48 protein-coding genes, 2 tRNA genes and 1 pseudogene (1 of these 51 running past the window's edge) are annotated in these 57,671 nt (G+C 28.0%); 32 read left to right on the forward strand and 19 right to left on the reverse strand.

The window, feature by feature from the left end:
• The first annotated feature begins 105 nt into the window (after positions 1–105).
• The 7 genes from AC1RP9_RS00005 (at position 106) to ftsH (ending at position 8,808) form a co-directional block, all read left to right on the forward strand.
• Positions 106–1,521, forward strand: a complete 1,416-nt coding sequence (locus AC1RP9_RS00005) for a DnaA ATPase domain-containing protein (protein WP_481822340.1) — start codon at positions 106–108, stop codon at positions 1,519–1,521.
• Between the two features lie 131 nt (positions 1,522–1,652).
• Positions 1,653–2,768: a DNA polymerase III subunit beta family protein gene (locus AC1RP9_RS00010; protein WP_481822342.1), complete on the forward strand. Its 1,116-nt coding sequence runs from the start codon at positions 1,653–1,655 to the stop codon at positions 2,766–2,768.
• Between the two features lie 8 nt (positions 2,769–2,776).
• Complete coding sequence (locus AC1RP9_RS00015) at positions 2,777–2,992, forward strand: RNA-binding S4 domain-containing protein (RefSeq protein ID WP_481822344.1); 216 nt, start codon at positions 2,777–2,779, stop codon at positions 2,990–2,992.
• Between the two features lie 55 nt (positions 2,993–3,047).
• Entirely contained in the window at positions 3,048–5,276 is a 2,229-nt protein-coding gene (locus AC1RP9_RS00020; RefSeq protein WP_481822346.1) for an ATP-dependent DNA helicase, read from the forward strand.
• Entirely contained in the window at positions 5,276–5,839 is a 564-nt protein-coding gene (pth, locus tag AC1RP9_RS00025; protein ID WP_481822348.1) for an aminoacyl-tRNA hydrolase, read from the forward strand. Before AC1RP9_RS00020 ends, pth begins: the two co-directional genes overlap by 1 nt.
• Positions 5,826–6,698 carry a tRNA lysidine(34) synthetase TilS gene (gene tilS, locus AC1RP9_RS00030; protein ID WP_481822350.1) on the forward strand — a complete coding sequence of 291 codons (873 nt, stop codon included), beginning with the start codon at positions 5,826–5,828 and terminating at the stop codon, positions 6,696–6,698. Before pth ends, tilS begins: the two co-directional genes overlap by 14 nt.
• A gap of 82 nt (positions 6,699–6,780) precedes the next feature.
• Entirely contained in the window at positions 6,781–8,808 is a 2,028-nt protein-coding gene (gene ftsH / locus AC1RP9_RS00035) for an ATP-dependent zinc metalloprotease FtsH (protein WP_481822352.1), read from the forward strand.
• Between the two features lie 112 nt (positions 8,809–8,920).
• Here the strand turns inward: ftsH and AC1RP9_RS00040 are convergent, their stop codons facing one another.
• Positions 8,921–9,868, reverse strand: a complete 948-nt coding sequence (locus AC1RP9_RS00040) for an L-lactate dehydrogenase (protein WP_481822354.1) — start codon at positions 9,866–9,868, stop codon at positions 8,921–8,923.
• Positions 9,869–10,058: 190 nt separating this feature from the next.
• On the opposite strand from AC1RP9_RS00040, the gene AC1RP9_RS00045 reads away from it, so the two are divergent.
• Genes AC1RP9_RS00045 through AC1RP9_RS00055 form a run of 3 tightly spaced genes read left to right on the forward strand, consistent with a single transcriptional unit; the run spans position 10,059 to position 19,542 of the window.
• The gene (locus tag AC1RP9_RS00045) at positions 10,059–17,936 is read left to right on the forward strand and encodes an FtsX-like permease family protein (protein WP_481822356.1); all 7,878 of its coding nucleotides are present in this window, start codon (positions 10,059–10,061) and stop codon (positions 17,934–17,936) included.
• Positions 17,936–18,892 (forward strand): ABC transporter ATP-binding protein, encoded by a 957-nt coding sequence (locus AC1RP9_RS00050; RefSeq protein WP_481822358.1) that lies wholly within the window; start codon positions 17,936–17,938, stop codon positions 18,890–18,892. The genes AC1RP9_RS00045 and AC1RP9_RS00050 overlap by 1 nt, the downstream gene beginning before the upstream one ends.
• The gene (locus tag AC1RP9_RS00055) at positions 18,892–19,542 is read left to right on the forward strand and encodes a hypothetical protein (protein ID WP_481822360.1); all 651 of its coding nucleotides are present in this window, start codon (positions 18,892–18,894) and stop codon (positions 19,540–19,542) included. Before AC1RP9_RS00050 ends, AC1RP9_RS00055 begins: the two co-directional genes overlap by 1 nt.
• 24 nt (positions 19,543–19,566) lie before the next feature.
• Here the strand turns inward: AC1RP9_RS00055 and AC1RP9_RS00060 are convergent, their stop codons facing one another.
• A complete protein-coding gene (locus AC1RP9_RS00060; RefSeq protein ID WP_481822362.1) occupies positions 19,567–20,538 on the reverse strand; it encodes a DNA methyltransferase family protein in 972 nt (323 codons plus the stop codon).
• 103 nt (positions 20,539–20,641) lie between these two features.
• Here AC1RP9_RS00060 and AC1RP9_RS00065 point away from each other — a divergent pair, with 103 nt between their 5' ends.
• The 5 genes from AC1RP9_RS00065 to AC1RP9_RS00085 all read left to right on the forward strand — a co-directional run bounded on the left by AC1RP9_RS00065 (position 20,642) and on the right by AC1RP9_RS00085 (position 23,909).
• Entirely contained in the window at positions 20,642–21,184 is a 543-nt protein-coding gene (locus AC1RP9_RS00065; RefSeq protein ID WP_481822364.1) for a tRNA (cytidine(34)-2'-O)-methyltransferase, read from the forward strand.
• Entirely contained in the window at positions 21,159–21,884 is a 726-nt protein-coding gene (locus tag AC1RP9_RS00070; RefSeq protein WP_481822366.1) for a TrmH family RNA methyltransferase, read from the forward strand. Before AC1RP9_RS00065 ends, AC1RP9_RS00070 begins: the two co-directional genes overlap by 26 nt.
• A 2-nt stretch (positions 21,885–21,886) precedes the next feature.
• A complete protein-coding gene (locus AC1RP9_RS00075) occupies positions 21,887–22,144 on the forward strand; it encodes a DivIVA domain-containing protein (RefSeq protein ID WP_481822368.1) in 258 nt (85 codons plus the stop codon).
• The gene (gene ylqF, locus AC1RP9_RS00080) at positions 22,137–22,994 is read left to right on the forward strand and encodes a ribosome biogenesis GTPase YlqF (RefSeq protein WP_481822370.1); all 858 of its coding nucleotides are present in this window, start codon (positions 22,137–22,139) and stop codon (positions 22,992–22,994) included. Before AC1RP9_RS00075 ends, ylqF begins: the two co-directional genes overlap by 8 nt.
• Positions 22,995–23,102: 108 nt before the next feature.
• Positions 23,103–23,909 carry an HAD-IIB family hydrolase gene (locus AC1RP9_RS00085; protein ID WP_481822372.1) on the forward strand — a complete coding sequence of 269 codons (807 nt, stop codon included), beginning with the start codon at positions 23,103–23,105 and terminating at the stop codon, positions 23,907–23,909.
• A 16-nt stretch (positions 23,910–23,925) separates the two neighbouring features.
• Here AC1RP9_RS00085 and parE read toward each other — a convergent pair whose 3' ends face one another.
• From parE to rplK, 3 genes are all read right to left on the reverse strand, one after another.
• Entirely contained in the window at positions 23,926–25,854 is a 1,929-nt protein-coding gene (parE, locus tag AC1RP9_RS00090; protein WP_481822374.1) for a DNA topoisomerase IV subunit B, read from the reverse strand.
• A 472-nt stretch (positions 25,855–26,326) separates the two neighbouring features.
• Positions 26,327–27,022, reverse strand: a complete 696-nt coding sequence (gene rplA / locus AC1RP9_RS00095; protein WP_481822376.1) for a 50S ribosomal protein L1 — start codon at positions 27,020–27,022, stop codon at positions 26,327–26,329.
• Positions 27,022–27,615 (reverse strand): 50S ribosomal protein L11, encoded by a 594-nt coding sequence (gene rplK / locus AC1RP9_RS00100; RefSeq protein ID WP_481822378.1) that lies wholly within the window; start codon positions 27,613–27,615, stop codon positions 27,022–27,024. The genes rplA and rplK overlap by 1 nt, the downstream gene beginning before the upstream one ends.
• Before the next feature lie 260 nt (positions 27,616–27,875).
• Between rplK and AC1RP9_RS00105 the strand changes: the two genes are divergently transcribed.
• The 11 genes and pseudogenes from AC1RP9_RS00105 (at position 27,876) to AC1RP9_RS00155 (ending at position 38,991) form a co-directional block, all read left to right on the forward strand.
• Entirely contained in the window at positions 27,876–29,996 is a 2,121-nt protein-coding gene (locus tag AC1RP9_RS00105; RefSeq protein WP_481822380.1) for a HinT-interacting membrane complex protein P80, read from the forward strand.
• Complete coding sequence (locus AC1RP9_RS00110; RefSeq protein ID WP_481822382.1) at positions 29,996–31,225, forward strand: HinT-interacting membrane complex lipoprotein P60; 1,230 nt, start codon at positions 29,996–29,998, stop codon at positions 31,223–31,225. The genes AC1RP9_RS00105 and AC1RP9_RS00110 overlap by 1 nt, the downstream gene beginning before the upstream one ends.
• Positions 31,215–31,580 carry a histidine triad protein HinT gene (hinT, locus tag AC1RP9_RS00115; RefSeq protein WP_481822384.1) on the forward strand — a complete coding sequence of 122 codons (366 nt, stop codon included), beginning with the start codon at positions 31,215–31,217 and terminating at the stop codon, positions 31,578–31,580. Before AC1RP9_RS00110 ends, hinT begins: the two co-directional genes overlap by 11 nt.
• A 61-nt stretch (positions 31,581–31,641) precedes the next feature.
• Entirely contained in the window at positions 31,642–32,073 is a 432-nt protein-coding gene (locus tag AC1RP9_RS00120; protein ID WP_481822386.1) for an LSm family protein, read from the forward strand.
• Positions 32,074–32,081: 8 nt separating this feature from the next.
• On the forward strand, positions 32,082–33,722 hold the full coding sequence (locus tag AC1RP9_RS00125; protein ID WP_481822388.1) for a NusA N-terminal domain-containing protein: 1,641 nt from the start codon (positions 32,082–32,084) through the stop codon (positions 33,720–33,722).
• Positions 33,700–34,005 carry a YlxR family protein gene (locus tag AC1RP9_RS00130; protein WP_481822390.1) on the forward strand — a complete coding sequence of 102 codons (306 nt, stop codon included), beginning with the start codon at positions 33,700–33,702 and terminating at the stop codon, positions 34,003–34,005. Before AC1RP9_RS00125 ends, AC1RP9_RS00130 begins: the two co-directional genes overlap by 23 nt.
• Positions 33,980–35,782 (forward strand): translation initiation factor IF-2, encoded by a 1,803-nt coding sequence (gene infB, locus AC1RP9_RS00135; protein WP_481822392.1) that lies wholly within the window; start codon positions 33,980–33,982, stop codon positions 35,780–35,782. The genes AC1RP9_RS00130 and infB overlap by 26 nt, the downstream gene beginning before the upstream one ends.
• 32 nt (positions 35,783–35,814) lie before the next feature.
• Entirely contained in the window at positions 35,815–36,324 is a 510-nt protein-coding gene (locus tag AC1RP9_RS00140) for an adenine phosphoribosyltransferase (protein ID WP_481822393.1), read from the forward strand.
• On the forward strand, positions 36,324–36,947 hold the full coding sequence (locus AC1RP9_RS00145) for a chromate transporter (protein WP_481822394.1): 624 nt from the start codon (positions 36,324–36,326) through the stop codon (positions 36,945–36,947). The genes AC1RP9_RS00140 and AC1RP9_RS00145 overlap by 1 nt, the downstream gene beginning before the upstream one ends.
• Entirely contained in the window at positions 36,947–37,600 is a 654-nt protein-coding gene (locus AC1RP9_RS00150; RefSeq protein ID WP_481822395.1) for a chromate transporter, read from the forward strand. The genes AC1RP9_RS00145 and AC1RP9_RS00150 overlap by 1 nt, the downstream gene beginning before the upstream one ends.
• A gap of 75 nt (positions 37,601–37,675) precedes the next feature.
• Positions 37,676–38,991 (forward strand): annotated as a pseudogene (locus AC1RP9_RS00155) (IS3 family transposase).
• A gap of 35 nt (positions 38,992–39,026) precedes the next feature.
• Here AC1RP9_RS00155 and frr read toward each other — a convergent pair.
• Together frr and pyrH are read right to left on the reverse strand one after the other, a co-directional pair.
• The gene (frr, locus tag AC1RP9_RS00160; protein ID WP_481822396.1) at positions 39,027–39,578 is read right to left on the reverse strand and encodes a ribosome recycling factor; all 552 of its coding nucleotides are present in this window, start codon (positions 39,576–39,578) and stop codon (positions 39,027–39,029) included.
• On the reverse strand, positions 39,578–40,294 hold the full coding sequence (gene pyrH, locus AC1RP9_RS00165; protein WP_481822397.1) for a UMP kinase: 717 nt from the start codon (positions 40,292–40,294) through the stop codon (positions 39,578–39,580). Before pyrH ends, frr begins: the two co-directional genes overlap by 1 nt.
• Before the next feature lie 143 nt (positions 40,295–40,437).
• On the opposite strand from pyrH, the gene AC1RP9_RS00170 reads away from it, so the two are divergent.
• From AC1RP9_RS00170 to AC1RP9_RS00180, 3 genes are all read left to right on the forward strand, one after another.
• Positions 40,438–41,337, forward strand: a complete 900-nt coding sequence (locus AC1RP9_RS00170; RefSeq protein WP_481822398.1) for a Cof-type HAD-IIB family hydrolase — start codon at positions 40,438–40,440, stop codon at positions 41,335–41,337.
• Positions 41,337–42,047: a ribonuclease HIII gene (locus tag AC1RP9_RS00175; RefSeq protein WP_481822399.1), complete on the forward strand. Its 711-nt coding sequence runs from the start codon at positions 41,337–41,339 to the stop codon at positions 42,045–42,047. The genes AC1RP9_RS00170 and AC1RP9_RS00175 overlap by 1 nt, the downstream gene beginning before the upstream one ends.
• Before the next feature lie 51 nt (positions 42,048–42,098).
• Positions 42,099–42,174 (forward strand) — tRNA-Thr (locus AC1RP9_RS00180).
• 37 nt (positions 42,175–42,211) lie between these two features.
• Here AC1RP9_RS00180 and AC1RP9_RS00185 read toward each other — a convergent pair.
• The 6 genes from AC1RP9_RS00185 to AC1RP9_RS00210 form a co-directional block, all read right to left on the reverse strand.
• Positions 42,212–42,763: a hypothetical protein gene (locus AC1RP9_RS00185; protein WP_481822400.1), complete on the reverse strand. Its 552-nt coding sequence runs from the start codon at positions 42,761–42,763 to the stop codon at positions 42,212–42,214.
• 21 nt (positions 42,764–42,784) lie between these two features.
• Entirely contained in the window at positions 42,785–43,699 is a 915-nt protein-coding gene (pip, locus tag AC1RP9_RS00190) for a prolyl aminopeptidase (protein ID WP_481822401.1), read from the reverse strand.
• A 61-nt stretch (positions 43,700–43,760) separates the two neighbouring features.
• Positions 43,761–44,804, reverse strand: a complete 1,044-nt coding sequence (locus AC1RP9_RS00195; protein ID WP_481822402.1) for a M24 family metallopeptidase — start codon at positions 44,802–44,804, stop codon at positions 43,761–43,763.
• Positions 44,805–44,866: 62 nt separating this feature from the next.
• Positions 44,867–46,246, reverse strand: a complete 1,380-nt coding sequence (locus AC1RP9_RS00200; RefSeq protein ID WP_481822403.1) for a M17 family metallopeptidase — start codon at positions 46,244–46,246, stop codon at positions 44,867–44,869.
• Positions 46,247–46,306: 60 nt separating this feature from the next.
• Positions 46,307–47,659: a M17 family metallopeptidase gene (locus tag AC1RP9_RS00205; RefSeq protein ID WP_481822404.1), complete on the reverse strand. Its 1,353-nt coding sequence runs from the start codon at positions 47,657–47,659 to the stop codon at positions 46,307–46,309.
• A complete protein-coding gene (locus AC1RP9_RS00210; RefSeq protein WP_481822405.1) occupies positions 47,660–48,043 on the reverse strand; it encodes an IMPACT family protein in 384 nt (127 codons plus the stop codon).
• Between the two features lie 101 nt (positions 48,044–48,144).
• Between AC1RP9_RS00210 and AC1RP9_RS00215 the strand changes: the two genes are divergently transcribed.
• Positions 48,145–49,623, forward strand: coding sequence for a DUF2130 domain-containing protein (locus tag AC1RP9_RS00215; RefSeq protein ID WP_481822406.1), 1,479 nt, complete (start codon positions 48,145–48,147; stop codon positions 49,621–49,623).
• A gap of 5 nt (positions 49,624–49,628) precedes the next feature.
• Here the strand turns inward: AC1RP9_RS00215 and rsmA are convergent, their stop codons facing one another.
• The 3 genes from rsmA to mnmE are packed head-to-tail and all read right to left on the reverse strand — an operon-like array spanning position 49,629 to position 52,549.
• A complete protein-coding gene (rsmA, locus tag AC1RP9_RS00220; protein WP_481822407.1) occupies positions 49,629–50,402 on the reverse strand; it encodes a 16S rRNA (adenine(1518)-N(6)/adenine(1519)-N(6))-dimethyltransferase RsmA in 774 nt (257 codons plus the stop codon).
• Between the two features lies 1 nt (position 50,403).
• On the reverse strand, positions 50,404–51,195 hold the full coding sequence (locus tag AC1RP9_RS00225; protein ID WP_481822408.1) for a TatD family hydrolase: 792 nt from the start codon (positions 51,193–51,195) through the stop codon (positions 50,404–50,406).
• A 1-nt stretch (position 51,196) separates the two neighbouring features.
• A complete protein-coding gene (gene mnmE / locus AC1RP9_RS00230) occupies positions 51,197–52,549 on the reverse strand; it encodes a tRNA uridine-5-carboxymethylaminomethyl(34) synthesis GTPase MnmE (RefSeq protein WP_481822409.1) in 1,353 nt (450 codons plus the stop codon).
• Between the two features lie 210 nt (positions 52,550–52,759).
• On the opposite strand from mnmE, the gene AC1RP9_RS00235 reads away from it, so the two are divergent.
• The gene (locus tag AC1RP9_RS00235; protein WP_481822410.1) at positions 52,760–53,305 is read left to right on the forward strand and encodes a PQ-loop domain-containing transporter; all 546 of its coding nucleotides are present in this window, start codon (positions 52,760–52,762) and stop codon (positions 53,303–53,305) included.
• Between the two features lie 118 nt (positions 53,306–53,423).
• Here AC1RP9_RS00235 and AC1RP9_RS00240 read toward each other — a convergent pair whose 3' ends face one another.
• Positions 53,424–54,404 carry a Dam family site-specific DNA-(adenine-N6)-methyltransferase gene (locus AC1RP9_RS00240; protein WP_481822411.1) on the reverse strand — a complete coding sequence of 327 codons (981 nt, stop codon included), beginning with the start codon at positions 54,402–54,404 and terminating at the stop codon, positions 53,424–53,426.
• A gap of 162 nt (positions 54,405–54,566) precedes the next feature.
• On the opposite strand from AC1RP9_RS00240, the gene AC1RP9_RS00245 reads away from it, so the two are divergent.
• Positions 54,567–54,642 (forward strand) — tRNA-His (locus tag AC1RP9_RS00245).
• 29 nt (positions 54,643–54,671) lie between these two features.
• On the opposite strand, the gene AC1RP9_RS00250 is transcribed toward AC1RP9_RS00245, so the two are convergent.
• On the reverse strand, positions 54,672–57,266 hold the full coding sequence (locus AC1RP9_RS00250; protein ID WP_481822412.1) for a DNA topoisomerase IV subunit A: 2,595 nt from the start codon (positions 57,264–57,266) through the stop codon (positions 54,672–54,674).
• Positions 57,267–57,323: 57 nt separating this feature from the next.
• On the reverse strand, positions 57,324–57,671 hold the end of the coding sequence (locus AC1RP9_RS00255; RefSeq protein ID WP_481822413.1) for a hypothetical protein. It continues 1,641 nt past the right edge of the window; only the last 348 of its 1,989 coding nucleotides appear in the window; its start codon lies beyond the right edge, outside the window — the gene reads right to left on this strand; its stop codon occupies positions 57,324–57,326.

The following is a 57,671-nucleotide window of genomic DNA, read 5'->3' on the forward strand; positions in this document are numbered from 1 at the left end:
TTTTTAATTATTTAGGTTGTGAATAAAATTGTGAATAAAAATGGTTTAATTTATTTATTCACAATACTTTTGTCATATTAATTTTTAAATAATAAAATTTAAAACATGAAAGAGATACTCAAAGGAAGTTCAGGTTTTAGCGAAATTGATCTAAAAATTTTAACCGACCAGTTTAAGGAAAATTTGGTTAATAAAGTCGATAATCTTTGATACTCTGTCTTTTTCGAGAAAATGAAAATTGTTAAATGTGAAAAAAAACACATTATTTTTAGCAATTTAGAGTTAGGAAATTATTATCTAGATAAATACAAAAATGAATGCACTCAAGCACTAGAATCAGCGGTAAAAGAAATTTTAGGTGAAGAATATGTTTGAGATTTTATTAACACAAATTTAGAGGAACATAAAAAACATGTTCAAGAAATCAAAGTTAATCAAAAACGAATTAAAGAAGCAATTAAAATCCAAATTCAAAACGAAGAAATTAACTCTCATTTAACTTTTGAAAATTATATTGAAAGTGATTTTAATCAAGAAGCACTCAATATCTTTAAAAAAATCACTTATGAAGATACTGGAGTAAATATTTTATATTTATCCGGAAAGTCAGGTCTTGGAAAAACACACTTACTTTCAGCTTTAATTAACGAATTTAAAGCACATAAAATATCTTCTACCTGTATTTATATTAGTCCATTTAATTTTTCGACTTATATATCTAATTTAATTAAAGAAAACGACCAAGATAAGATTTCTAAAATCCTTAAATATTACTCAAATGTGGATTTAATTGTTTTTGATGATTTTCAAATTTTTGGTGAAGGTAAAAAAATAGCTACTAAAAACTTTTTATTTAACGTTATCGATAAACGAATGATGTTAAATAAACTCACTGTTTTTGCTTCAGAATATGAAATTAAAGATATTGTACACTTATTTGATGAACGTTTAATTACTCGTTTACGCTCAGGGATTCAAACTAAAATTCAAAAACCAAACAAAGATGATTATCGTAAGGTTTTTACCGAAATATTAAACAAAGAAAAAGATTTAAATATTGATTTGTTCGATGAAGAAAGTGTTAATTTTATTATTAATGGACACTCAAGTTCAATTAGAGGACTTATTGGAGCTATTAGTAAATTAAAGTTTTATAAAAAAGAAATTTTAAATAGCGATTATGTTTTTAATGTGGTGCGGAATGCTTTTAAAGATTTTGTTTCCCCAAATAAAAAAATTACACCAGAAGAAATTGTTGAAAGAGTGTGCAATTATTATAAAATTACTCCTTCAGAAATTTATTCTAAGACAAGAAAAAATGAAATAGTAATTGCTCGACATATGACAATTAATTTGATGAAGATTATTTTAGATTATTCATCAACTAAAATTGGTCAAATCCTTAATAAAGACCACAGCACTATATTAAATGCAATTAAAAAATTTGAAATTGAGATTAAAGATGTCTCTTCAGTTAAACGAACTTTTGATACTTTAAAAGCTGAGATTGAAAATAACTAGAAAATTATTCACAAGCTTAGTTTATTTAAAAAGTATGATTTTTGTTTAAAAATAACATCAAAAATGAATTTTTACTATTTATTCACAAATTAACAAAACATTATATTTATATATTTACAAGAGAGGTTTTTATGAAATTCACAATTCTGAAAAACAAAATCGAACCGATAGTTGAACTTTTAAGTCTTTATATTGACTCAACGGACTCATTTATGCCGTTTCGTTGTTTATTTTTTAATATAAATTCTGATTATTTAACTATTACTGCTCAATCAGCCACTATTTCGGCTCGTAAGAAAATTGATATTGAAGAAAATAATATTAATTTAGAAGAAGTTGGAAAAGTTTTAATTAATGCTTCCATTTTAAAAAACATTATTAAAAAATTTAATAAATATGTAACTTTTAAGTTAAATGAAAATTCAATTGATATTTACGAAGGAACCACCAAATTCACTTTAACTAAGATAGATATTCATCAATATCCTCAAGTCGATTTTAATGATCAAGATAATCGAACCGAAGTTAATTCAGTTCAATTAGAGAAAACTATTAACAATGCTTCTATCGCAACAAGTGTTTCAAGTGATAAATTGAACGCTTTAATTTATAAATGTATTAATGTAAGTAGTGATGGAGAAAACAATATTCGTTTTGTTTCGACTGATTCATATCGTTTAAGCACTGAAAGTATTAAAGTTTCTAAACCAGTAAATTTAAATTTAACTATTGATGCTAAAAATTTAAAAAGAATTGTAACTAAGGATGCCGATAAAAAAGTATTTATGTTTTTTAATCAAGGAAAATTTGGAATCTCGTATACTGATACAGTGGTACAAACTTTAACTACTAATTTAAACTATATGGATATATGACATTTATTTAATTTTGATATTTCGCGGACAATTAAAATCGATAAACAAGAGTTTTCAAAATTAATAAGTAAAGCTTTATTTTATTCTTCAGAAAAATCAAGAAGATTACAATTTACATTTAGTCAAAATGAAATTAAAGTTATTTATGAAGTTCCCGAAATTGGAATCGGTGAAGCTCATACCAACGATTACACTTTACAAGGTGCTGATATTGAAATAGATTTAGATTTCCAATACATTAAAGATGCTATTTCAGTGCTTGAAAATGGAATTATCAATATCTTCATTAGTCAAAAAGAAGATCGATTATTGATCGTTTCTGAAAATAATAATTATAATAAACAATTAATAACTCCATTAAGACGTATTTAGGTGGCAAGATGATAGTAAAAATTAAAAATGATTCAATTAAACTAAGTCAATTTTTAAAAAAAATTCAAGAAATTCAAACTGGAGGACAGTCTAAGTTTTTCTTAAAAAATAATTCAATTAAAATCAATGGACAAATTCCACAAGGAAGATCATCAAAAATTAAACCAGGCGACATTGTTTGAGTTAATGATACTTTAATTAAAGTAGTTGCTGAAGAAGAATAGACAGCAATTAATAAGGTTATATTAAATTTTTAATTTAATATAATATTAAAATATTATGGATTCAGAAAAATTAAGAGGAACTTTTACTAAGTATATTCGAGGTGATAAAAATTCAAATTGAGCACTTTTGACTTTTAAACCCGAAAATAACGGTAAATCTTTTGTTTTATACGCTCGGAACAACGTTCCGATTTTGTATGTTCTATATGAAATTACTTTTAAAGACAATCCAAAAAACATTGGAGGAAATAAAATATTAGAATTATTTATTCCTGTACCCAAAAGCAATGAAATAAAATGAGAAGAATATTTTTGTAAAATCCCTTTAATCGGAAAAACAACAGCAAAAAAAATCAATGATAAATGATCCAAAGAAGTTTTTAATTTAATTAAAAATATCGATCAAAATTATAACCAATTAAGGGAACTTTTATCAGATAAACAAATAGAAGCCTTTGTTAAATATTACAATTCTAATTTAGTTCAAATTGAATCGTCTCTAAATTCTAATTCTCCTGAAGAAATTGATGATCAAAAGTTTTTTTATTTATATAATTTGCAATTTCTTCACGCCAAAATTCTTGAACTAATTAAACCTTCGATATCACTTTTAGAATATTTTAAATTCAATTCTCCGTATGATTTGTATTTAGAATATGAATTAGATCTTAAAGATATTGATCGATTAGCATTGTCTTTAGATAATCATTATCAAAATAATCAAAATCAATACAGCATAAAACGTTTCGAAGCTTATGTTGATTTTTTACTTAAAGATCAAGAAAGTAATAATTCGACATTAATTAATATAGTTGATATAGCCAAAAATATTAGCGAAACATTAAATTTAAAAAAAGAAGAGGTGGTGGAAAATTTTAAATTTCTAATTTCTCACAAAAAAGTGTATTTTAAACAAATTAATAATATTTCGTATTTAACAAGAAATACAACTTATGAAAAAGAAAAATTTATTATCAAGAGATTAAAAGAAATTAAACAAAAAACACCAATAGAGTTAAAAAGTGCAATCAATGAAGAGTTTAATGTTTTAAGTAATGAACAAAAAAATGCTTTTTTAAACTTTTTAAATTTTAATATTTCTGTTGTTTCAGGTGGTCCAGGAACTGGGAAGAGTTATTTAATTAAATTCATTGATAAAGTTTTAAAACAAAATGGAATGGAAAATTTAACTGATTATTTCATTATTGCACCTACTGGAAGAGCAAGTAGTAGCATTTCGCTCAAAATTAACGAACAATGTCGAACCATTCATAGTATGCTTAAAATTGATAAAAATGAACGTGGGATTGATGATGAAACATTAAAAAACTTATCTCAAGTAAAAGTAGTTATTATTGATGAATTTTCAATGGTTAATATTAATATTTTTTCTAAATTATTATATGCATGTTCAAATTTAGAAAAAATTATTTTAATTGGTGATGTCGAGCAATTACCAGCTATAGGTCCAGGGAATTTACTTGAGGAAATTATTGATTTTCAATTAGGTAATATTACTTTTTTAGAAAAGAATTTTCGAACTGAGTTTAAAGAAATAGTCCAACACTTTAACGCTGTTAAATTAAATCATTTACCAGTCTTTAAACAAGGTGTAGTTGATTTGTTTGAATATAATACTAATAATTATTTAGATGATATTACAAACTTGTATATTCAAGAAGTTAAAAACTATGGTTTAGATAATGTTATTTTACTTACACCTTCATATAAAGGTGCTTTAGGAATTATTAAATTAAATAACAATATTCAAAAAGAACTTAATCCTGACTCTGAAATTATTTACACAGTTAAAAAAAATGATAGTGAAATTAATTTCAAAATTAATGATAGAGTAATTCAATTAGAGAATCGAATTACTGATGATATTTATAATGGAGATATAGGTTATATTAAGAAATTAATTATCGCTAAAACTGAAGAGAATAAAAAAGTCAAAACAATTATTATTGAGTTTAAAAAGAACAAAAATATAATTAATGTTAAATATTCAGAAGAAGAATTTAGAAATCAAATTAATTTATCTTATGCAATTACCATTCATAAATTTCAAGGCTCAGAAATAGATAGTGTTATTTTTGCTATCAATCCACAATATAAATTTATGATTACCAAAAAATTAGTTTATACTGCTACATCGCGTGCAATTAAACATTTAAGCATTGTTACCACCACAAATTGTGAATATTTGGATTTATTAGTTGAAAATAGTGCTAATAAAAAAAATATATTAACCAATTTTAAATATATTTTACAAGGAGAATAATGAAGTTGATTGTTGGATTAGGAAATCCTGGAATAGAGTATAAATATACTCGACATAATGCTGGTTTTTTAGTTATTGATCGGATTTGCGAAAAATTAAAAATAAACCTCAACAAAAGTAAATTTAATGGTGAGTTTGTTAAATTAGATAATGTAATTATTGCCAAACCAATGACTTATATGAACAATTCAGGTGAATTTGTATCTCAATTAGCTAATTATTTTAATATTAGTGTTGATGATATTTTGATTATCCATGATGAAAAAGATTTTCCTCTAGGTAAATCAAGCATTAAAGTTGGTGGTTCAGGTGGAAGTCACAATGGTGTACTAAGTGTGATTGAAAAGGTTAAAAGTACAGATTTTAAGCGTATGAAAATTGGAATTAGTACTCCGTTTAAAGGTGAATTGAAAAACTTTGTATTAAGTAAATTTACTGAAGAACAATTTTATGTTTTGGATAATGTAATTGAAGTAGCATCTGAAGCATGTATTTCGTATATGCAAAATGATATTTATACAATTATGAATAAGTTTAATCAAAAGAAAAATGAAGTTAAATAATCAAATTATTATTGCTGTTTCAGGTGGGCCTGACAGCATGTTTTTATTAAATAAATATAAACATAAAAATCCAATTGTAGCTTTTATTAACTACAATCAAAGGGAAGATTCGTCAAATGATGAGCAAATTGTAATTCAATATTGTAAAGAAAATAATTTAATTTTAGAAAGATTAACTTTAAACAAGCAAGATTATTCAAAAGGTAATTTTCAAGAATGAGCACGTAATATTAGATACGATTTTTTTATCAAAATTGCTCAAAAATATAATTTAAACACTTTATTAACCGCACATCATAAAGATGATTTTTTAGAAACGTGCTTATTACAAGAGCAAAAACAAAAAATAGTAAATTATTGAGGAATTAAAAAACATTCAAAATATAAGGGTTTGAATGTTTATCGTCCTTTAATTTTTAAATATTATAAAAAAGCGATTATTAAATTTAATTTAAAATATAAAATTCCTTATGCTATTGATTACACTAATCAATTACCTAAATACAAACGAAACAAAATTCGCTTGTATTTAAAAAATAAAAGTTGAATTTATAAAGAACTTTTAATCACAAAATACAGGATAAAAAACATTTTTTTATTGTTTAACAATTACCAAATCAAAAAACAAACTAATATTTGAAAAAAAGAAAATTATTCACAAGAGTGTTTTCAAAAACTTAAAAAACAAAAACAAGTTCTTTATTTTTTAATTCATGAAAATTTTGTAAATATCAAACTCTCAAGTGCTAAATTAGACTCGATTATTAGTTTTATAAATTCGAACAATCGAACTAGTTCTTATAAATTATCTAAAAATATATTTTTAAAAAAACAAAAAGGTCTAATTATCTTTAATTAAGCAAAAAATGTGAACATTCAATTCTTGTAAATTAAATAAAAAAGTTTATAATTTTATCTATCTATTATAGAAGGGAGAACTTTTGTCAAATAACAAAAAAAGAAGACTAATTAGCATAGGAATTATAGTGGCGGTTTTAGCTATTGCTATTGGTGTAATAGTCTATTATATTACTAGCTTAAATTCATCTGCAAGTGAGTGAAGTCTTAATGAGTTAAGCAATAATATTGATCTTGCTAAACAAAGTACAACAGATTCAACTTATTTTAAGCAAATTACAACTAATCCTTTCACAAATAGAATTAGTGGTGTTTTTATAGACCATGGAAAAGTAACACCGTTTTTTACTTATGGTAATAAAAGTGATTTAATAGCTATTGTAGGTAAAGAGCAAATTTTTCCACAAGAGATTTTCCCTGGTACTATCCAAAACGGACAAAATATTACGAACGAAATTGGAGCTGGGAAATCTGTCGAAACTCCAAGACAAAATATTTTTGTTCAATTCTTAATTTCGATGATTCCTTGAATCTTGATTATTATTGTTACAGTCTTTATATTTAGATCTTTAAACAGAAGTATGTCAGGTCAAGGTGGTGCATTCGGACAAGACAAAAGTCCTGCACAATTAATTAAATCTAACAAAAGATTTAGTGATATTGCTGGAAATAAAGAACCAATTGAAGAAATTAAAGAAATTGTTGATTATTTAAAAAATCCTAAAAAATATGAACAAGCTGGTGCTAGAATGCCTCGCGGAATTCTTTTAGGAGGTCCTCCAGGGACTGGAAAAACTCTTTTAGCAAAAGCAACTGCTGGAGAAGCTTCGGTTCCATTCTACTTTGTTTCAGCTTCTAACTTTGTTGAATTATTTGTTGGTATGGGAGCAAAAAGAGTTCGTCAAGTAATTAACGAAGCTAGAAAACATTCGCCTGCAATTATCTTTATCGATGAGCTTGATGCCATTGGTCGTACCCGTGGAAGTGGGATTGGTGGTGGACACGATGAACGTGAACAAACCTTAAACCAACTTTTAGTCGAAATGGATGGAATAAAAGAAAATTCAGGGCTATTATTTGTTGCTGCAACCAACAGAACTGATATTTTAGACCCTGCTCTTACACGTCCTGGTCGTTTTGATAGAATTATTACTGTTGGACTCCCTGATGTTAAAGAAAGAGAAGAAATCTTAAAATTACACGCTAAAGGAAAAAGATTTGATTCATCAATTAGTTTTGAAAAATTAGCACGTAGAACTCCTGGATTTAGTGGAGCACAAATTGAAAACGTTATTAACGAAGCTGTTTTACTTTCGGTTCGTGAAAATACTAGTGTTATTACTACTGAAATTATCGATGAAGCTATTGATAGAGTTATGTCAGGTCCAGCTAAAAAATCAAGAACTATTACTAAAGAAGAATTAACTTTAGTTGCTTACCACGAGGCTGGACATGCTGTAGTTGGAATTAAAATTCCAGGAGGAAATAAAGTACAAAAAATCACCATTATTCCTCGTGGAAATGCTGGTGGATATAACTTAATGATGCCTGAAAACGAAAAGTACAATTACACTAAACAAGAGCTTTTAGCAACCATTGCAAGCTTTATGGGTGGTCGTTCTGCTGAAGAGATTAAATACGGAAGTAAACATATTACTACTGGTGCTAGCGATGATATTAAAAAAGCTACATCTATCGCACGTAGAATGGTTGTTGAGTTCGGAATGTCTGACCTTGGTCCAATTAAATACCATGATGAAGAAGCAAATCCGTTCCTTGGTAAAACCTTAGCAAATGGTGGAGGAATTTCAAACCAAGTCAGTCACGAAATTGACCTTGAAGTACGGAAAATTATTTTCTATGCTAAAGATTTAGCAACCAAAATCATTAATGAAAACCTTGAGTTATTAGAATTGATTAAAACTTTATTACTTGAGCAAGAAACTATTATTGCTGAAGAAATTGAATATATTGCTAAACACATGACTCTTCCACCTAAGAAAGTTAAAAATCAAAAAGTTCAAGAAAACAACCTTGAATTAGATAATTTAATTAAATTAACCGAAAACGAACAAAAAGACGAAATAGCAAACACAAATGATAACAAATAAGAAAAACTCTGTTCAAGAGTTTTTCTTTTGTTTTGCACATTACACAACAAAACGAAGAAAAACACAGTTTTTAAAGACTGTGTTTTTACGTATAACTAAAAAAATGCTTAAATTATTTAAATCCTAGTTCTTTAAGAACTGTTTCTGTATTTGTAGATAAAATTTTAGCTGAACTCATTAATTTTTCGTGTTCTTTTTCACTTAATGTTGCTTCAAGAACTTTTTCAATTCCGTTTTTACCTAAAACACATGGTGTTCCAAAAACAATATCTTTAACTCCGTATTGTCCATTTAATAATGCTCCAACAGGAAGAATGGCTTTTGTATCGTAAACAAGTTGTTTTAGAATGTTAGCAATACCATTTCCAATTCCATAGTATGTAGCACCTTTAGTTTCGATAATTCTGTAAGCTCTATCTCTAACATCTTGTTCAACTTGTTTTAATTCTTCTTCTACATTACCTGTTGAGAATTTTTTCAATTCATATCCTGCGATACGAGCTGAAGAAATCACAGATACTGAAGAATCTCCGTGTTCACCAATAACGTATGCTTGAACATCGTGTGATGAAACTCCGTATTGTTGAGCGATAGCGAATTTAAGTCTTGATGTATCAAGAATAGTTCCTGATCCAATGATTTTGTTTTTGTCAAATCCGGTTGTGTGGTGATATACAGCAGTCATAATGTCAACAGGGTTTGAAGCAATAAGTGTAATTCCTTTAAATCCTGATTCTTTAACTGATGTACCAATACTTTTCATAATTGCAGCATTTGAACCGATTAGTTGTAATCTTGTTTCACCAACTTTTTGTGGTCTTCCGGCTGAAATAAAGATATAGTCATAGTCTTTTAAGTCTTCATAACTTGCTTTAACCACTTTTACGTTAATTGGAGCGTTTCCAATTGAGTCTTGTAAGTCATATACATTTCCTTTTTGTAGTTTTTCGTTTACGTCAATAATACCGAATTCACTACCTAGTCCTTGGTTAAAACAAGCGTACATAAAGCTCATTCCTACTTGTCCTGAACCGATAATTGCAATTTTTAAATTTTTCATATATATACCCTTTCATAGCTAATTGCTTACTTTAATTATATTATTTTAATAACTTAATAAGAAGCATTACCACATTATTTCCACAAAATATTAAAAATTATGGTAATTTTACTGTAAATCTAATATAATAAATATTTACTTTTTAATAGTTTTACTATAAAATTAGTAAATACATATTAACGAGGTTAAAATGTGAAATTTATTTAAAGAAGTTTTTCGCTCTCTTAAAAGGAATAAAGTAACCTTAATAGGTCTCACTATTTTAATTTTTCTTTCGTCAGGGATTTTTACTTTATTCCATGATATGAGCAAGGTTATGAAAGTGCAATATAATAAATATAAAACGCTTTCAAACGGACATGATTTAACTGTGGATTTAAATATTCCATCCTCAGGTACTTTTTTTAATGATGGTTATTATATTAACGGTCTCACCCAATTTAATGGAGGAATCTATTATGATAAACCGTTAAATTACATTTCTGGACAATATACTTTAAATCGAAATATTATTTCAACAGAATTAATTAACGATAATTATATTAATTTAGCTAGTTTTGTTGGGAATGCTAGTGAGTTTTCTAATAAATATATTTGTAAGAATGAATTTATTAAGTTTTATAATTCGTTTTCAGATCCTAGTTTTTCACAACAAGGAATTATTTTAAATTATTCAAAACCAATTAAAAGCTTTAAAATTAATCAAAATTATTCGTTTACTACTTATTCAAAAGATAATGATCAATTTGATATTTATAAAACAAAATTAAATGCTAATAAAAATCAGGATTTTGTTTTCGATCAAAATTACAAGATTTCAAATTTATTGAATATTGAAAAAAATAACGACACTATTTATTTTTCGCAATTACCTGTTTTGTTTGTGAATTTAAAAACCAATCAACTTACTTTTGATTTTGTTAAAGGTAAACAATGAGAAGAACAAGAACAAGTTTATAAAATTTTTGGTAATAATTTAGCAAAATTATTTGGTCTTACTCATATAAAAGATAATGAATTTGTTTTTGTTAGAGATTTATCAAAAAATCCTGTTTTAGTTAATTTTCCAACTGATACTACTAATTTAGAAGAACATTATAACACTTTTTTAAATCACAACTTTTCATATAAACAACTTTTTGGTGATGAAGATATTTCTATTGATGTAACACGTTCTTTTACATTTCAAGCTAATCAAAATTATTTAGTGCCAACTGAATGAGCTGCTATAGAAAAAGAAGACACTTTTTACCAAAGAAGGTTATACACAACTACATATGATGAACAAAACAAAGATAAATGAACAGGTTCGTACAAAACTTATATTTCAAACATTTTTAATAGTGATGATAATAATTTAAAAGCTCAATATAGTCGATTTGCATATTGAGATAAAATGATTAATCGTTATGTAACTCACTTTGATAAAAATGGGAATGAACAAAAAACACAATCATTACTCAATAGCTCCAATTTAACTTTATCAATAGATGATATTAATAAAATTAAGTTAAAATTAGCTCCAGCAAATGAACAACCACAAGGAGTAAATTTAAATAATTTTGTAACACCCAAAGAACAAACTATTGCACAAATTGAAGGTTTTAGTCAAGTTAACGAACAAGAATATAAAGTTTTAACCTCAAAATTGTATAAAGAAAATATTATTAAAAGTATTCGCGATGGAGCTTTATCAATTACCAAAAAAAATATTACTAATCAAGTAATTAATTTAGTTGGCGGTAAAGATGGTAAAGATATTGAACATAATGTTGGTATAAGACAAACTACTACTGTTGATTCAGTAGATGAAAAAGGAAAAAAAAGTGTTTTTCACTTTGTTAATGTTGGGGATAATTTAAATCAAATTAATGGTATTGAATTAAATGTTGATAAATTAATTAACGAAAGTAAAAATAAAACCGCTTTAACCCAAACCTCAAAACCTATTGATGATTTTTTTAAAACTAAGCAAATTAATACTTTTGTTGCTAAAGAAATTTTAGTCAACGGAAAAGGGAATATAAGTCCAGTTCAAGAATATTTAATCCCTGATTATAATTATGATGACATTATTTTTACTGATTTTAATAATAATAGTTCGGTTACATATAATGCTAAAAAAACCTATCGTTTCAGTAATTTTATAGAGGATGAAAAAAATCCTGAAAACACAAAATTAATCAATAATTTTAATGGTTATGGAGTTACTGTTACTAAAGATTATCAAAATTTCATTTTACTTAAAGCAGTTAATAATGAGTATGGAAGTTTTTCTCATTGAGTAAATGTTAGTTTAAAAGAAAATATAAATGGAATTTTAAACGATGAGCAACTTTATCAATACATGCTTAATAAAAAATGAACTTTAAGATTAAGCTATGTAAATCCAAACGGATGAGGAAGGGTTGACCCACAATTTCCAAATATTGTCTCAGTTCCTTTTTACTACCGAGGACCTAGATTTGATATTTTACAAGAAGCGTTAAACAAAAACTCACTTTCATTAGCATTAGAAAACATTCAAAAAACCCTTTATGAATCAGGTTTAATTTTAAATGGTTTCATCACTAAAGAAGAGGTTTATGCTTTTATAGAAGCAGCCAATTACACTATAAATAAAAATGATTTTGCTAAAATATTTTCATCTGGGAATATTAATTTAATTATTGTTCCAAAAATGATTTTAGATTTTATATATCATTTATCACACAATCCTAAAGGTGATTATTTATCAAAAATCCTTGATTCAATACTACAACGTTTAATCACAATTTTACAAGAACAAGGCACCTTAAAACAACAAAATGCTTATCTTAAAACACAATTAGAGCACTTATACAAATTTATTAATAATCTATTTGGATTTGATTTTAATAAAATTATTGATCCAGTAAGTTTAATCGACTTTGTTAAAGATCCAAAAGTTGTTTTACAAGCTTTAAGAGAAATTATTTCTGGATTTGATTTTAGAAGCTTTTCGGATAAAGTTGAAGATTTCTTAGAAAAAGAGTACAACAAAAAAGAAATAAGAGATGGTATTGAAAGAGAAAGAAAAATCAGTATCACAGAAATTTTAGTTTGATTATTTGAAACTTCAAATCAAAGCGTGATTAAAAATGGTATTTATAAAATTTTAGATAATATTAATACTATTGCCTTATTCGAATCTCCAAGTGGAATTAAAGCACTTTTAAAATCGTTTTTACCTTTTAATGACACAACAGTTAATTCGATTGTTTCAAAAATTAACGATCCAAACAACCCGCCGGGTAAAAAATATAGTAATTTTATTGATGGAATTAAATTTTTTATTAATTCATTTGATTTAAATATCTTTTTAAAAACTTTATCAAAAAACATTAAACTAAACAATTTTGATAACACAAACTTAGTGGTTAATAACATTACCGGTCAAAACGAATTGGTAACTAAATATTATTTTGCTGGTTCAGTAAATAATTTTGACATTTATTATTCATTCTTTAAAGCTTTTTTCAATATCCCGAGTGCTGATAAAACCTTTAAAGATCAAATTGTTAAAATGTTTAATTTATCAAATAAAGGAACTTCAATTAGAATTACTGACCAAAAATATTTCAACATTCCAATAAATGATGATCAAAAACTAGGTTTCTTTGATTTGTTAAATTTTTCTGAACCTGCTAATTCAGGTAATTCTGGGACTTCTAGCAATTCATCATTAGGTGTTGTAAAATCAATAAACACAGTTCTAAATTCGATTAAAAATTTAAACGAACTAAAATATAATTCACTAAAAAAAGAGCAAAAACACATTTTAACCACATTTATGGGGTTAAAACCTGATCAAGATTTAAATAACAAAGAATTAAAAGATCTTATTAATAAATGAGAAGGAATTCTTACATTATTTAACATTAACCCTTCTGACTTAAAATACAGAAATAATTTAAGTCTGGGGACATTAGGATATTTCTTTAAAAATTACAATACTAATTTCGCTTCTGTTCCTTTATATGGGTTGATTAAAGAAGTAATTGATAAATTAATTGCAAATAGTTCGTTAGATCAATATGCATATATGCAATATATTTATCCAATTTTTAGCGAATGATGAAATTTATATAAGGATTTACCAAACGTATCACATAAACGCAAAATTGATTTTTTAAAAAAATGATTAGAGTTTGCAAATTCAAAAGAAGTAATTGATTCTTTTAATAGTTTTGAATTATTTCCGCCGAGTTCACAAAATATTGCTTTAGCTGAGCAAACTAAGTTTGGAGTATCGCGTTCATTAGCTAACCCAAACAAAATGAAAGAATTATTTTTTGCTAAAAGTAACGGTGAATATACAAACTCAAAATTAAATGAGCTAATTAAACAATATCCTGAATTTGCTCAAACAATTGAAAAACACGAGTTTGGTTGAACAGTAGCATTCTCACAAATAGCTGCCTCACAAATATTCTTTAATGTTAAAGAAGTTTCAATTGACGGAACAAAGATTGAATATAATGGTCTAGAATCAATTGTTATAGATAATTTTATTAATGGATTTTTAGATAATCCTTTAACCAAAGAAAATTATCAAGATATTGACAAAATTTTAAGTTCATTTCCAAGTTTTTCGCTTTCATCAATCGGAATTCCTGATGTAGTGCTAAATCCATTATTAATTAGTTTTTATCCACAACTTTTAATTTGATTTTTAACCAATACTGATGATATTGAATCTTCAGTATCAAAAAACATTAACTTAGCTTACTTTATTAAAAATAAATTAACTAATTTTGAACAAGTTGCTAAAAAATCAATTAATGAGTTTGAAGATTGAATCAAAAGCTTTGTAACTCAAAGAACATTTAATTCAACTATTGAAAGTGATTATACTTTTGCAATTGCTATTGATGATGACTTTTTTACTTGACAAAAGAAAAATCCAGATTATTTAAATGGACAATATCAAGTTTTTGGAATTAACTTATTAGATTTTATTATTGCTTCAATGGATGCGATTACTGCACCAATTGTGTCAAATAATTTCCTCACCTTTAGTCAAAGCTCTTCTTATGTAGTTAAAGCAAACTATGCTTGATTATCAAAAAACAACAAGAAAGTTTATACTGGAACAATTCCTGAAGATCCTGCTTTAGTTCAAGCTTTATTGAATAAAATAGATAAAGATTTTCTAATTGAAATTAATGGTTCTAAATTCATTATTGTTGGCGATGATAGTTCATATGATTATTTATATCCAGTAATTGACGAAGCGAATTTACAAGTTGATACTCAAAATCAAGCGATTTTATATGTTAACGATAAAGGTTTTTCAAGAATTAGATATTCATATATTGGAAATGCTCTTAAAGAATATTTAGTAGTTAAAGCTCCAAAAAATGTAGATTTAAATAAACTTAGAGATGATATTGAAGAAAATATTATTCAAAAAACAATTGACGATCCGAACAAAACACAACGAACTTATTTAATTAATGATTCAGTGGATGGATTAAATCCTGAACGTTCATTAAGGGTTTCGGTTATAGAAAAGATTATTAAATCAGTTTCAACAATTTCGTATCAACTATCGTTTTTAATGATTTTTATTGTTTCAATTTCAATTATTTTTATTATTAAAAGATATGTTTCAAACAAAAATAAAGTACTTGGGATTTTAATTGCTCAAGGATATAGTAAAACACAAATTGCACTTTCAATGACTGCATTTGCACTCATTACCTCATTTATAGGAGGAATTTCAGGATACTTAGCCGGATTTATTAATCAAGCATTAGGAATCCAGGTTATTTCAGCTTACTGAACGATTCCGATTGAAACTCTTTCATTCTCGTTTACATCATTTGCGCTAACGGTAATTCTTCCGCTTTTTGGAATGTCATTGCTTATTTTCTTTATTACTATTTATTCATTGAAATGAAAAGCAATTGAATTAATGGGCGGAATTGCTGATTTGTCAATTGGAAACTTACAACAGAGATATCAAAAATTATTTAGAAAAAATAATATTAAAACCAAGTTTTCAGCTTCATTAATTTTTAATAGTTTTTGAAAATTATCAGCGTTTGGATTTAGCATTATTCTTACAAGTATTGCAACAATTTTTCAATTTTCAACCTTTGGTGTCTTTGAAAAATCAATCAATAAAACATATCAAAATCGTGATTATTCATATAAATTAGACTTAGTCACTCCAACAATTGAAGGTGGAGCGATAATGCCGTTTAATAATAATGTCGAAAATAATCTATATGTTCCAATAGGGAATATTTCTGAATTTAACCAAACTCAAAGTTCGTATTTCCAAGTTGGTAAGTCGAACGCAATAAATGTTGATGGTAAAAACGGAGATCCGGGTGAATTTGATGCACACGTTATTACCCAATTTTCGGTAAACCTTAAAATTGATGCGGCTATTTCAACCGATCCATGAACTTTAATTTACAATAATTTACCCGATTCACAAAAAGCAAGAATTAGTAAATTAAGAAATCAAGTCGGTTTATTACTTGAAAAAACACAACCATTTGTTGTCTTTAATAAAGATAATACACTCAATTTAAAAGAAACCGGTAAGAGCAAAAAAGACTTTTTCCATTATGTACAAAATATTCAAAATCCATTAGAAGGTAAATTCTACTACCTTAAATGAAACGAATTAGAAAATCAATATGAAGATTTTGTTATTAGTACTACAAGATTTAGGGATGAATATCGTCAATTTCTTGTTAATGCATACTCAAAAATTCCTACAGGAAGTTTATTAAATGATTATTTTGTTTCATTTAATGGAATTTACTTTAATAAAGATAAAGATGAAACATATACATATGTAGAATCAAAATATAATGATAAAGACCCAATTCGTCTTTATGCATATAGACCAGACAGTAAATATATTAAATTAATTGATGAAAATGGAGTTGATTTACTAAAATTATTAAATGATTCATACAAAAATAATCAACCAATAGAACAACCAATTCCATTGGTAATTAACAATGTGGTTAAAGATAAGTATAAATTGTCTATTGGAAAGGAAATAGAATTACCTGTTGAAAATAATGTAACTCGTTTCCAAGAAAAATTTGAACCAGTAAAAGAAGATCCTAAACACAAATACAAATTCAAAGTTATTGGAATTAATCCAACTTTTATTAATAATGAATTTATTATTCCTAAAAGTGCAGCCGATAAAATTACCGGATTAGATAAATTAAATAATTCTGATTATGGTCCATTTAATGGAATTTTATCTAAAGACACAATCCCCCAACAATTGCTTAATTCAGCTTCTGTTTATTCATATTCTGGATATCTTGGTGCATTGCAAAGTTTTGATGTTAAATCATCGACTTTAGTGGAAAAACAAAATATTTATGATGCTTTATTCTCAACTAAAACAACTAATCCAAACCTTCCTTCAGAAGGATTATTAGCAAAATGAGGATGAGACGATAATAAAATAGCAAGATTTATTAATCCAGGATTTAACCCAGATGAAAAAACTCCTAAAGAGGTTTTTGAAGAAGCGAGAAAAAATCCAGAAGGTGTAATTCAAAAATTTGCTCAGCCATTTAACAATATTGTATATGTATCTACCGCTCAATCGCTTGATTCAAAAGATATTGAAGTTGGATTTACAACAACTATTGCTAAAACAGTGCAAATTATAGTAACTTTTATTACTTTATTAACATTTATAGTTTCAATGATTATTCTTATTATTGTGTCAACTATTTTAATTAATGAAAATGAAAAAAACATTGCAATTTGAACTATTTTAGGATATTCACAAAGAGAAAAAATTCGAATGTTCTTTGGAATTTATGTTCCATTTATTCTCATTTCAATTTTATTATCAATTCCAATTACGTATGGATTGATTGTCTTCTTTAGTGGATTTTTAACTAATGCAGCCTCAATTGCAATTCCGCTTACTCTTTCGCTATTTAGCGTTGGATTAACATTTATTTTGATTTTTGCGGTCTTTATGATTACTTCAATTATTTCGTGAAGAAATATTAATAAAATTAAAGCAATTGACTTATTGAAAGGTAAATAATGTTTTTTAAAAAGAAACCAAAACCCACAATTAATGAACAAAACAACGAAAATAAAGATATTGTTCAAATCACAAATAAAAATACAAACATCAAAATAAATAAGAAAAATGTTTTTGATATTTTAGATGGTGATAGCGAAAACAATAACTTTATTGTTGATCATTCAATTGCTCGAAAATTAACTCGTGCAACTAACTCTAAACGACAAAAAGATGAATTTAAAGACCTAAAAAATAGTCCTAATGCTATCATTGAAGTGAAAGATGTCAGTAAATATTATTTATCTGGAACTAAAATTACACGAGTGTTAAAAAATATTTCTTTAACCATAAATCGTGGAGAATTCATTATGATTTATGGTAAATCTGGTGGAGGAAAAAGTACACTATTAAACTTAATTAGTGGACTTGATCGTCCTTCAAAAGGGCACGTAATTGTTTGTGATGTGAATTTACCTTATTTAAGCGACAATCAATTAACACTATTTAGAAGAGAGCACATTAGCTTTATTTTCCAAAACTATAATTTATTACAAAATTTATCAGCTTATGACAATGTTGAAACAGGAGCTTATTTACAAAAAGATAAGAATAAGAAAATTGATATAGATCAATTATTCAGTAACTTTGATATGGATGATGTAAAATATAAATTTCCATCACAAATGTCAGGTGGTCAGCAACAAAGAGTTTCAATTTTAAGAGCTTTAGCTAAAAACACTGAAATTATTTTTGCTGATGAACCCACTGGTGCTTTAGATGATAAAACGTCAGAAATTGTTTTAAGTTATTTGTATGATATTAACAAAAAAAACAATACAACAATAGTTATGGTTACTCATAATCCTTCAATTGCTCCAATTGCTGATCGAGTTGTCCATGTTGCTCATGGGAAAATTACAAAAATACTAACTAACAAAAATACTAGACATCCTAAAGATATAAAAATTGATTAATGGATAAATATCAAAAAGAAATTAAAAAACTTTGAATTCAAGAGCGCGAAAAACTCAAGTCTAAAATCAAGGAAATTGGTTTAGATAGTAACTTACTTAAAAAGGTGGAACTTTTTTCAGAAAGATGTTTCTTGGATGAAAAGGAAAGAGAAAAGATTTGTGAGAAATTACTAAATTTAGATGATTTCACAATCAGTGTTTTAATGAAAGATCCTAAAAGACAAAATATTTATGAAAGAATATTGTTGAAACACTTAACTCAAGCAAATTTAAAAACTATAATTTTACCTAATCACGGAAATAATGCTTATTATTTAATTAATGATAAAATAATTACAAATTTAGACAAAAAACCAACAAATGTAAAATCGCTTGATTTTAAAATATTCTCAGAAAAACAAGATTTGTTCGTTGTTCACAAGTATACCGAGGTATCAGGTGGAGCACAAGATAATCAGTTTTATGATGTAATGAATCAAATAAAGGAAATTGGACATTTTACGGTTAACAAAGTTATATTTTGTTTGGATGGAGATTATTATAAACCAAATAAAATCAAAGAGCTTAAAAAAGTAAATCCAAACATTATAATCACAAATATAGATACAATAATAGAAGATATAAAAAATTTAACAAAAAATTCAATATAAAAAGTCACTTAGCTAAGTGACTTTTTATATTGAATTAATAATTCTTCTTACAGTTCTAAAATCAATTCTTCTTCGATATTTATTCATCTGAGAAACACCTTTAAACGGAGCTCATAAGTAATCGCAATTATTATTTCTTAATTCATTGATTTTATCATTAAGTTTATCAATAAATTGCTTATCAATTTGGTTTAAAACTGAAATTTTTACTTTGTGTCTATCAGTTGATTTAGATTTTATTTCTGACAAAAATGAATTATTTTTAAAACCAATATTGTTCAAATCCTTTGTATTATCGCAACAAACAACCGATAAATTATGGTTAATATCAGTATTAAAAATTACTTGTCAATTATTTTTTTGAACTAAAATGTTTTTTTCGATATCTTTTAAACTATCGAATGAATTAATTAAATTATTTCCTTCGTACAACAAAAAATCCAAAGTTGTTTTTTGGTTATCAAAATAAGCTATTGCAACTGGATGTTCTGTGTCCTCAAAATTATTTTTATCAGGTATTAACTGAAATGCAACAAGTTTAGAAATTAATTTTTGATCTTTTTTTCTATTACTGTGGATTAAGGTAGCTGGAATTATAGCGATTGTAAATCGAATATTTTGAATACATTTTCATAACGAAATTTTATATAAATCATCAAAACCTTTAAAATTATCGACGAAAAGGTTCATTCTTTTTGCAGAATTTTTAGATAAATAAGGGGGATTGGTAACTACAAAATCATAATCCTTATAAAACCAATTATTAATACTATCGTTTTTTTGAACGTTGACATTTTGAGGTTCGATATCAAAAGAATCGTATTGAATATCAGGGTTGTGTTCTTTGATAAAATCAACCAATAAATTAGAACCGGCAAATGGTTCGAGCAATTTTTTATTCCATAAATTGTAGATATTCATAAAATCTTGAAAAACTATATTATCCTTGAAAACGTTTTTTGTTGTAAAAAATTGACCGTTCTTTATTTTATTCATAAAACCCCTTATATTATCATTGTAACACATTTATCAAACCCTTTTTAACATATGTAAAATTTATGCTAATTTAACAAAATTTTAAATGTTATATAATTAAAAAATGCTAAATGTTGTTTTATATCAACCAGAAATTTGTCCAAATACAGGGAACATTATTCGTACATGTTTTGCAATAGGAGCTAAATTACACATTATCAAACCACTTGGTTTTGACTTACATCCTAAGTGATTAAGAAGATATGGAGCAGGTAGAATGCTTTCAGATATCCAACACGAAGTTCATGCTAATTATGAGCAATTTTATAATAAATATAAAGATAAAAATATCTTTTATATTACAAGATATGGACTTAAAACTTATTCTGATGTTAATTATCAACAAGAGTTTGAAAAAAACAAAGAATTATGAATAATGTTCGGTCGTGAATCAACAGGGATTGATAAAGCAATCTTACAAAATAATATTGATAATTGCTTAAGAATTCCAATGGTAAGTGCAATGCGTTCAATTAATTTAGCAAATTGTGTAAGTATTGTTGGATTTGAAATTATGAGACAGCTTAATTTTCAGGATTTATCTAAATATGAAATAGAAAAAGGAAAATATTTTTTAATTAATGGAAATCATCAAGAGCAAAAATAATCAAAAAATCAAGGAATTAGCAAAACTAAAGCAAAAAAAGTATCGTAATCAAGAGCAAAGCTTTTTAATTGAAGGGTATCATCTAGTTGAAGAAGCACTAAAACATAACTTAGTAACTGAAATAATCGAGTATTATCAAAATCCTAAATATAAAAATTCAATCCTAGTTTCAAAAGAAATTATTCAACATTTATCTTTTACCCAAAGTCCACAAAATATAATAGCAAAGTGTAAATTTATTAAACCTAAAAATCAAATGAATAAGATATTATTCTTAAATAATTTGCAAGACCCAGGAAATATTGGAACTATTTTAAGACTAGCAAAAGCTTTTGATTTTGATAGCGTTGCAATTGAAAATTTTGATATTTACAACGATAAAGTGATACGTTCTTGTCAAGGAGCATTATTTGATTTAAATGTCTTCAAAATTAATAATTCTAAAGAATTTTTAATTTCTTTAAAAGAGCAAGGTTTTACCATTTATTCAACAGTTTTAAACAAAAATGCACAAAAATTGGGACAAATAAATTTTAGAGATTCAAAAATAGCAATCGTATTAGGAAATGAAGGACAAGGAATATCTAAAGAAATACAAGATATCAGCGACATACAAATCTATATACCAATAGCGTTTGAAAGCTTGAATGTAGCATGTTGTGCTGCAATAGTGTTAAATAAAGTTTATAATAAAGAGTAGAAATGCATTCATTAAATAAAATTATTCAAAAAATAAAAAATACTTCTTTTCATTTATCTTTAAAAGGGTACAAAAGAGAAGAGGTTGATTTACTATTAAGCGAAATAGTTGTTAACTTAGAAAATCAAAAAGCACTTTTTAAATCTTTGGAGTTTAAAGTTCAACAATATAGTAAACAACTTGAAGAAGTAATCGCACAAAAAGAAGAACTTAAGTACGAACTCGAAAGAATAAAATCAGAACAGAGAAAAGATGAATAAAGACAAAATTAGTGATAATTATAACTTTACTATTCAATGATTTCCAGGTCACATGGCCAAAGGAATGAAAGAAATTAAAGAATCAGCCAATTTAGCTGATCTTTTTATTGTAGTATTAGATGCACGTTGTCCTATTAGTTCATATAATGAAGAATTCGATCAAATATCACCCCAAAAACCAAGACTTTTTATTATCACCAAAAGTGATTTAATGGACAAAAGCAAAAAAAATAAAATCAACAATCGTTTTAAGGATTCGCACGTTTTATGGTTGGATTTAAGAAAAAAATCCTCCAAAACAGTGATTTTAAACACAATTAAAAATATTATGAAAGATAAAATTGCTCGAGATAAAGCAAAAGGATTAATGCAATCTCGTTTAAAATCATTTGTTGTTGGAGTTCCAAATTGTGGCAAAAGCACACTGATTAATTTAGTATCACCCAAAGCAACTCTAAAAGTAGCTAATTATCCAGGAGTTACTAGAAATAAGCAGTGAGTGGTAAATGGTGAATTTTTATTTATGGATACACCTGGAATTTTATTACCTAAATTTGAAGACCAAGAAGCAGCAATCAAATTAATTACTATCGGATCAATCAAAGTAGAAAACTTTTCTTTAGAAAGCTTAACTTTTCAAATTTATGCATTAATTTCTAAATACTATCCAGAAAAAATCCAATCACTTAATCTGGTACCTTGCTTTGAAAATACACAAATTTACGACCAATTAGTAGAATATGCATTTAAACAATCTTTACTAATTTCTAAAGGGAAAGCTGATTTAATTAAAGCTTATAATCAATTTATTAATTGAGCAAAAAACCTAACAGGAGTTACTTATGATTAAAAAATCTACACTTAGATTTTTTAATTTATTCTTTTTCTAATCTTAATATATTCCTATAAACCCATTTATTAAATGCTTAAAAAGTTAAGTGTGTATAATTATAATAATATGAAAAAACCCAAAATTATTTTTATTGATTTAGACGATACTTCGCTTGACGCTAAAACAAACGGGAGAAAACATTTTAGCAAAGAAAATATCCAAGCTATGAGTCAAGTCAATAAAAAAATACCTATAGTTATTTCAACTGGGCGAGCAAATAATTCAAACACTAGAAGAATTCTAAAACAAGCAGGTTTAAAAACTTTAATTGCTTGAAATGGTGCTCAAATTGTTTACGATCAAGATAATATTGAAAGCTTTCCGATGAATAGGGATGTTGTCCAAGAATTGTTTGATCAAATTTATATAGAAAAAGCTTCAGTTATTTTTAATTCTGACCCAAGACGAATGGGTTTTGTAAGAAATAGATTTTTTAGATTTGTCCTAAGACTAGGAAAAAGTTCAGCTCGTCACTATTCAGAATTTCGAAACGATTTTATTGCTTACAAAGCACTTATCTGAACTCCTTCAAAACGTAAATTAGCAAAATTAGCAAAAAAATGAAGTTATATGTTTGCCGGAAAACTCACCATTTCTTTAAGTGGAAACAAAAATAATTTTATAGAAATCACTGCGTATAATGTGTCTAAAGGACAAGCAGAAAAACACTTATGTCAACGTTGGGGTATTGATCCGTTAGATACTATTCATATTGGCGATTCTATGAATGATGCATCGACTAAAAACATTGTTGGTAAAGTTGTTGCAATGAGTAATTCTGTCCAAGGGTATAAACAAATAGCAGATGAAGTTTTACCTTATTCGTACAAAAACGGAGGAATTGCTAAATATTTATCACAATTTTTAGAATAAAAAGTGCAAAGCACTTTTATATTTTTTGAATTGTCTCTAAAAAATCATCATCATTTGAAAAATCGATATTTTTATCAATTCAGTTTTTCCGAGATTGAGGATTTTCTCCCATTAGAGCACTAACTCTCCGTTCAGCAAGCGAAGCATCTTCAATTGTGGCACGAATTAAAGTGCGAGTTTCAGGGTTCATAGTTGTTTCTCATAATTGGTCAGCGTTCATTTCTCCAAGCCCTTTATAACGCTGAATTTCGATATTAGATTTAGATGTTTGCATAATTTCATTTAATTCATCATCATCTCAAGCATATTGATATTTTTTAGTGGTTTTATTAGTGACTTTATATAAAGGTGGAAGAGCAAAATAAACTCGTCCATCTTCTATTAATGGTTTCATTAAACGATAGAAAAATGTGAGTAAAAGGATTTGAATGTGAGAACCATCTGTATCGGCATCGGTCATAATAATCACTTTTCCATATTGAGCCTTTGAAAGATCAAAATCTTTCCCAAAACCTGCACCAATCGTGTTAATAATGGTTCCGATTTCAGTATTTTTTAAAATTTCTAAAAGTTTAGATTTTTCACAATTAATCACCTTACCACGAAGCGGCAAAATTGCTTGGTATTGACGATTTCTTCCGCTTTTAGCACTACCTCCGGCCGAATCACCCTCAACTAAAAACAATTCTTTTTCTTCAGGTTTTTTGCTAGTAGCAGGAGTGAGTTTGTCGCTCAGAATAGTTTTTTCTTTAAGGACATTTTTACTTTTACGAGCTTCTAATCTGCGTTTTCGTTCTTCTTGTCTAATTTCAAAAGCACGTTTAATTTTATCTAAAACTTTTTTAGCAACTTGTTTGTTTTCGGCAATTCATAATTCTAAATGTTTAGAAACAATCTCTTCAACTACTGATTTGGCATCAGGTGTTCCTAATTTATCTTTAGTTTGTCCAACAAATTCAAGGATTTTCTCTGGGATTTTTAAAGATAAAATTACCGATAATCCTTCTCTAATATCATCGCCGTCAAAAGAATTTTTACCTTTTAGTACATTTTCTTTGTTTGCGAATTCATTAAAAACTTTTGTAAAAGCAGTTTTTAAACCTGTTTCGTGAGTTCCACCATCACGAGTTTTAACATTGTTGACAAAACTTAAACAAAAGTCATTGTATGAATCAGTTCATTGAAATGCAAATTCAACTTCAATATCTCTTTTTTGGTCTGAAAAATAAGCTATTGGAGTAGCTGTTTCTTTAGAATCGTTTAAAAATTCTAAAAATGCTTTTAGACCATTTTGATATTCGTATTCTTCATAAAAATCTGAGTTTTCGTCAACTAATTTGATTCTTAAACCAGAGATTAAAAATGAACTTTCTTTTAAACGCTCACTAATTGTATTAATATTTAATTTAGCGTTTTTGAAAAGCTTATAATCAGGTCAAAATTGAACAGTGGTTCCGTTATGTTTTGAAGTTCCAATTTCTTTGGTACGTGTGATGATTTTATCTTGTTCAAATTCAGTTAAGTACTTAAGTCCATTACGAGACACAATTACACTTAATTTAGTTGACAAAGCATTAACCACACTCGAACCAACACCATGCAGTCCACCCGAGGTTTTATAAGCTCCTTCTTGGAATTTCCCTCCAGCGTGAAGCTCAGTAAAAACCAATTCAACTGCTGTTCGAGTTTCACCTTTTGCTTTATCAATTGGAATTCCACGACCATTATCGCTAATCACTACTGAAAAATCTTTTTTTAAAGTCACTGAAATTTCATTAGCATAACCTGCTAATGCTTCATCAATTGAATTATCAACAATTTCTCACACCAAATGGTGTAAACCATTAACATCAGTTCCCCCAATGTACATTCCGGGACGCTTACGAACTGCTTGTAGACCCTTTAGTTGTTGTATATCACTAGCTGTATATTCATTTTTACTCATTAAAATAATTATAAGCACTAAATGATAAAAAAATTAAATAAATGCTAATTAAGTGAAAGGGAAAAATTTTCGTTTTTTCATAAATTTAGTAAAATTAAAGTGTTAACCCATAAAGGGAGGAACTCGGGAGGAACTATTATGACTAAAAAATCAAAAGGAACTACAAGAAGAAAAGTTTTAATTTCTTTCCTTATAGTGTTAATTATTTTGTTTCTTGCTACCCTTTCTATTTGTTGTGCATATATAGCAGATTTCCTAATATTCCAAAACACAACTTTAGATGGTAGATTATTAACATATGCCCAAAGAATGCACGGTATTTTTGGTATTTGATACTAAAATTTCTTACATTTAATGATTTAAAATTACAGGTATTTATAAAAATCTGTAATTTTTATTTATTACAAAACCTTAGGATGTAAAATTTCAACAAATTTACAAAAATAAAAAATCAGGTTTAAAACCTGATTTTTTATCTATCTAATTTAATTTTAACACTTGGACCCATTGAAGCTGAGACAGTTAAGTTTAACATATATGTTCCTTTAACAGCAGCGGGTTTAAGTTTTCTAATTAAATTAATTAATGTTTTAGCATTTTCAACAAGGTGCTCAGTTGGCATGCTTGCTTTTCCTATAAGAGAGTGAACAATTCCAGCTTTATCGGTACGATAATTAGCTTTCCCTTTTTTAAGTTCTTCAACAGCTTTTTCAGGTGTTGGAGTTACAGTTCCAGTTTTAGGATTTGGCATAAGTCCTTTAGGACCAAGTTTTTTCCCATATTTACCAAGTAAAGGCATCATTGTAGGATCGGCAACCATAACATCAAAATCAAAATCATCTTCTTTAATTTTTTGTTCAAGTGCTTGACCATCAACAACAATATCAGCACCAGCTTCTTTAGCAAGTTTTTGTTTTTCAGGGTTGTTTGTAGCGACAAGTACTTTTACAGTTTTACCTGTTCCATTTGGAAGTAAAACAGCTCCACGAAGTTGCTGATCAGCTTTACGTACATCAAGGTTTAAGTTAAACGCAAGGTCAATTGAAGCATCAAATTTAGCGTAAGAAGTTTTTTTAGCAAGTTCAATAGCTTGGTCTAAATCATAAGCAATAGTGCGATCAAATGATTCACGAGCTGCTTTTAAGTTTTTTGATACTCTTTTAGCCATTAGTTGTCTCCTTGAGTTTCTGATGAGTTTTCTTCTTTGACTAATTCAACATTAATTGCTTGACCTTTAGTTTGGATAAGGTCTTGAGCAGCTGCATTTAATGATTCTTCTCTTGCTTTAGCTAATGCATCAGCTTTAGCTTTTTGTTTAGCTTGTGCATTGGCTTTGGCTATATCGTCTCATCCTTCGATTAAAACACCCATTTGTCTTGCTGTTCCAGCGATAATTGCCATAGCTGATTCAACATCATCAGTATTAAGATCTGGAAGTTTGTATTCAGCAATTGATCTTAAATCTTCTAATTTAATTGTTGCAACGATTTGTGCTTTTGATTTTTGAGAACCAGATGAAATTTTAGCAGCTTGCTTAATTTTGTATGAAGCAGGAGCTGTAAAGAGTTTAAAATCAAACGATTTATCTTTATAAACAGTAATAAGTACAGGAACTGGTTCATCACCACGATCTCTGGTTGCATCGTTAAATGCTTTAGTGAATTCTGGCATATTTACACCAACTCCAGCAAGAGCTGGACCTGGCTTAGCTTTTCCGGCAGGAAATTGCAATTTTGCTTTTTTAAGAATTTCTTTTGCCATTTGTGTGTATCCTTTCGATATTGTGGTCTAGCGATAAAAATATCTCCCACTAGCAGAGGCAATAGATATATTGCTTTTCAATTATAAATTAAAAATTAGTAACTCAAAGCAAAAGAATCCATATAATTAATAGGTTATTTATTAAACCTAATTTAAGCAGAAAATGTAATTTTTAGCATAAAAACTGCTCCTTTAAAAAACTGCTTTTCTGTTATAATTTCAATAAACTATTTTAGTATACTTACTTTTTTAGGAGAAAAATGGCTAAAAAACAAAAATCGTTTTTCGAGAAACTTTCAGAAATTAATGCAAGACACGAAGAGAAAAAAACAAGTCCCAAAGCAAAAACACGTAAAAAATGGATGTATATTGTTTTAGGACTTTTAAGTGGTGCTGTAATCACTTCAATTAGTGTTCCTTTGGGAATTAGTGTGAATAAAGTTAATTATATTAAAGCTCTTCCAGATGGTACAGTTTTATTTAAGTATGATAATGGAGGAAAACAGGAAAATTTAACTGTTAAACAAACTCTAGAATTAATCAATGGAAATAAAGATCAAACCAATCAAAAAATAGAACAACTTTACAAAGAAGCAGTTCTTTTTTGATATAACAAAGAAGTTCAAGCTTCTAAAGAATATGAAAGAATTTGAAATTCAGCTCGCTATAGTGGAGAAGGTGAAAGAACTAATATTGCACTGAGAAGTTTTGAAGATATTAATAAAGATAATAAAAATAAATTAGCTGATTTAAAAGAACAAATTATTAAAATTTATGGTTTTAATAATTGACAAAAACAATTTTCTGAAGAATTAAGCAAAAAAGACGAATATGGAAAAAGTGCAACCGAAGAAGAAGCGTTAGAATTTTTAAATTTTAAAGCAATTGAAAATGAAGCATTAAGACATTATAAAATTAAACTTGATAAAAACGTTGCACTAAGAGAAATTGAGAGAGTAGCAACTAAAGATATTTATAAAATTGATGAACACGGAAATGTCTTAGCTCAAAACGGAACCCCACAAATTTTAATTAAAAAAGGTGATAAAGTTTTTAATTACTATATTCCTCAAAGTTCAAACAACATTAAAGATGCTAACTATGCAGTCTCAAGCTCGGATAATACTCGAATAGCAACCATCACCACTCAATCATTTATTGATCAATTTAAGTCGATTAAACCTCTTATTGAAAAATATTTTGAACTAAATAAAATTATTTTACCCACAATTTATAAATTGCCAGGGAAAATTAATCAAAATCTTTCGCTTGAGTGACAATTTGATGAAAAAGAAAAACAAACCTTAATCAATCTTGCTAAATATACAATTTTCCCAAAAGATAATTCATTTGAAATCAAATCAAATGTTGATGTGCTAAAGAGTTTTAAACAAGCAAAAAATTATTTTATTCCAAGCTCAGGTCAAAGTCTTGAGAGTTTAAACAAAATTAGAAGTGATGACCAAAGTTTATTAGAAGCATTAACTACTGATACAACTAATTTTGGTTCATCAGGGGTAACTACATTTGCTTCAGAATTAAGCAAAAACACTAGCTTAGTTGTTGCATTAAGAGATGATAATTTACCAAGCGTTTCGCTAAGTGAATTATTTACTCCTGCTTTTTCAAGCGATATTCAAACTGACATTAATAATCGACTTAGCGAAATTAAAAAATTAACTGATAAAAATCAAGCTAGTGAAAAAGTAGATGCACTTAATAGATACATTGATTCATTATTTAAAAACTTTAGTGCTACAGAATTTGCTTCAATGATTAAAGAGCAATTTAACAAACATATCAATCTTCCAGTGGATAATCAAAACTTTTATTCATATGCATACAATGTTTCTGATTTACCAGGAGCTAAATTAATTGTCGATGAAAAAGGAACATATTTAGTTCGTAATGAACCAATTAATACTTTAGATACATTATTTACTTATTTACAAAATGATTTATCTTCGATTGCTAATGGAAACAATTCATTCTTTAAAATTGAGGATGCTTTAAATTCTGTGTGAACTAAAAATGTAGTTATTGCAGATAGCTTACAAAATAAAGAATTCCAAGACTTTTTATTAACTAAAACCAACAAATTTAGCGATAATAAATCAAACTACACTCAAGAAGATATCAACACTCTTAAAGCTGAAAATGATTCAATTTTACAAGGTAATCATGGACAAATCAAAAGTAATTTAATTTCAACTCTTTCAAAATGACTTGACGAAAAGCTAAATGGAAATAGCTATAACTTTATTGTTAATCAAGGAGTGATTAAAAGAGTAATTAAACATGATCCATTGCAAACAGCTGATAAAAACGCATTAGACGAATTATCTTCATTTGTTGAAGATATTACCAAAGGAGCTCAATAATGAAAAAAACAAAGCTTTTAAAAATATTGTTTTCTTCAGTGATTTTGAGTTCAAGTGCTAATTTTATGATTTCTTGTGGTTCTAATGTAAATACTGAAGCTAGAAGCAAACAAGAAAATGAGTTTCAAAATGCCAATTTAGAAAAAATCGCTGAAGGTTTTTGATTAAATTCAACATTATCAAAACTTTATTCAGTAAGTGAAAATTCACTTTTAGAAAACCAAAACTATTTAAACGATGCTTATAGTGCTTATAAAACTTATTTAAATAATTTACAAATAAGTGATTCATTAACTTTATCAAAATCACTAACTACATGGGAAATGCAAGCATTATTTAATGATAGTGATCTTGGGATTTTAAATAATAAAGCTAATGATTTATTTTTAGCAAACGCAACTCCTACAATGGAACAATTTAAAGTTTTATTAAATAAAAACAATACTGAAATTGAGTTTAATATTAATAAATTATTATTAGTGAAAAAATATTTTGAAATTAGTTCAGAAAATGATTTAAAAATTGTTAATAAAAATTCATATGATACTAATAAAGACAAATATGATTTAAGTCAGTTTAACTTAGTTGATTATGTTTTAAAAACAAAAATCGCACAAATATGGAAATATACTTCTCAAACAGCTAATGATATTTTCTCAAACGTAATCAGAACTATTAGCACTATAAATGATTACAATGATTTATTAAAAAATAAAAAAGAAGCTCTAAAAATTACCACCCCAGATTTATTATTTAATAATACTAATTTCGAAAAAACTCTTGGTGGATACGAGGGATTAAGTTCTTCATTAAACGAATATTCAATTAATACTGGAACCACTTTTTTACTCGAACAAAACAATTATGCAAATTTATCAGGGTTTTACGATTTAACAAATAATAAACTTGTTAGTGTCAATAATTCAGGTCAATTAAATGAGACTATCAAAGTAACTAATGATAATAAAAAAATTCAAGTTTCATATCTTAATGTTATTGCTCCGATAGCAAAAACTATAACCAAAGATTCAAAAGAAGTAAAAATTTTAAGTTTCGATAATACTCCGTATTTTGCTAAATTTAATATATTAAAAATTTATTTAGCTATTTTTGGGGGAGATAATCTTTATAAAACTGCTCGAAAAGCATTCGTTGATTTAGGTCATAAAATTTCATTAGAAAATGATATTATTAAAGAAAAACTGAAAGGATTAGATTTTGTCAAATAAAAGCGTTTTTTCAAAAATTATAGCTCGAGAAGTTCCTGCCGAATTTTTATATGAAGATGATGTGGTGATTGCAATTAAAGATGCATTTCCATGTCGGAAAGGACACTTTTTAGTTATTCCTCGTTCAGAAGAACCAAACATGTTACTTAATGATGAAGCTACTTATTTACATGCAATGAAAATAGCTAGAAAACTAGCACAAGAATTAGTGGTTGATAAAGGAATCGGAAGCTTTAAGTTAATTGTTAACACAGGAGAAAATTCAGGTCAAACTGTTTTCCATACTCACATTCACATTATTCCCTTCGAAGAAAAATTCGATGCTAAACAAAATAGATTTATGTGCTATAATTAAGTTATCTTCAAGTTATATATAAGAAGTTGCTCATGCAACTTTTTGTCTTTTTAGGGGTAATATGGATTATTTAAAAGTTTTAAAAGAACAATTTAACGACCAAATTTTATCAGCTAAGGTTAGTGATGAATCATTCGGAAAAACGTTAACAATAGAAGTAAATGTTAGTGATTTAGATTTGTTGGTTCAATATACTCGAGCAATTGAAAATTATTTAGAACAAATTAACGCATATCCTGATGATTTAAATATTCAAGTTTTATCTAAAGGAGAAGAATTAAACTTAAATTTAGCAAACTTAGATTTTTATTTAGATAAAATGGTTAAATTAACTTTTATCAAACCAGTTGAAAAAGAAACAGTGATGGTCGGAAAAATAATTCAAATTAACTCAGATTCAATTCTTTTAGAATGAAATCAAAAAGGAAGAATTAGAAAAATAAACATAGAAAAACCAAATATTAAAAACGGAGAAATTTATATTAAATTTTAGGAGAAAAAATGGCAAAAAAAACTACATTTGAGTTAACTGTCAATCACAAATGATATTTAATTGCTAAAGGTTATTCTACAAAACATCAAATTTCACTCCCAGAGGTCTTAGAAATTTTTTCTTTTGAAACCACTAAAGCAATTAATAAAGATATTGATCCAGAAGCTAAAATCGTATTTTCTTTAGATGAAGAAAACCAAGAGGTAATTATTAGCAATATTAACGGTGAAGTAGTGGATAATAATTTTGAATTTGAAGATACTGAAGAATCTTTAGATATTCAAAGAATTAGCTTTATCACAGTTAAACAAGCACAAAAAATCAATCCAAAAGTCAAAGAAGGTGATAATTTTTCAATTCTATTTGATTTTGAAATCATTCCCGAAAAAACCAAAGTGGCTATTAAAAATGGTTTTTATCAAAATTTTAAAACTACTGAAAAACAAAAAATATATCAGCGTTATTTACCTTTAGTTGGGAATAAACTTAAAGCTGAAGTTTTATCAAGGAACTCAAATGGATCATATAATTTACGATTTGAAGACGGGGTTACAGCTTTTTTACCAGCTTCAAAAGTGAATAAAGCTTTAGATATGAATCTAGGATCATATTTAGATGTTTATTTAGAATATGTTAATCCAGATAATAGATTAAGTATTTGTGAAGTTACTACTGATTCACCAAACCGAATTAGAGACCTTGTTTTAAATGAAATTCCTGAAATTAACCAAGGATTACTTCAAATTGTTAAAATTGAGAGAAATCCAGGAGTTCGTACCAAAATTTCGTTAAAATCAACCTCTAATTCAAGTGGATTTGATCCGTTTGGAAGCATTTTTGGAGAAGGTGCAAAAAGAATTCTTGCTATTTCCGAAAAATTAAATGGAGAAAAAATTGAAATTATTAAATATTCAACTGATATTTTTGAATATATCAAAAATGCACTAGCTCCTGCAAAAGTTGTGGATGTGGTAGAAGATAAAAAAACTTACTTTGCAATTGTAGAATCAGAAGAAATGAAAAACGCTATTGGTAAAGGTGGGGCAAATATTGATTTAGCTATTAAAATCACTAATTGCAAAATTAAGATTTTAACCGTTGAAGAAGCAAACGAAAAAGAAATTGCTTTTAACAAAAATAGATTTGCAGAAAATAATTTTGTCAAACATCCAAAACATAATCTTAGAGATACAAAAAGAAACGAATATTTCAAAGGAATTGAAATTAATATGAGCGAATTTTCTGATGATGTAGCTCAATTTAATGAAATTCAAAAAAATAGTACAAGCTTTTTTGAGAATCATCAAAACAAACCGAAAAACACCCCCTCTAAACCAAAACCAATTATGGGAGCTGAATTAGATGATTTATTCAGTGAAGAAGCTTTAAATATTGAAATAGAAAATGATAATGATTATGATTTTGTTTCTCAAATTGAATTTGATGATTTTGACGAAAAAGAAGATTTAGAAACTAGCGAAGATTCTGAGGATGCAAAAAGAGAAAAATCATTATTTAAAGCTTACAAAAACGCTAAAGTTGAATTGAAAGATTTTAAAGTTGATAGTGATTTAGCTAATTATGGACTTGATTTAAATTTAAATATCGATCTTAGTGGTTTTGATGATGAATGAGAAAAGAAAAAATAGCAACTATACACGAAAATGTATTGTTACAGGTCAAATTTTACCTGTCGAACAATTAACACGTTTTTCTCGTTCAAAAGAGAATCAAGAAATATTGCTAGACCTAAATAAAAATTTAAAAGGTCGAGGTGCATATTTTCAATTTTCTTTAGATAATTGAGAAAAAATAAAAAGAAATAAAGCTTTAAATAGAGTTTTCCGGTTTAATGTTTCAAATGAAAATTATTTGAAAATAGAACAAAAACTGTTGGAGGTGTTAAATGAACAAAAAACACAACAGAATTAGTAATGTGCATGATGTTAAAGAACAATTAGTAACAACTAAAACTGAACTAAAAAATGGAGTATTTACCTTTACCGGGAGAATGAGTATTGTTGATTTTGCTCACAAAATCAACAAGAATCCAAACGATATTATTAAACGATTCTTTATGCAAGGGAAAGCAAGAACGCTAAATTATCTTTTAGAAGAAGAAGAAATTGCTGAACTCTGTGTGGAATATGGATTTGATTTTAGTAAAGAAACAAACGTAGATGCAACTAATTTCCTTGATGAAGTTAGTTTCATTGATAAAGAAGAAGATTTAATTAAACGTGCACCAATTATTACGGTTATGGGGCATGTTGATCATGGTAAAACAACATTAATTGATAAAATTAGAAACTCAAATATTGTTGGTTTTGAAAGTAGTGGAATTACTCAACATACTGGAGCTTATCAAATCGAGCACAAAGGACACAAAATTACTTTTATTGATACTCCAGGTCATGAGGCTTTCACTCAAATGCGTGCTCGGGGTGCTAAAGTTACTGATATTGTTATTTTAGTTGTTGCCGCTGATGATGGGGTAATGCCTCAAACCAAAGAAGCAATTAGTCATGCTAAAGCTGCTCGAGTCCCAATTATTGTGTTTGTAAATAAAATGGACAAACCAAATAAAGATTTAGATCGCATTAAGGGTGAACTTGCTGAAAATGAAGTAGTTATTGAAGAATATGGTGGAGATACTCAAATTGTTTATGGTTCAGCATTAACCGGACAAGGACTTGATGATTTATTTGATCAAATTATGCTTTTAACTGAAATTTTAGATTTAAAAGCCAATCCAAAGCGTTATCCAATTGGAACTGTAATTGAATCACGTGTAGATAAAGGTGTTGGAGCTGTATCAACAATTATTGTTGAAAACGGAACCCTTTACAAAGGTGATTTTATAGTTGCAGGTTCAAAGTATGGAAGAATTCGGATGTTACTTGATTCACATAAACAACCAACAGATAAAGTGGAACCAGGTGCTCCAGCCATTGTTTCAGGTCTTAATTATGCTCCTGACGCTGGGGATAAATTTATCGGATTAAATGATGAAAAGTTTGCTAAAAAACTTGCCGAACAAAAAGCTGCACATGATAAATTAAGTGCATTAAATTCAAAATCAAATACTGATATGCTTGACGGTAAAAAAGTGTTTAATGTGATTGTTAAATCTGATGTTCATGGAACTAGTGAAGCGATTAAAAGTCAAATCAACCATTTAGAAAATGATGAAGCGATTATTCGTGTTATCTCTGCCGGTGCAGGAAATGTGAACGGAAGTGATTTATTGCTTGCAAAAGCTTCAAATGCAATTATTTTTGTTTTTAATCTTAAACCAACTCCTCCAATCAAACAATCAGCTAATAACCAAGGAATTACCATTGTTAATCACGATGTTATTTACAAAATTATTGAAGATTGTCAAAGCTTACTTGATTCAGAAAAAACTCCAGTTTATGAAGAACAAAAAATTGGAGAAGCTCATATTATTAAAGTGTTCTTTTATTCAAAAGTTGGAAAAATTGCTGGTTGCATCCAGGACAGTGGGATGGTGCTAGCTGGAAGCAAAGTTAAAGTTTATCGCAAAGGAAAATTAATTCACGAAGGTGTTTTAGAAACCTTAAGACGTGAACTTAACGATGTAAAAGAGGTCCTTAAAGGAAAAGACTTTGGTTGTCATATCAAAGACTATAATGACATTGAGGAAGATGACGTTCTAGAATTTTATCAAGATGTTAGAATTAATTAATTTTTATTTAGGTGTAAAATTAAAGGTGTAAAATGGAACTAAAAAAATTTATTAAAGATGTTAAAGATTTTCCAAAAGAAGGAATTATCTTTAAAGACATTTCTCCATTACTTGCTAATGGAGAAGCTCTCAATTTTGCTATCCAAGAGATAGCAAAACATTGTCAAGATGCCGATATTATTGTCGGACCTGATGCTAGAGGATTTTTATTCGGTACTCCTACAGCAGCATTTTTAAAAAAACCATTCATTATGGTTCGTAAACCAAAAAAACTACCTGGAGAAGTAGTTTCAATTAGTTATGATCTTGAATATGGATCAAATGTATTAGAATTGCAAAAAGGATTTGTTAAACCAGGACAAAAAGCTGTTATTGTTGATGATGTGCTTGCAACTGGTGGAACTACAAAAGCAATTATCCAATTATTAAGAAACCAGGGTGCTGATGTTAAAAAAGTTATTGTTCTCTTAGAGCTCACTTTCCTTCATGGACGTGAATTACTCGAAAAAGAAACCCAAGTTGTTTCACTAATTAAAGTTTAATGAATAAATCAAATAAACAAATAAAACCAACTATTTGGAAGCTGGTTTTATTTGTTTTAAAAATAACTTTTTTAGGATTTGGTGGTGGAAATGCTATGCTTCCAATCATTAAAAATGAAGCAGTTGAGAAAAAAGGTTGATTAACAAATGAAGAATTTGATGAAATGGTTGTGATTAGTAATATGCTTCCAGGACCATCAACAACCCAATGTTTATCATATGTTGTTCATAAATTCTACAACATATGAGTGACTTATTTATTAGTGCTTATTGCTGCACTTCCACATATTTTGTTTGCACTATTAATTTTACTAATCTTAAATTATATTCCAAAAGAATATATTTATGTCATTGGAGCTTGTGCTCTAATGCCGGTTATTGCTGGAGTAATATTAATTGGATATAGGTATGTTAAAAGAAGTCAAAATACACTTAAACTACCTGTTTGATTACTAATTGCAATAGCTTCAACTGCTTACTGTTTGTTTATCCCTTTTCCTTATAATTTACCTATTTTTACTTTTGGGATTTTATTTATTTGTACTTTTATTTATACTTTGTTTGTGATGTATAAGCACAAAAAACGAAATAAAATGAACAAAAACTTAGGAGATAAAAAATAATGGTTATTTTTGTCTCAATGATTTTGATTGCAGTTTTATCACTCACAGTTTTTGGTGGTGGTGCATTATTTATGCCTGTGTTTGAGTTTTTATGGAAATTCCTTGACTCAACCTTTGGTACAAATTTTGAAGTACAAATTAATTCATTTTTTGCAGCAGCGAATGCAACACCCGGGATTTTAGCACCCAAATTTGCTGTATATACTGGATACACACTCGGTGGGGATAATGGATTATATATCTTTATTTTTATCCTCTTAAGCTACTTTGTATTCATGTTTCCAGCAATTTCGCTCTTGTTAATTTTTCGCAAGATTATTCGTAAAAACAAGAATAAGTTGTTTGTAAAAACATTCTTTAATTTCATGTTTCCTGTGCTTATTGGAGTAATGTTTTCTCTTGCTATTTCATTGTTTTTAAAAATCACCTTTCCATTTTTTAAATTTAATTCAAACAGCGGTTATATTTTGTTAAATTTTAAGAACGGAATATCCACATTTTTTAGTGGTTTAAGGTTAAATTTATTGATAATTTATAGTATAGTATCAATAACGATTTTTATTATTTTAATCAAAAGAGGGTGTCCGATTATTTATTTAATTTTTTCAAATATAATTTTCGGATTACTCGTTTTTGCTCCTTGAATTGGATAGAAAAAATAGCTCACGTATTGATATGCACCCCAAAAGTTAGACAGCAAATGCTAACTTAAAAGGGGTGTATTTTTTATGAAATTAAATTATCAAGACAAAATTAAGATATATGAATTACGACAAAAAGGTATATCATGGTCAGCTTTATCAAGGTTATTTGGTGTGGATTCTTGAACGATAAGATACTTAGTTAGTTTAGCAAATCTTCATGGAATTAATATCTTTAAAAAGACTAACAACAAATATTATTCGTCAGAATTAAAATTAGAGATGATTCACAAAGTCTAAAATATGACTTACCCGGTTATGGATGCTATCAAGATGGATAACTGAATACAAGAAAAACGGGTATACTATTCTTGAAAAGAAAAGAGGAAGGATAACAAAAATGGGACGTAAACCAAAAAAATCTCAAGAAGAATTAACACCACTTGAACAAAGAGACAGAGAGATTGAGCGTCTCAGAACTGAGGTGGCATACCTAAAAAAGTTGAGACAATTTCTCTTAAAGGAAAATTATTTACAGAGTGAAAAACCAAAACAATCAAAGAAATGGTCAAAGAAGGATTCTCGTTAGACATTTTGTTATCAGTACTAATTTAGCTCGTTCAAATTATTATTATCATCTCAAAAGATTAGACAAAGAAGATAAAGATAAGAATATTAAGCAAGAAATTAAATCTATTTACAACGAACATAATGGAGTTTATGGTTATCGTAGAATTCATCTTGCGCTACGAAATCGTGGATATTTGATAAATCATAAGAAAATTCAACGTCTTATGAGACAAATGAATTTATTTGTAAGAACTAAAAAACGTAAAAAGTATAAATCTTACATGGGAAACGTTGGTCAAACAGTTCCAAATCTTATTAGCAGACAATTCTATGCTTCACAACCTTTAAAAAAGTGTTACACTGATATAACTGAATTTGCTCTACCAAATAATTCTCAAAAGCTTTATTTATCTCCAATTCTAGACGGTTTTAATAGCGAGATTATTAGTTTTAGTTTGTCTCGTTCTCCAGATTTGAAACAAGTTCGAAAGATATTGGAAAAAGCTTTTCCGAACAAAAAATATGAAGGCACCATTCTTCATAGTGATCAAGGTTTTCAATACCAACACTATAGTTATCATGAATTTTTAAAAAATAAAGGAATTATACCTTCAATGTCTCGCAAAAGAAATAGTCCGGACAATGGAATGATGGAATCGTTTTTCGGGGTCTTAAAATCAGAAATGTTTTATGGACACGAAAATAGTTTTGGTTCACTTGAAGAGTTAGAAAAAGCTATTACCGATTATATTTTTTATTACAACAACAAAAGAATTAAGGTTAAATTAAAAGGACTTAGTCCTGTAAAATACAGAACTAAGTACCTTCAATAATTTTTTGTCTAACTTTTGGGGGTCATATCACTATTTTATACTTTAAGAATTTGTTCTTCTTTTTCTTTAGTAAGAGCATTAATTTTGTCAATTTGTTTATCAACAAAAGCTTGCACTTGATCTAAATAATTTTTTTGCATATCTTCAGATAATTCATCATCAGCTTTAATTTGCTTATTAATTTCTTGGCGAGCGTTCCGAACACCCACTTTTGCTTGTTCGGAATATTTGCTTAAATTTTTAATAATTTCGTTTTTACGCTGAGTAGTAAGTACAGGAAAATTTAATCTAACTTGATGTCCTTCATCAATCGGTGTAACCCCTAAATTCGCATTCATAAGAGCTTTATTAACTTCTTTTACCGAAGTAATGTCGTAAGGTTTAATTAATAATTGTTGTGCTTCAGGTACGCTAATATTTGCTAATTCTTCTAAAGGGGTTGGAGTCCCATAGTATTCAACTCTAATTCCTTTAACAATTTGTGGATTTGCTCTACCGGTTGAAATTTTGGACATTTCAAAACGATAATGATTAATCGCTTTTTCACATCTCTCTTCTAAATCTAATAAATATAAGCCAATTTCCATTATTTGGTCACCTCTGTGTGAAGAATTTTGTTTTGTAAAACTTTAATAATCGAATCTTTTTCAAGTAAATTAAAGACAATTAAGTTAATATTATTTTCTCTAGCCATACTTGTGGCTGTAAGATCCATTACCTGTAATTTTTTTTCGAGAATTTGATCATATGTTATGGTTGGAAAATGTTTTGCATTTGGATTTTTTCTTGGATCACTATCGTAAATTCCATCAACCTTGTTTTTACCCATCAAGATTACTTCAGCACCAATTTCAGATGCATAAAGTGTAGCAGCTGTATCTGTAGTGAAAAATGGACGACCTGTTCCACCAACAAAAATCACTACTTCACCATCTTCAAGGTATTTAATAGTTTTTTCATTAATGTAATTCTCAGCAACTTTAGGATCAATGTTAATTGAACTTTGAATCCGAGCTTTTAAACCAACTTTTTCAAATCCACTTTGAAGAGCTAAACCATTCATAATAGTTGCTAACATCCCAATGTAATCAGCTCGATTTCTTGGAATTCCGTTTTTTTCAGCTGAAGTCCCTCTTCAAAAGTTTCCTCCACCAATAACTACTGAAATTTGAATACCTTGTTCATTAATGTACTTTAATTGTTTTGCTATATCAGCAACTAATTCATAGTCAATTGCTAGATTTTTTTCTTTATTGGAAAAACCTTCTCCCGAAAGCTTTAATAATATTCTTTTGTATTTCATTAATTCTCCGAAATATAATAGTTACTTTTATTATATTTTAAAATATCGTTTTTATAACAATATTTCAATAATCACGTTTTTGGAGATACCAAATTACTAATTACTCGGAAAAATGTTATAATTATAATTCAGAAAGAATAGATATGAATAAAGAAAAATACCTATTTGCAATTGATTTAGATGGTACTACATTGCGTTCGAGCTCAACCGGTGAAATTCACGATCTAACTGTCAACGCAATTAAACGTGCCACACAAGAGGGTCATATTGTTTGTATTTTAACAGGAAGACCTTGGCGAAGTACACAAATGATTTATGAAGAATTAGGGCTTGATACTGTTGTAGGAAACTATAACGGAGCTCACATTCATCATCCTAAAGATGACAGTTTTATTCCTCATGTTAAATATTTGAACCTCAACGAAGCACTCTATATTTTAGGTGATGAAGTAGTTGCTAAGGAGATTAGCAACATTGCAATTGAAGGACCTGATTGAGTTCAATTGCAACATCGTGATGAAGACCTAGAGCAAGTTTTTGGGTTTTCAAGCACCTCAAAACTTAAAATTGGATTAGATTTTCATAAAATTCCTCTTATGCCTACCGGGGTTATTTTTGATGTTAAACCAAGTACAGATGTAGAGCAATTAAGAAGATACCTTAAAGCTAAATATAGCGATTTAGCTGAGTTTTCGTATTGATCTAAAGGTGAAGGATTAACACCCGTCTTTGATATGACTAACATTACCACTAACAAAGGGAAAGCTCTTAGCATGCTAATTCGTTACTATGATATCAAAGTTGAAAACACTATTGCTATTGGTGATGGATTTAACGATGTTCCTATGTTTAAAATTGCTAATGTATCTGTTGCAATGGGGAATGCAACTAAAGAAGTTAAAAAACATGCAACTATTAAAATCTCAAAAAGCAACAAAGAAGGTGGGGTGGGACGTTATATTAACAAGTTTTTGGATAATCCAATCGAAGAAATTACCAAAAGTCAAAAAGTTAAGCAAAAAAGAGATGAAAACTGAGAATAATGAAGTACATTGAATTAGTTGATAAAAAACAAATCGAACAATTGGAAATTATCGGAATTGATGAAACAGGAGTATCTGACTATTTTACTCCACTGATTTCGTGTGCTTTTTATTTACCTACAAAAATGTATTCTTGAGCAAAATCACTTGGTGTTGACGATTCGAAAAAACTTACCAAAAACAAAATTATTAAAATTGCTCAAGAACTTAAAAAAAATAATCAAATCTCTTATTCAGTTTATCGATTAAAGCAAAGCACATACAATAAACTCAATCAAAAATATAATACTAATGAGTTAAAGTTTTTTACCCATTTAGGTGCATTAAATAATTTAAATAAAAAAATCTCTTTTACATCAAAAAACGTGTTAATTGATAAATATTCAACCACCAAATCAATTCAAAAATATCATAATACATTTTTTGTCTTTGATAATTGAACTAATTCAGAAGAACAAGAAATTGATGTATATTTAATTAATAAAGCCGAAAGTATTAGCTTATCAGTAGCTTGTGCTTCAATTATGGCTCGTTTTGAGCTAATCAATTATATGGAAAAACAAAATAAAGAGTGAAATTTTAACTTTCCATTAGGTGCAGGAACCAAAACACAGGAAATTGTTTATCAATTTGCTCAAACTTTTGGAGAAGATAAACTAGATCAAGTTTGTAAAACCAATATGAAATTATCAGCTAGTTTACTAAAGTAATGTTATTTTAACTATTAAATGCTTGATTTTATGGTAAAATAATTGTACTACGCCGTCATAGCTCAGCAGGCAGAGCACTTCCATGGTAAGGAAGGGGTCGCTGGTTCAAGTCCAGTTGATGGCACCATTTCAGAGATGACCAAAAATAATCCGAATCATTCGGATTATTTTTCATACTTAAAGAAATTATGAATCGGAAGTGACAATTGGTCATTAACCTTGATTACATCATAATATTTTAGGTTTACATTGTTGATTTCTTTGATTGTTAATCCTTCTCCATCCTTAAAAGTAATTAAAGTCAAAACATTAATATCATTAGTTTGTAGTTTAGATAGCAATCGATCAAACAAATAAGGTTTATTTTCTTTTGATAACAATTTTAGGGACTTTTTAACAAATGATGAATTAATAATTTGATTATTTGTGTGAATAATTAAGCTAATAAAAATTGGTGTTTTACTAATTATGATTTTAGGAAGTGGGTTTTGTGTTAAATCGTTAGTTTGATATTTAACATTATATTTATCACTAGAAATAATCTTTACAAAGTCGTGTAAGTATAAGTTTACACCAATTTGATGTAATTTTCATTGCTCTTGAAGAATATTATAATAGGTTTGATTGTTTAATGAATAAACAAAACCAACATCTTGAGCAATTTGATTAAATTTAGTTAAAACATCAATAAATTGGTCTTTAGTTAGATTTTGCACTTTTCTCCTAGTTTAAATATTTTATGAATTGAGAAAGAAATTTCTCAATTCTTTTAAAATATTCTTTTCTCACATTGAATGACCAGCTTTTGCAACAAAAACTAAATTAGTATTTGGATGAGCTTTACTCAGTAATCATGCACCAATTGGTCGTGTATCTATATCCTGGCGACCATGAATAATAGTTATTGGTATGTGAGCAAAAATGTTGACATTATTCAAAATGTAATTATCTTCAGGAAAGAAGCAATGATTAATAAAATAATATGATTCCATAATTGCAATTTGTTGGTCTAATTTTAAATTAGGTTTAGTTGGGTTAGTTCTTTTCTCAATGCTTATTAGTGTTTCTTCTCAAAGAGAAAATTCTTGATAGCCCTTTTGCTTAAACTGCTCATCATAATCACCAGTAAATAAATTGAAATATTTTTCGATATTATTTTTACCAGGAATTTGATTTACAAAAGAGCTATATCTTTCGTATTCTTGTGGATAAAAATATGAAGCACCTTTTTGATATAAATAATCAATATCTTCTTTTCGTCCTAAAAAGACACCTCTAAGAAGCATTTTAGATACATTTTGCGGATATTTAATCGAATAAACTAATGCTAAAGTTGTGCCTCAACTACCACCAAAAAGCATAATTTGTTTTAGATTAAGTTTTTGTCTAATTAATTCCATATCCTCAACTAAATTGAAGGTATTATTTTCTTTGAGTTCAATAAAAGGAAGACTTTTGTTAGTTCCACGTTGATGAATTAACACTACAAAATATTTATCTAAAGGAATTAATTTTTTAAGTTTATTAACACTGTATCGACCACCAGGACCACCGTGAATAACAAAAATAGGTTGATTTTTAGGATTTCCTAATGTTTGATAATAAACTTTATGAAGTCCTGTATCTAAGTAAAACGATTCAATTTTGTTCATATAGTTATTTTACTTTTTTATATTAAAAAACAACGTTTTTAGCGTTGTTTAGTGAACATAATTATTTTTCGTTTGGTCTTGAGAAGACATATCTTCCAGTTTCAGTTACTAAAACATCATCTTCAATTCTAGCTCCACCAATTCCTTCTAAATAAATTCCAGGCTCAACAGTGATAATCATTCCAGGCTCAAGAACATGTTCTGAACGAGAAGAAACGCTTGGGAATTCGTGTACATCAATTCCTAAACCATGTCCTGTTCCGTGTAAAAAGTAATCACCATAACCTTTTGAAGCGATATAATCACGGCAAATTTTATCAATTTCACTAGCTTTAATTCCAGGTTTAACACTTTTTCTTCCTAAATAAGCAGCTTCTTCGACAATTTGTAAAATTTCTAACATTTTAGGGTTTGCTTTACTTTTGTCTCCTAAAATTGTGGTTCTTGTAATATCTGCTGTATAACCTTTATATAAAGCACCAAAATCAACTTTAAGCAATGAGTTATCTTCAATTAATTTATCAGTAGGGTGATGGTGTGGTTCAGCTGATGAAGCACCCGAAGCAATAATTTCATCAAAACCCTCTTTATCAGCACCGTGTTTTTTCATTAAAAAGTTAAGCATAGCGGCTGCTTGTTTTTCGGTTATACCCGGTTTAACTCATTTAATAAATTCATCATATGCACTTAAGGTAATATCAATTACTTTTTGCATTTTTTCAATTTCTTCAGGACTTTTAATAATTCTTAAATCTTGTGCATCGATTCAATGAACTTTTTCGGGTTTAACTAAGTTCATAATTCTGTTTTCTCAATTTTTCACAAGATAATTGTTTTCTAAAACAATTGATTTAAGTTTTCTGTTATCAAACCATTTTTTAAGAGCATCACCAGTCATTAAAACAACTTCCACGTTTTTAGCGTGTTTTTGACAGTATTCAATATAACGAGAATCTACAAAAAGAGTTGCTTTATCCTTTTCGATAACAATTAATCCATCTGATGTTTGTACACCCGCATATCATAATCTAGTTTGTGGTGCTTCTGAAATTAAAGCATCAACTTGTAATGTTTGAAACATTTTATCTAATCTTTTTCTATCCACGATTTTCCTTTTTTATTTCTTTTAAAAAAAGCACAATTTTTGTGCTTTCAAAAATATAATTATTATTTTTTTGAATTTAAAGCTAATTCAATAAGTGTTCTAACCATTACACCAGTAGGTTTTGGTCCAATGTTAGCTGTTCCAGCAATATCAAGGTGAACATATTCAACATCTTCAGTAAATTCTTTTAAGAACATAGCCGCTGAAGAGCTTCCTCCACCTGCACCACTAAGATCAGTGTTTTTAAGGTCGGCTACTTCAGATTTTTTAATTTCTTTAGCAAAAGCCTCATCTAAAGGCATTCTTCAAACTTGTTCTTTAGCTGTTTTAGCAGCAGCTTTAATTTCTTCTCAGGCTTGGTCACTTGTTGATCAAACTCCTGTATATGTGTGTCCTAGCGAAACCAAAATGGCTCCAGTTAATGTTGCTACGTCGACAAGTCTGGTAGCTTTAAGGTTTCTTACAGCGTATGTTAACCCATCAGCCATGACAAGTCTTCCTTCAGCATCAGTGTTATTAATTTCGACAGTTTTACCATTCATTGAAGTCCATACTGAATCTGGAAGCGAAGCATCTCCGTTAATTCTGTTATCAGTAATGCACATAATAGCCGCTACATTTGTTTTTGGTTTTAATTGAGCAATTGCTTTTAACGCACTAGCAACAATTACTGACCCTGACATGTCAAATTTCATATCAAGCATTGAACGACTTGGTTTAAGTGAATAACCACCTGAGTCAAAAGTAATTCCTTTACCCACATAAACAGTTTTTTCGTTTGATTCTGGATTTCCGTTGTATTCAATTACAACTACTCTTGGTTCATATACACTTCCACGGTTAACCGAAAGTAAAAGCCCCATTTTATGTTCTTGAATTTCTTTTTTATTCAAAACAGTAACTTTTAAATTATCGTATTGTTTTAAATCTTTTTCAATTACATCAGCAAGAAATTCAGAGTTCAAAATATTTGGTGGTGTAATTTGCAAGTTTCTAGCAAAGTTAACTGCTTCAGTTACAATTGCATATTTTTCAAAAACTTTTTTATATGAATCTTCGTTAGCGTACATTAATAGTGAAGTTTTGAATTCAGGATCTTTTTTACCTGTTTTAGCATTGTAAAGGTCTGCCTTATAATAGTTATGTGCTAAACTAAATGCTTTAATTAAACATGGCTCGCATACTTTTCCTTTAATAAAGGTGTCTAAGGCAATTTGAACATCTCTACGTTGTGAAGCAAAAAAGTTTTTAGCAAAATCATATACTACGTCAAATTTATAATCTTTTTCTTCTCCTAAAAAAACAAGAGCTTCGTTTTTATCTAAATATTCAGTTACCACTCCGTTTTTTTCAATTAAAGTTGATGGATATTCATCCCCCTTGAAAACAGCTTTTAACAACAAGTCATTATTTCTTTCCTTGTCAATTTGTTGGATTTTCATTATTATTCCTTTCTGGTATTCTAATAGTTATATATATTTTACCTTTTTGAAAATTAAATGTTATAAGTTTTTAGCAAATTCAAGTAGTGTTGAAACTAAAACACCTTGGGGTTCTCCGTTAATATCAGCAGTCCCAGCAATATCACAGTGAATAAAATCTACATCCTTAACAAATTCTTGTAAAAACATAGCTGCTTGCGAAGAATCTTGTTTTACTTTTGAACTTCAGTTCATTAAATCAGCAACTTTTGATGACTTATTTCCTTTATCAAAATCTTCGTGCATAGGCATTCTTCAAACTTTTTCTTTAGCTTCTTGAGCTGATTTTAAAAATGTTTCAACCTTATTATCACTTTGACTAAAAATTCCGCTATAAACATTTGATAATGAAGTTAAAATAGAACCAGTTAATGTTGCTACACTCACAATTGTTGTAGCTTTTAGTATATCTGCAGCATAATAAAGACCATCAGCAAGAACTAATCTACCTTCAGCATCTGTATCGGTTACTTCAACTCATTTACCACTCATTGATTGATAAACATTTTCTGGAAGTGAAGCATCATTGTTGATTCGATTATCAGTTATACACATAATTGCTGAGACGTTTTTCTTTATTTTTAGTTCAGCAATTGCTTTAACCGCATAAGCAACAATTACCGAACCTGACATATCATATTTCATTCCTTCCATATGATATCCCTTGGTGTTAACACCTCCAGTATCAAAAGTAATCCCTTTTCCTACATAAACAGTTTTTTCGCTTGAATCTGGATTTCCGTTGTATTCAATTACAACTACCCTTGGTTCATGGGTACTTCCTTTATTTACTGAGAGCAACAGACCCATGTTTAATTGTTCAATTTCCTTTTTAGTGAGAACTTTAATTTTTAAGTTTTCAATACCTGATAAATCTGAAGCAACAAAAGAAGCTAGCATCTCACTATTAAGAAAATTTTCTGGAGTAATTTGCAAGTTTCTTGTTGATGTAATTGCTTTAGCAATAATTAACAATTCTTGTAAATATGAATCTTGCTTGTTTTGAACTAAAAGCGAAATTTTCTTCTCTTTTTCTTCTTTAGTTTTATTAGTTTTTTTAAATAATTTAGCACTACCAAATTCAATTGATAAAACAGCTAAACGTAAAGATTCTTGTTCAGAAAAATGTGCAGATAAAGAAGAAACATCTAATACATAATCGCGATTAATTTTACTTGGAAGAGCTCTTAATAATTCTTGAACTTGATAGTAAGATGAATATTCTTTTTTAATATATAAGTATGCAGAATTATTAGCTAAATCTTCACTAATAAAACCGTGTTTTTTAATTACAAAATCTGGATGATTTTGATTTTCAAACACAAATTTGAGCACAATTTGTTGCTCGTTTAATTTTTCTTGAATTTTAATCATTTATACCTCTTTTATATTATCTTTAATGAATAATTCTAGCGAAAGCTTTGCACTTTCACGATATGCTCGAGTTAGACCTCCAGCACCCAATTTAATTCCTCCAAAATATCTGACGGTAATTACAAGTATATTATTAAGCTTTTTAAATTTTAATAATTCGTAAATTGGTCTTCCAGCAGTATTTTTTGGTTCACCATCATCATTAAAACCGGCATTTTCAGTTCCATTTTCTAAAAACAAATAAGCATAACAAATATGACGGGCTTTTTTATGCTCTTTTGCAACTTGTTCCAGAAAACTTTTAACTTCATTTTTTGAAGAAATGCGAAAAATGTATGAATAAAAAGAAGATTTCTTTACCAAAAGTTCACTCTCATAATTCATAATAATATTATATTTATTTTATGGAATATTTCACATTTGTTGCATTTAAATAATAAATTTTAAATAATGTTATTATTTATATTAAATACGGAGGTAATTAAATGAGCAAGAAATTAGAAATTGAAATCAAAGATGCAGATAAATTGCAATTTGTTATTAAAAATGATGGTCAAGCAGGTGATTACATTGATCTACGAGATATTTTAAATAAAGATTTTACTAACATTCATTCTTTTAAAACCGAATTGATCGAAAAACTTAAACAAATGTACAAAGAAGATTTCTTAAACGAGTATGAAAAAAGAAAAAATGAAGAACAAAAAAAACACACAAAATTACTGGAAGACAAATTTAAGAGTGATTTAGAAAGTCAAAAAATTAAAGCTATTCAAGAAGTTGAAAACAAATTTACCAAAAAATTGAACGAAAAAGAACAAGAGCTTAACAAATTAAAAAATGATTTAGAAAGCGAAAAAAGAAATTTAGATTTATTTAAAAACAATTTTAAGCTTGAATTACAAAACAAAAAGAATGAAGAGCTTGATAAAATCGAAAAACAACATAACAAAAATTTAATCGCAAAAGAACAAGAAGTTATCAAGTTAAAAAGCGATTTAGAAAACGAAAGAAAAAATTCACAAGAACAAATAAATCTTATTGTTGATAACAAAGTCGGAGCAGTTAAGAACGAATTAATTAAAGAATATGAAGAAAAACTTAAAGAGGAATTAAAAAATAAAGAAACTGAAATTTCTTCATTACAACGTCAATTAAACGATTATTCGAAATTATCAACTAAAATGATTGGTGAAGATTTAGAAAACAAAGTTGAGGATCGCCTCAGAGAAATGTTTAACCCATTTAGAGAGTTTGTCAGATTCGGTAAAATCACAAAAGCAAAATCAGATAAAAATTCTGACGAAACCTCATTAGACGGGAAGAAAACTAAAGCAGACTTTTATGTTGAATTTTTAAGCAAAAACAATAGAAAATCAATTGGAAAAGTTATTATTGAATGTAAATCTCAAGAATCAGAAAAAGGAACTACCAAAAATTCAGATCATTTTAAAAAGCTTGAAAAAGATCGGAATAAAGAGGGAGCATATTTTGCTTTATTAGTAACTAATTTGGAAGATAAAAAAGAGTTTTTTGTTTATACACCAAATGAAGATGAATATCAACAAATTATTATTCTAAGATTTCCATTTTTAGGAGCTGTACTTTCGCTTCTTTATTCTTATTTTGAAAAACTTGAAATTGGAAAAATGGATGGTGAATCAATTCAAAACGCAAGAGAGTTCGTTGAAGGAGTAGAAAATATTAAAAAAGCATTTATGCTTTCGCTTGAAGGATTAAAAAGCAGACAAGACGAAGTTCTAAAGACAATTAATAATTTAAGAAATCAAACTGATAAATTAGAAGACTTAATTGATAAAATGGTTAGAATTGATATTAAGAAAATTCACAAAGCTTTAACTACTCAACACAAATTACCTTCTGAGTTCTTAACCTCAGATTCGATAAACTTATTAGAAGAGGAAGAGATTTATCAATTACCGTACGAAAAACTTATTTCATAAAAAACTTACTTTAATTTTTCGAATAATTGAACAATTTGTTCTACACTAAGTTGCTGAATTCGTACATTTTCAGTTCAATTTAGTTCAGAAAAGGTTTTTAAAATTCTCTCTTTGCTATATTTAGTTGATAAAGCATAAGAGAGTTTTTTTCTTCGGTTAGCAAAACATAATTTAAAAAAATCTTTAATTTCAGTTCATTGATTTTGTGAAATATTATCTCTAAAAACAAGTGAAACAATCGCTGAATCAACATTTGGAGCAGGAGAAAAACAAGAAGCTTTCACGATAAATTCAGTCTTTACATTAGCTAAATATTGACATGAAACAGATAATTTAGAATATTCAGACGAATTAATTTGAGCTGACATTCTTAGTGCTACTTCTTTTTGCACCATTAATAAAACACCTTTAAACTGGTCTTTATGTTCAAAAATTTTAAACAAAATATTAGTAGTAATGTAATAAGGAATATTTGCGATAAGATAAGTATTTTGAAAATCCTTTAAGTTAGCTTTTAAAAAATCTTGATTAATTATTTCTAAATTTGAAGCACGAGGAAATTGCTCTTTTAAAATATTAATCATATCTGGATCAATTTCATAGCAAGTAACTTTACTTGCTTTTTTAATTAATTCTTTTGTTAATGCTCCTCTTCCAGGTCCAATTTCTAAAACCGAGCGATTAGTAAAATTAAAAACATCAACAATTTTGTTGATGATATTTACATCTTTTAAAAAATTTTGACCAAAGTGTTTCTTTGAGTATACTTCTTTTTTCATACTATTTTAGGTTGAATAATTCTCTGAGGTTTTGATTTATACGATTAACAAATTTATCCATACCCACTTTTTTCAAACCAGCAATATAATAAGCAACAAAAAGAACTGTGTTAGGCTCGTTTGTTTGTCCTGTATACGGATGTACACGTAAATAGGGAGAATCTGTTTCGGTTAATATTTTATTGATTGGTAAATATTCAACAACTTGACGAGTATCATTAGCACTACCGTAAGTAACTACTCCGCTAAACGAAAAATAACAATTTAATTTTTCGAACTTTTTAGCTCATTCTAAATTACCAGCAAAAGTGTGAAGCATTGTTTTAACTTTGTGTTTTTGAAGAATGTTAAAGACATCTTCATATGCTTGTCACGATCCTTCTTTATCGCGAATATGCACAATTATAGGTAAATTATGGTTTTTAGCAATTATGACTTGCTGTTCAAAAGCTTGTTTTTGTAGTTCGTGTGAAGCTACATTATCATAAAAATAGTCTAGACCAATTTCACCAATTGCCACAACATCATATTTTAATAATGGTTTGATTAATTCTATATCACTTATATCATGCAAATCTTCAGGATGTATACCAACTGCAGGTTTAATTATCGAATATTTTTTAGATAATTCAAGCACTTTATAATTTTCTTCTCTATGACCACCATTTACAATCATAAATTCAATATTATGAACTTGAGCTTGAGCAATGATTTCATCGATTACTCAATCTGGATAATATTTATTTGTTAAGTGATTGTGTGCATCAACAAACTTATTTTTCTTTTTTGACATACTATTTTCCTAAACAAAAGCTTTTAAACATCACATCTAAAAGATCTTCTTTGTTAACATTCCCTTTGATATTTTGTAACGATTCTCATGCATCATATAAATCAACAATAATCACATCAAATGTCATTCCAGCCTCAATTGTCTCAATAGCATTTTCAATACTATTGAGAGCTTGCTTAATTAACGAAATTTGACGTGTATTTGAAAGGATTCTTTCATCTAATACGTTAATATTATCAAAATGTTTGACCAATTCATTTTCAAGTTGCTCGATTTGATTATTTTTTGCTGAAATAGAAACTGCTTGTTCATTGATTGGAATATTTAAGTCAGATTTATTAATCACTTTAATGTAAATTTTGTTGTATTTTTGAGCTTCTTGGTAGATTAGCTCGTCAAATTGATTGTTTTCTTGGGTTGGATCAAAGACATGGATAACTAAATCAGCTTTTTGAATTTGCTCGAATGATTTAGCAATTCCAATTGCTTCTACAGTTTCCTTAGATTCTCTAATTCCAGCTGTATCAACTAATTTAAAAAGCATTCCTTGAATTTGATAAGAAGCTTCAATTGTGTCTCGAGTGGTACCGGCAATATCAGTGACAATTGCTTTATCTTCTGAAAGTAAAGCATTTAAAATACTACTTTTTCCAACGTTAGGTTTACCAACAAGTGCAACTTTAACGCCTTCAAAAATATAACGTGCACTTTCTGATAAGGTTACAATTTCTTGTAATTGAACTTTAAGTTTGTTTAGACTATCAAGCATAATTTGATCATCGATATTTTCTAAATCTAAATATTCTGGATAGTCAATATTAACTTCGCTAAGTCCAATTAAGTATGAGATATCTGCAATAAATTTATCAATTAATCCGCTGGTTTTACCGGTAAATTTGTTAATTGATGCTTTGGTTTGCAGAGTGGTTTGAGCAAAAATTAGTTCATGAATTGCTTCAGCCTTGACTAAATCAATTTTACCGTTTAAAAAAGCTCTCCGAGTGAATTCCCCTCTTTCAGCTAAACGAGCACCGTTTTTTAATAATGCCTCAAGCACTTGATTTGTGGTTACTATTCCACCATGACAATTAATTTCAATAAGAGGTTCACCACAATAATTGTTGTAAATAATTTGACCGTTTTTTTCTTTTCCAACAAATCACATCACCAAAACTTCATCAATCATTTCAGAACCATCAAAAATAAAACCATAAGTAATCTCATGGTCTTTGCCTTGTTTACCTTTAAATACTTTTGAAACAATTTCAATAGCATCTGGTCCAGCGAGGCGAACTATGGAAATTGGTTGGTTTACGTATGAACCAGACGAAATAGCAGCAATGTTATCGTACATATATAAAATTTTACAATTTTATATTATATTTACCTATTTTTTTACTATAATTCTCAAGATATGTTAGATAAAGCGATAGAAGTTTTTTCGTGGTTTACGATTATCCTTGTTATATCACTATCGATTCCACAACTAATAAAATTACTAAAAGAAAGAAAAACAGGAAAGGTTAATTTTTATTCATTTTGGATTCTTCATATCGGAATCTTAATGTGAACGCTTTTTGGTGTGTTTAGCGATTTAAGTGCACCACTTAAATTAAAAAATGTAGTTATTGGTGATGGTGTTTCATTATTCATTAACGGAGTGATGACTTACTTATTGTATCATTTTTATGAATTTGAAAATGATGCTATGAAAAAGAGACTTTTAGCACTTGGAGGAGTTTTAGCAACTTGAATTATTGGAATTGCATTTATTAGTATTTACTTTACTGATTATACATTCAGAATAACAGCAAATCAAGCAACTGTTTTTGGATTGATTGCACCTACATTCACAACTTTTGCATTCTCTCCACAACTTTATACCTCAATTAAAACCAAAAATTGAAAAGGTGTTTCGCCAATGCTCTTTGTTCTGTTTGAGACAAACAATTTTTGTTGAGTTGTCTTCTGAGTATTATCAATTGTTAAATATGGATCAAACCCAGACTTAATTGGTGGCTTAATTTGACAAGTTATTTCGTTCCTTTTATATGCATACCAATTAACAATGGTTATAAAATACAATTACTTTAAAACTCAAATGGCTTAATAGTCTAAAAAGAACTTTTTTAAAATAATTACTTACTTAGTTTTGTAATTTCTTTCTTAAGTTCTTTTTTTATCCCTTTAAAAATAAGTTCTTTCAAAAAACTTAATTGTAAATCGCTTTAATTTTCATTACTATTTATCGGGTAATTAGTAATAATTACCTCTTCAACATGTCCTCTACCATCTCCTTTAGAATTTATCATTCTTCGAGCTTTGATTATATGAATATTGTAATTTTTATAAAGCTCTTGTATAAATTGAGTGTTGTGATTGCTTAACATTACTTTAATTCCTTTATCTGAAAGTTTTTTATAAACGTTAAATAATCTAATTTGCTCATTTTGATCAAAATTTTGATTAGTATAAGAAGTAAAAGTTTTTTTATTTTCAATTATGTCATAAGGAGGATCTAAATAAACAAAATCATCTTTTTGAGCAGTTTCTAAAACCCTCTCAAAATCTTGATTCAAAACATTAATATTAGCACTGTTAATATAGCTGAATAATTTTTCAAAATTTTCACGATCAAAAGTTTTAATGGTCTCCTTTTTACCTGAAGGAACGTTAAAATAACCTTGTGAATTTACACGATAAAGTCCATTAAAACAGGCTTTGTTTAAATAAATCATTCTCGCAGCTCGCACATATTCAGGTAGAGAAAGAAAATTTATATCTCGATCAAGCGATCTAATTTTTAAATAATATTCTTCAGAGTGGTTAAGTTCATGTTTGATTAATTCTGCTTTTAAAAGTTCATAAATGTGCAAATTTTGAAAAGCTTTATAAGCAAACATTAGGTCTTGATTTAAATCACTAATAGTCGCTTTATTAGGAGTTAGTGAGAAAAAAAGTAATCCACCCCCAACAAAAGGTTCGAAATAATTATTAAAAATATCAGGGATATATTTTTCTAATTGACCCAAAATTTGAGTTTTACCGCCAGCTCATTTGACAAAAGGTTTTATGTTATTTTTTTCTTGAAATAATTTCTCAATTTGTATATTTAAAACTTTTTTAATCTTTTCAATTGTATCAATAGTGACGTTGATTTGTCCCTTTTCAATTTTTGATATATGAGCCCGATCAATCTTTATTAACACGATATTTTTTTACATTTTTACCAAAAACCTCTCTAAGCATAAACAACCACCTTTATATTATTGTATATGTATTATAATACACAATATTATTTTTAAAAGGAAGTCATTTTGCATTATTCGTTTATCTATTTTTACTTTTATAGTATAATATTTTTACATCTGGCAAATGTGGTGAAGCGGTTAACACAGCGGGTTGTGGTCCCGTCATGCGCGAGTTCGAATCTCGTCATTTGCCCCATTTAATAAAAACAACCCTAAAGGTTGTTTTTATTTTTTATTCTTATTAAGTGTTTCATTTACCTTAGCTAGCAGTTTATCTAAATTATTTTCTAATTGATCCAAATTATCTTCAGTTAGGCGAAATTCTTTTTGTTCTTGTTCAAGGGTTTCTGGGGTAAATAATTCTTTAGAATTAGTTTGTAAATCAGTAGTTTGATAATTCTTTTTGATCCGAACTTTGTACAAATTAGGAATATTAATTTCAATTAAATCTGGGTTGGCTTGTGAAAATGAGTATTTTTTAATCGGATCTAAAAAAGTGTTTCCTTGAGTGTTTTTAATTAGCAACATATCACTTTCACGGGTTGGATAAATATCGGAAATATTAAAGATTTTGTCCTTAATTTGGTCTTTAAAAATTGCTTTTCCTTTAATATTTTTAGGGACAAAAGGAATTTTTTTGCAACGCATTTTCTTCAAAAAACCATCATCAGTAATGAAAGTAATTACATCATCACTTGCAGCGATAGTGAAATTATTTACTGTATCGCTCAGCGATAAGTAAATCCCTTTATTTCCTTTTGCTTTAGTACCGTAAAGTCCTAAATCATTTTCTGAATATTTACTTGAGAGGCCGTTTTTAGTAATGATAATAATATCTTTAGCTCCATTACTCAAACAAGCATTAACCACTACATCATTAGGAGCTAGTGTAATAGCTGTGTATGTTTTATTCAAACGAGAAACTTGAAATTGTTTAAGTGGAGTTTTCTTGAACATTCCATCTTTAGTACCTAAAACAACAAAAATGTTAGCATCTCAATTAGAAACTTCAATAATTGAAACGATTTCTTCACTTGGTTTAGTATCAACAAAATCTGTTAGATGCATCCCTAGATCTTTTCATTTACATTCAAGAATTTGATAAATAGGGATTAGAGCATAATTACCTAAATTAGTAATAATTAAAAATTGATTTAAAGTGTTAGCTTTTTCGTAATGAATAAGGTAATCTTCTTCCTTAAGAATATAATTAGCAAAGTCATTTGCATCAGCTACTCGTTGTGAAATTCGCTTTAAATATCCATGTTTCGAAATCCCGATAATCACTTCTTCTGCTTTGATTAGGTCAGTTTTTTGATAATTAAACTCATATTCAGATTCAAGAATAGTGGTTTTTCTTGGGGTAGCAAATTCATTTTTAATTTCAAGTAATTGGTTAATAATAAATTTATTAAAATCTTTTTCATTTTCCAGTAAATTGGTTATTTTTGCAATTTCTTGTTCAAGTTCTATTTTTTCTTGTAAAAAAGCCTCTTTATCCGTTTTACTTAAACGGTAAAGTTTCATTTCAGCAATTGCATTAGCTTGATTGTGAGTAAGATTAAAATTATCAATTAAGGCTTGAACCACACCTGCTTTTGAACCTTCAGCTTTTCTAATTACTGCAATTACTGCATCAGTTATCTCGCTAACCTTAATAAACCCTAAAACCAGCTCTAAACGAAGTTGATTTTTAGTGAGATCATATTGCAAAGTTTTAGTTTTAATATCTTTAACTTGGGTAATGTAACTATCAATTAACAAAGTTAAATTAGCTGTAACAGGTGAGTTATTTAAAATGACTGTATTATTGTAGTTATAAAAAACCTGGAGACTGGTTTTTTGGTATAAATAGGAAATAATGCTATTCTCATTAACATCAGGTTCTAGCGTAATTAAAATACTAATTCCATTGCGATCTGATTGATCTTTGACTTCAATAAAACCGTCAATTTGTTCATTAGAAGCTAAATTTTCAATCTCATAAACTAGTGAAGATTTAACCACACCAAAAGGAATTTGAGTAATTTCAATAAACTTATTTTTTCCTTTTTCAAAGACATTGTATCGACTAAACAAACGGATTTTTTCTTTATTGTTCTTTCCTGTATCAAGAGCTTCTAAAATCCCTTTATTTCCATGAATAATTCCACCAGTTGGGAAATCTGGGCCTAATACAATTTGAGATAATTCATTAAAAGTTAAAGTAGGTTTTTTAATTTTAGCAATACTTGCATCAATAATTTCGCCTAAATTATGAGGCGGCATTTCTGTAGCCATACCAATAGCAATCCCTTTGGTACCATTAACCAATAAGTTTGGTAAAATGCTTGGAAGTACTTCGGGTTCAATTTCTGAATCATCAAAGTTAGGAACAAAATTAACAGTGTTCTTTTTAATATCACCTAAAATGTAATTAGCAATTTTAGACATTTTAACTTCAGTATAACGCATAGCAGCAGCTGGATCATCATCGATTGAACCAACATTTCCGTGCATATCTAAAAGTGGAATGTTCATTTTTCATCATTGAGACATGTTAACCATAGCTTCATACACTGATGAATCACCGTGAGGGTGGTATTTACCAATTACATCTCCTACAATCCGAGCTGATTTTTTATAAGTTTTATCATTAGTTAAACCCAAGGTGTGCATAGCGTATAAAATTCTTCGTTGCACGGGTTTAAGACCATCTCGCACATCTGGTAGAGCTCTTTGTTGAATAACATACTTAGAATAGCGACCAAATCCCTTTTCTAACAATTTATCAACAGAATTTTGAATAATTTTTTCTAGTTTTTTATTGATCTTACTCATATGTATTTTAATTTTACTTTAAACGTTTAAAAATAAAAGCATTCAGAGAATGCTTGATTATGAATTTAATTTAATTACTGAATATTTCACAGTTTGTCCATCATCTGAATATTGAACTTTGATAGTATTTGGTTCTACAGTAACTTGATGAGTTTTAAAGGTTGTTGATTCAAAGAATACTTTTAAACTTTCTGTTTTAATTTTTCCATCCCTTGCATCTACGCCTTTTAGTGTTTTATCACTATTATCGAAAGTTAAATGAATTTGTGTTTTGTAAATATAATAAGTGTTTGATTTCTTTTTATCTTTTGAAATACTAAAATATGATTGAGAATTTGCTTTTTGTTCTTGGACATATTTTACAAGTTCTGGTAAATTATCAACTGTAAAATTGATTTCATTTTG

The organism is Mycoplasma sp. 3686h (assembly GCF_056781225.1).